Origin of the sequence: Amycolatopsis sp. lyj-84 (assembly GCF_046549075.1) — a bacterium.
Taxonomy (GTDB): Bacteria; Actinomycetota; Actinomycetes; order Mycobacteriales; family Pseudonocardiaceae; genus Amycolatopsis.
The window spans coordinates 400513-458183 of sequence record NZ_JAJPWO010000006.1; the positions used below are offsets into that span (position 1 = coordinate 400513).

Consider the following 57671-nt stretch of genomic DNA (forward strand, 5'->3'; position numbering starts at 1 on the left):
GGCCGGTCTGGGTCTGGACGCGGACCACATTTCCACCTCGCGCGGTGTTGAGTTCGAGCGTGATTTCCTTGATGCGACGGGTGGTCGTGGTGTGGACATCGTGGTGAACTCGCTGGCGGGCGAGTTGGTGGACGCGTCGCTGCGGCTGCTGCCGCAGGGCGGTTCGTTCGTGGAGATGGGCCGCACCGACCTGCGGGACCCGGAGAGTATCCCGGCGGGGATCGACTACCGGCCGTTCACCCTGGCGGAGGCCGGGCCGGACGGACTGCACGACATGCTGGTCCAGATCGTCGAACTGATGGCGTCCGGGGTGCTGGCGAAGTCGCCGGTGCGGGTGTGGGACGTGCGGCGGGCGCGGGATGCGTTCCGGTTCATGTCACAGGCCAAGCACACCGGCAAGATGGTCTTCACCATTCCGGCGGCTGCGGCGGCGGGTTCGGCGCTGATCACCGGCGGCACCGGGACGTTGGGCGGTCTGGTCGCCCGGCATCTGGCGTCGACCGGGCGTGCGGACGAGTTGGTGCTGACCGGCCGTTCCGGCCCGGGTGCGCCGGACGTCGCCGCGCTGGCCGCGGAGCTGGCCACCTCGGGTGCGTCAGTGCGCGTTGTCGCCTGCGATGCGGCGGAACGCGACGACCTCGCCACCGTGGTGCGCCGGGTGCCGTTGCTGAAGACCGTGGTGCACACGGCCGGTGTGCTGGACGACGCGACAATCGCGTCGCTGACGTCCGAGCGCGTGTCGGCGGTGATGCGGCCCAAGGTCGACGGTGCGTGGAACCTGCACGAGCTGACCAAGGACCGCGAGCTGGACGAGTTCGTCCTGTTCTCCTCGGCGGCTTCCACCTTCGGTGCCGCCGGGCAGGGCAACTACGTCGCGGCGAACTCCTTTTTGGATGGTCTCGCGGCGGACCGGCGCGCGGCGGGGCTGCCGGGCACGTCGCTCGCCTGGGGTTTGTGGGCCGAAGCGAGCGCGTTGACCGGACAGCTCAGCGACAGCGAGCGCTCCCGCATCAACCGCGGCGGGATCGGGGCGCTGAGCGCCCAGGACGGCCTTGAGCTGTTCGACCGTGCGCTGGCGCGGGACGAATCCGTGCTCGTGCCCGCCCGGCTCGACGTCGCGGGCATGCGCTCGAAGGTCCGGACCGCCGAGGACGTGCCGCCGCTGTGGCGCGCGCTGGTCACCGGCGGCCCGGCTCGGCGGGCGGCGGTGTCCGCCGGCGCCGGTGGCGCCGATTCGTTGCGGCAGCGGCTGGCCGGACTGTCCGAACAGGACCGGGACCGCGCACTGGTCGACCTGGTGCGCACCCACGTGGCGGCCGTGCTCGGGCACGGGTCTTCGGAGGCGATCGACGCGAACCGGGCGTTCACCGACCTGGGCTTCGACTCGCTGACCGCGGTCGAACTGCGCAACCGGCTGAACACAGCGACCGGACTGCGGCTGCCCGCCACGCTGGTCTTCGACTACCCGAACGCGGTCGAGCTGGCCGGTCTGCTCCGGGACAAGCTGGTGCCGGACCTCGAAGCGCCCGACGGCGCGCAGGCGGCCGAGGACCAGCTCCGCGCCGCGCTCGCCGCCGTTCCGCTGGCGAGGTTCCGCGAAGCGGGGCTCATGGAGGGGCTGCTGCGGCTGGCCGGCGTCGAGGATTCGGCGGCCGAAGAGGACGCGGGCGACATCGACGAGCTGGACGCGGAGAGCTTGATCCGCCTGGTGCTCGAAACCGACAGCGAATGACCGTGACGATGCGCGACGAGTGGGATGGGTGGAAGCAGCGATGAGCGAGAAGGCTGACAAGCTCCTGGAAGCGCTGCGGGCCTCGGTCAAGGAGACCGAGCGGCTGAAGTCGCGCAACCGGGAACTCGTCTTGGCGGCTTCCGAGCCGCTGGCCATCGTCGGCATGGGCTGCCGCTATCCCGGCGGGGTGCGCACCCCCGCGCAGTTCTGGGAGCTGCTGTCCGAGGGCGGCGACGCGATCTCGGGTTTCCCGACCGACCGCGGCTGGGACGCCGAGGGCGTCTACGACCCGGACCCGGACAACCCGGGAACGTCCTATGTGGTCGAAGGCGGGTTCCTGCGGGACGCGGCGAGCTTCGACGCCGAGTTCTTCGGGATCAGCCCGCGCGAGGCGCTGGCGATGGACCCGCAGCAGCGGCTGCTGCTGGAGATCTCGTGGGAAGCGCTGGAGGCCGCCGGGGTCGATCCGGCCGCGCTGCGCGGTTCGCGGACCGGCGTGTTCATCGGCGTCGCGCCGGGGGACTACGTCACGCATCCCTCGCTGCAGACCACCGAGGGACTGGCCTGGCACCTGATGACCGGCGGCGCGGCCAGCGTCATGTCCGGCCGGATCTCCTACCTGCTCGGCTTGCAGGGGCCAGCGGTCTCCATCGACACGGCTTGCTCTTCTTCGCTGGTCGCGCTGCATCTGGCGGCGCAGGCGGTGCGGTCGGGGGAATGCTCGATGGCGTTGGCGGGCGGGGTCACCGTGATGGCCTCGCCGAGCGGGTTCGTCGGCTTCTCACGGCAGCGTGGTCTCGCCGAGGACGGCCGCTGCAAGGCGTTCTCCGCGGACGCGGACGGCATGGGCATGGCCGAGGGCGCCGGGATGGTGCTCGTGGAACGGCTGTCCGACGCCCAGCGCAACGGGCACCAGGTGCTGGCCGTCCTTCGCAGCAGTGCGATGAACCAGGACGGCGCGTCCAACGGCATGACCGCGCCGAACGGGCCTTCGCAGCAACGGGTGATCAAGGCCGCGCTGGCCGGGGCGCATCTCTCGTCCGCCGACGTGGACGTGGTCGAGGCGCACGGCACGGGCACCACGCTCGGTGACCCGATCGAGGCGCAGGCCCTGCTGGCCACCTACGGCCAGGACCGGCCGGAAGACCGGCCGCTGCTGCTGGGCTCGGTGAAGTCCAACATCGGGCACACCCAGCAGGCCGCCGGGGTCGCCGGGGTGATCAAGCTGGTGCTCGCGCTGCAGCACGGCGAGCTGCCGAAGACCCTGCACGCGGACGAGCCCTCGCCGCATGTGGACTGGACCGAAGGCCACGTCCGGTTGCTGACCGAGAGCACGCCGTGGCCCGCAGGCGAACGTCCTCGCCGAGGCGGGGTGTCGTCGTTCGGGCTGAGCGGCACCAATGCGCACGTCATCCTGGAGGAAGCGCCCGCCGCGGCTTCCACGCCGGTTGAGCGACCGGAGCCGGTACTCGGCACCGGAGTGGGTGGCGCGTGGGTGCTGTCCGGGCGGACGCCTGAAGGCCTTGCCGGGCAGACGGAACAGCTGCGCGAGTGGGTGCTCGCGCGGCCGGAGCTGTCTCCGGCGGACGTGGGCTGGTCGTTGGCGACGACGCGGTCGGTGTTCGAGCACCGCGCGGTGGTGACGGGCGAGTTCGCTTCGGGGTTGAGCGACCTGGCGGCCGGGGTGCCCTCGGGTGCGGTGGTGACCGGGTCGGCGCGGGCGGGAGTGCGTCCGGTGTTCGTGTTCGCCGGGCAGGGTTCGCAGTGGGTCGGCATGGGCCGGGAGCTCGCGCAGGCGAGTGCGGTGTTCGCGGCGCGGCTGGCGGAGTGCGAGGCGGCTTTGGAGTCCTTTGTGGACTGGAAGCTGTCCGATGTGCTCGCCGAAGAGCTGACGACGGCGGATGTGGTGCAGCCCGCGTTGTGGGCGGTGATGGTGTCTCTGGCCGCGGTCTGGGAGGCGGCTGGGGTGCGCCCGGAGGCGGTGGTCGGGCATTCGCAGGGCGAGATTGCCGCGGCGACGGTTGCCGGGATGTTGTCCGTTGAGGACGGTGCGCGGGTTGTTGCGCTGCGCTCCAAGTCGTTGAAGGTGTTGGCGGGTCTAGGCGGCATGATGTCGGTCAGCGCGGCTGCCGATGCTGTGGAGGAGCGGCTGGGCCGGTGGGGTGATCGACTGTCGCTTGCGGCCGTGAATGGTCCGTCCGCGGTGGTGGTTTCGGGTGAGCCGGAGGCGTTGGCTGAGCTGAAGTCCGAACTGGATGCCGAGGGTGTCCGGGCGCGGATGGTGGCGGTGGATTACGCGTCGCATGGTGTGCAGGTGGAGCGGCTGGAGGACGAGATCCGCGCGGTGCTGGCGGGGGTCGAGCCGCGCAAGGGCCGGGTGCCGATGGTGTCGGCGATGTCCGGGGAGACCCTCACTGGTGAGGAACTGGACGCCGGGTATTGGTATGAGAGCCTGCGCTCGACTGTCCACTTCGAACGCGCGGTGCGCCTTCTCGTCGAGCAGGAACACAATGTTTTCCTCGAGGTGACCCCGCATCCGGTGCTGCTGGGCGCGATGAACGACACCCTGGGCGACACCGCCGCGGTGTGCGGCACGCTGCGCCGCGACGACGGCGGCAGCGCGCGGATGCTCACTTCCTTCGCCGAGGCTTTCGTGCACGGGGTCGCGGTGGACTGGACGCGGGTGCTGCCGTCCGGGAACCGGGTGGAACTGCCGACATATGCGTTCCAGCGGGCACGGTTCTGGCCTTCGGAGACCGCTCCGGTGCTGGGCGGCGACGCCGTGTCGCTGGGCCTGGGCGCGGTCGATCACCCCTTGCTCGGCGCGGCGGTGGAACTCGCCGATGGCGCCGGCTTGGTCTGCACCGGCCGGCTGTCGGTCCGGACACATCCGTGGCTGGCCGATCACCGCGTCGGCGGGGTGATCCTGTTGCCTGGCACCGGTTTCGTGGAGATGCTCCTGCGGGCCGGGGACCAGGCGGGCTGCGGCGTGCTGGAAGAATTGACCTTGCAGGCGCCGCTGGTGGTGCCCGCCGAGCAGGGCGTGCAGTTGCAGGTCATCGTGTCCGAGGCGGGCCGGGACGGCCGGCGCGCGGTCGAGGTGTTCGCCCACCGTGACGACGCGGGCGAAGGCTGGACCCAGCACGCCGGCGGCACCGTGGCCCCATCCGGACCGGGCGAAACACACGACGAGGAACTGGCCGTCTGGCCGCCGCGGAACGCCACCCGCGTCGAGGTCGACGGCCTCTACGAGGCTTTGGCTGACGCTTCCTACCGGTACGGTCCGGCTTTCCGGGGCGTGCGCGGAGTCTGGCGGCGCGGCGAAGACGTCTTCGCCGAAGTGTCGTTGCCCGAGGGCATGGCCGAGCAGGCGGGCGCGTTCGGCCTGCATCCCGCGTTGCTCGACGCGGTCCTCCAGGCCGGCGTGTTCGCCGGTGGCCCCGACGCGGAGGTCTCCGGCGAAGTACGGCTGCCGTTCGCCTGGACCGGAGTGGAGCTGTTCGCGGGCGGCGCGTCCGTGCTGCGCGCGCGGCTGCGCCGGGACGCGACCGGCTCACTGTCCTTTGTGGCGGCGGACGTCACCGGCGCGACCGTCGTTTCGGTGGGGTCGTTGAGCACCCGTCCGGTGGCGGCGGACCAGTTGAGCGTCGCCGACCCGGTGGTGCAGGACGCGCTGTTCGCGGTGGAGTGGGCGGAGATCGGCGAGTCGACTCCCGCCGATGAGGTCTGGGCAGTCGTGGGGGAGGACCGGTTCGGCGTCGCCGATGTCCTTCCGGCCGAGTCCATTTCGGACCTTTCCGCGCCGGCTGAGACGGCACCGGGTGTGCTGGTGGTCTGCGCCGGCGGCACCGGGGACGCCGACACGCCCGCATCCGCAAGGCGGGCGACCGCCGAAGTGCTCGACGTGGTCCAGCGGTGGCTGGCCGACGAACGTCTCGAAGCGGCGCGCCTGGTCGTGCTGACCCGCGGCGCGGTGGCTTCGGTGCCCGGCGAGCGGGTGCACGATCTGGCCGGGGCCGCGGTCTGGGGTCTCGTGCGGTCGGCCCAGTCGGAGAACCCCGGACGGCTGGTGCTGGCCGACGTCCTCGACGACGCGGACCTCGCGCAGCTCCCGTCCATTATGGACAGTGGTGAGCCGGAGGTGGCCGTTCGCGGTGGTGTCGCGTTGGGACGGCGGCTGACTCGTCCGTCCGGTGATCTCGTGTTGCCGGGGGGCTTGTGGCGGCTGGAGCCGGACGAGAACGGGTCCCTCGACGGACTCGTGCCGGCTCCGGTGGCCGACGTGGCGCTGGGGCCGGGCCAGGTCCGGGTGGGCGTGCGGGTCGCGGGCTTGAACTTCCGGGACGTGCTGATCGCGTTGGGGATGTATCCCGGTGGTGGGGTGATGGGTGGTGAGGTCGCGGGCCGGGTCCTGGAGGTCGGGCCCGGGGTGGCCGGTTTCGGGGTGGGTGACCGGGTGCTGGGTATCGTGTCCGGCGGGTTCGGTCCGGAGGTGGTCGCCGACGCGCGGCATCTCGTCGGCATTCCGGACAGCTGGTCCGAAGTGGACGCTGCTTCGGTGCCGGTGGCGTTCCTGACGGCTTGGTACGCGCTGGTGGAGTTGGCGGGCGCGCGGTCCGGGCAGCGGGTGCTGGTGCACGCGGCCGCGGGCGGCGTGGGGATGGCGGCGGTCCGTATCGCGCGGCATCTGGGGTTGGAGGTTTTCGCTACTGCCAGCCCGGCGAAGCACGGTGTGCTGGCTGGTCTGGGTCTGGACGCGGACCATGTTTCGACCTCGCGCGGTGTTGAGTTCGAGCGTGATTTCCTTGTCGCGACGGGTGGTCGTGGTGTGGATATCGTGGTGAACTCGTTGGCGGGCGAGTTGGTGGACGCGTCGCTGCGGCTGCTGCCTGAGGGTGGTTCGTTCGTGGAGATGGGCCGCACTGACCTGCGGGCCCCGGAGACGATTTCCGCCGGAGTGGTTTACCGGCCGTTCGATCTGGCGGAGGCCGGCTCGGCGGGCCTGCACCGGATGTTGGTGCGGGTGGTCGAGCTGATGGCCTCGGGCGTGCTGGCGAAGCTGCCGGTGCGGGTGTGGGATGTGAGGCGGGCGCGGGATGCGTTCCGGTTCATGTCGCAGGCCAAGCACACCGGCAAGATGGTCTTCACCATTCCGGCCGCGGCGGTGTCGGCTTCCCGCTCGGCGCTGATCACCGGTGGCACCGGGACGTTGGGCGGTCTGGTCGCCCGGCATCTGGCGTCGACCGGGCGTGCGGACGAGTTGGTGCTGACCGGTCGTTCGGGCCCGGGTGCGCCGGACGTCGCGACGCTGGCGGCGGAGTTGGCGTCGTTGGGCGCGTCGGTCCGCGTTGTCGCCTGTGACGCGGCGGAGCGCGAGGATCTCGCCACCGTGCTGCGCGGGGTGCCGTTGCTGAAGTCGGTCGTGCACACGGCGGGCGTCCTGGACGACGCCACGATCGCGTCGCTGACGTCCGAGCGCGTGTCGGCCGTCATGCGGCCCAAAGTGGACGGTGCGTGGAACCTGCACGAGCTGACCAAGGACCGCGAGCTGGACGAGTTCGTCCTGTTCTCCTCGGCGGCGTCGACGTTCGGCGCGCCGGGGCAGGGGAACTACGTCGCGGCGAATTCCTTTCTGGACGGTCTCGCGGCGGATCGGCGCGCGGCGGGGCTGCCGGGAACCTCGCTGGCGTGGGGTATGTGGGCCGAGACCAGCGCACTGACCGGGCAGCTCAGCGACGCGGAACGGTCCCGGATCAACCGGGGCGGCGTGGCGGCGCTGAGCGCGCAGGACGGTCTCGCGCTGTTCGACCGCGCGGTGTCGCGCGACGAAGCGGTCCTGGTGCCCGCGCTGCTGAACATCGCGGGACTGCGGGCGCAGGCTGCCAAGGGCGGCGAAGTCCCGCCGGTCTGGCGGGCACTGATCACCGCCAGGCCAGGCCGCCGGACGGCGGCGTCGGAGGTCGGCGCGGACTCGTTGCGGCAGCGGCTGGCCGGACTGTCCGAACCGGACCGGGAACGCGCCCTCGTCGATCTGGTGCGCACCCATGTGGCGGCGGTGCTCGGCCACCGTTCCCCCGAGGCGATCGGCGCGAACCGGGTCTTCACCGAGCTGGGCTTCGACTCGTTGACCGCGGTCGAACTGCGGAACCGGCTGAACGCCGCCACCGGTCTGCGGCTGCCCGCCACCCTCGTCTTCGATTACCCGACCCTGCTCGTGCTGGCCGGGCACCTCACCTCGCTGCTGGTGGACGGCTCCGCGGCGCCGGTGCGCTCGGTGGCGGCGCACGCCGCGGCGGCCACCGGCGAGCCGATCGCGATCGTCGGCATGGCCTGCCGTTATCCCGGCGACGTCACCGGCCCCGAATCGTTCTGGCGGCTGCTGCGCACCGGGACCGACGCGGTCGCCGGGTTCCCGGACGACCGCGGCTGGGAGACGGTCTACGACCCCGACCCGGACAGCGTGGGCACCCTCTACACCCGGTCCGGCGGCTTCATGTCCGACGCCGGCGGCTTCGACGCGGGCTTCTTCGGCATCAGCCCGCACGAGGCGCTCGCCATGGACCCGCAGCAGCGGCAGCTGCTCGAAGTCTCCTGGGAGGCGATCGAGCGGGCCGGGATCGACCCCGGTTCGCTGCGCGGCAGCCAGACCGGCGTGTTCGTCGGCGGGTTCGCTTCCGGCTACGGGATGAGCCTCGGCGCGGGCGCGGAGGGCAGCGAAGGGCACGCGACCACCGGTTTCGCCACCAGCGTGCTGTCCGGCCGGATCTCCTACACGCTCGGCCTCGAAGGCCCGGCGATCACCGTGGACACCGCGTGCTCGTCCTCGCTGGTCGCGCTGCACCTCGCGGTCCAGGCGATCCGGGCGGGGGAGTGCTCGATGGCGCTCGCCGGCGGCTCGACGGTCATCGCCACCCCGGACGGCATCGTCGGGTTCAGCAGGCAGCGCGGTTTGGCAGCAGACGGCCGGTGCAAGGCGTTCTCCGACGACGCGGACGGCATGGGCTTCGCCGAGGGCGCGGGCGTCGTGGTGGTGGAGCGGCTTTCGGACGCGCGGCGCAACGGGCACCAGGTGCTGGCCGTGGTGGCCGGCAGCGCGGTGAACCAGGACGGTGCGTCGAACGGGTTGACGGCGCCGAATGGTCCTTCGCAGCAGCGCGTTATTCGCGCGGCACTGGCGAATGCCGGGTTGTCGGAGTCCGATGTGGACGTGGTGGAGGCGCACGGCACCGGCACGGTGCTGGGCGACCCGATCGAGGCGCAGGCGTTGCTGGCCACCTACGGCCAAGACCGCGACCGCCCGTTGTGGCTGGGTTCGGTGAAGTCGAACATCGGGCACACGCAGGCGGCGGCCGGCGTGGCGGGCGTGATCAAGATGGTGTTGGCGTTGCAGCATCAGGAGATTCCACGCACGCTGCACGTCGAAGAGCCTTCGTCGCATGTCGACTGGGAGTCCGGCGCGGTCCGGCTGCTGGACGCCCCGGCTCCGTGGCCCTCCGGCGACCGGGTGCGCCGAGCCGGTATTTCCTCGTTCGGCATCAGCGGCACCAACGCGCACATCCTGGTCGAGGAGGCCCCCGCCGCGGACGACGCCGAGACCGAGGTGGTCCCGCCGTCCACGGCGGTCGAATCCGGCGGGATCGGCGCTTGGCTGGTTTCCGGGCGGACGGCGGACGGCCTGGCGCGCCAGGCCGAGCGGCTGCACGGCTGGGCCACGGCCCGGGAGGCGCTGGCGCCGGCCGACGTGGCCTGGTCGCTGGCTATCACCCGGTCCGCGTTCGAACACCGCGCCGTGGTCGTCGGCGACCAGGACGCCCTGCTCGCGGGCCTGCGCGACCTCGCCGACGGCGTCCCGTCCGGCTCGACGTCCGCCGGAGTGGTCCGCGACGACGTGCGCCCGGTGTTCGTCTTCGCCGGTCAGGGTTCGCAGTGGCTCGGCATGGGCGAGGAACTCGCGCGGTCGAGCGCGGTGTTCGCGGCCCGGCTCGCCGAATGCGAGCGGGCGCTGGAGTCCTTTGTGGACTGGAAGCTGTCCGAGGCGCTCGGCGGCGAGCTGGAGTCGGCGGATGTCGTCCAGCCCGCGCTGTGGGCGGTCATGGTTTCCCTTGCCGCCGTCTGGGAAGCGGCCGGGGTCCGGCCGGACGTGGTGGTCGGTCATTCGCAGGGTGAGATCGCGGCGGCGACCGTCGCGGGGATGCTGTCCGTCGAGGACGGTGCGCGGGTGGTGGCGCTGCGCTCGAAGACGTTGAAGGCGTTGGCGGGCCGGGGCGGCATGCTGTCGGTCAGCGCCGCTGCCTCTGAAGTGGAGGAACGGCTCGGCCGATGGGATGATCGACTGTCGCTCGCGGCCGTGAACGGTCCGGCCGCGGTGGTCGTCTCGGGTGAGCCGCAGGCGTTGGCCGGGCTGAAGTCCGAACTGGACGCCGAGGGCATCCGGGCACGGATGGTCGCGGTGGATTACGCGTCGCACTGTGCGCAGGTCGAGAGCCTGGAAGAGGAGATCCGCGCGGTGCTGGCGGAGGTGTCGCCGCGGCGGGGCCGGGTGCCGATGGTGTCGGCGATGTCCGGGGTAACTCTGACCGGCGAGGAACTCGACGCCGGGTATTGGTACGAGAGCCTGCGTGCGCCGGTCAGGTTCGATCGCGCGATCCGGTCGGTGGCGGGCGACGGGCACCGGATGTTCATCGAGGTGACCCCGCACCCGGTCCTGCTCGGCGCGATGACGGACACCCTGGACGAGGTGGTCGCCGCCGCCGGTCCGGGCGCGGCGCCCGGCGTCGTGTGCGGCACGCTCCGCCGGGACGACGGCGGTGCGGCGCGGTTGCTGGCCTCGTTCGCGGAAGCTTTCGTGCACGGTGCGCCGGTGGACTGGGCGGCGGTGCTGCCGTCCGGCGCCCACGTGGACCTGCCGACCTATGCGTTCGACCATGTGCGGTACTGGCCGAAGCCCGGTGGCGGTGGTGCCGGTGACGCGGTCTCGTTGGGCTTGGGCGCCGTGGACCATCCCTTGCTGGGCGCGGCGGTGGAACTGGCCGGCGGCGCAGGCATGGTGTGCACTGGCCGGTTGTCGGTGCGCATGCATCCGTGGCTGGCCGACCACGTCGTGAACGGGGTGCTCCTGTTGCCGGGCACGGCGTTCGTGGAACTGGCGGTGCTGGCCGGGGACCAGATGGGCTGCGGCCTGCTGGAAGAGCTGACTTTGCAGGCTCCGCTGGTGATCCCGGCCGACGGCGGCGTGCAGGTCCAGGTGGTGCTGGGCGACGCAGAGGACGGGCGTCGGACGGTCGAGGTGTTCGCGCGCCGCGACGACGCGGACGAGAACTGGACTCAACACGCCAGTGGCACCGTCACTACGGCGACGACCGCGGAGACCCGGGACCCCGAGCTGGCCGTCTGGCCGCCCCGCGAGGCCACTGCTGTGGACATCGACGGGATGTACGCGGACGAAGGCCCGTACGGCTACGGCCCGGCCTTCCGCGGCCTGCAAGCGGTCTGGCGTCGCGGTGAGGATGTCTTCGCCGAGGTCGCCCTCCCGGACGGGCTCGACGCGGGAGCGTTCGGCCTGCACCCCGCGCTGCTCGACGCGGTGCTGCACGCCAGCGCGCTGACCGGCACCGCCGAATCCGGCGAGGTGCGCCTGCCGTTCGCGTGGACGGGAGTGCGGCTGCACGCGAGCGGGGCGTCGGCGCTCCGGGCGCGGTTGCGCCGGGACCACACCGGCGCGCTGACCGTGACGGCCGCCGACCCAACCGGGGCTACGGTGATCACGGTGGACTCGCTGATCACCCGTCCGCTCGCGACGGATCAGCCGACCGTCGCCGGACCCAGCGTGGCGGACGCGTTGTTCGCGGTGGAGTGGTCCGCGATCGGCGAGGCACCCGCGCTCGCCGGGGACTGGGCTCTTCTCGGAGCTGACCGTTTCGGCCTCACCGACACGCTCACGCTGCGGTCCTTTGTGGACCTTCCTGTGCTGATCGCGGCGGAGAAAACCCCCGACGTGGTGCTGGTTTGGGTCGGTGACGGAGACGCGGCCGACGCGGCGAAGGCGGCGCGCCAGGCCACTGTGGACACGCTGAACCTGCTCCAGTCGTGGCTGGCGGAGGAACGGCTGGAGCAGACGCGGCTGGTGCTCCTGACCCGGCGGAGCCAGGCCGTCGAGCCCGGTGAGCGGATCGGCGATCTGGCCGGTTCCGCGGCGTGGGGACTGGTACGGTCCGCACAGGCGGAAAACCCCGGCCGGGTAGTGCTGGCCGATCTGCCCGACGGCGCCGCCGCCGCGCTCCTGCCGACCATTGTGGACAGTGGGGAACCGGAACTGGCGGTCCGAGGGCGGCTCGCCTACGCCCGGCGGCTCGCCCGCCCGAGCGGCGCCCGGCAAGGGGCAGCGCACCCGCCGGTCGCGGGCACCGCCTTGGTGACCGGCGGCACCGGCACCCTCGGCTCACTCGTCGCCCGGCATCTGGTGACCACTGGACAGGCCGACGCGGTGGTGCTGACCAGCCGATCCGGTCCCGCCGCCGCCGGGGCGGCGGCGCTGGCCGCCGAACTAGCCGATCGCGGCACCGGAGTGGCCGTCCTCGCCTGCGACGCGGCGAACCGGGCCGAACTGGCCACCGTGGTCGACGCGATCCCGGAGCTTACCTCCGTGGTGCACACCGCCGGTGTGCTCGACGACGCGACGATCACTTCGCTCACCGAGTCGCGTGTGGACACTGTGCTGCGGCCTAAGGCGTTCGCCGCCTGGCACCTGCACGAACTCACCCGAGACCGGAACCTGGCGCGCTTCGTGCTGTTCTCCTCGGCCGCGGCCACCTTCGGCGTGGCCGGGCAGGGCAACTACGTGGCCGCCAACGCTTTCCTCGACGCCCTCGCCGCCGACCGGCGCGCGGCCGGCCTGCCCGGCACGTCCCTCGCCTGGGGCATGTGGGCCGAGGTCAGCGGCCTGACCAGCACGCTCACCGACGCCGAACGCGCCAAGATGGCCCGCGACGGCGGCGCGCTCAGCGCCGACGAGGGCCTCGAACTGTTCGACGACGCGCTCGACCGGGCCGAGGCCGTCCTGGTGCCCGTGCGTCTCGATCTCGGCCGGCTGCGGACCCAGGCGGCCCGCAGCGGCGAGGTCGCGCCGTTGTGGCGGGCGCTGCTCGGCGGCCCGGCTCGCCGGAGCGCTTCGTCCGGCGCGGCGGGCGCGGATTCGCTGCGCGAGCAGCTCGCCGCGCTGTCCGCGCAGGACGGGCACGAGGTGCTGCTCGGCCTGGTGCGGACCCACGTCGCCGCGACGCTGGGGCACGCGACCGGCGAAGCGGTCGATCCGGAACGGGCGTTCACCGACCTGGGCTTCACCTCGCTGACCGCGGTGCAGCTGCGCAACCGGCTCAGCACCGCGACCGACCTGCGGCTGCCCGCGACCCTGGTCTTCGACTACCCGAACCCGACCGCGCTCGCGGTGCGGCTCGCCGAACAGTTCGGCGGGGTCGCCGCGCGCCCGGCCGCGCCGGTCGTCACCGGTGGGGCCACCGACCACGAGCCCGTCGCCATCGTCGGGATGAGCTGCCGGTTCCCCGGCGGGGTCGACAGCCCGGAGGAGTTCTGGCGGCTGGTGGACGGCGGTGAGGACGTCATCTCGGCGTTCCCCGCCGACCGCGGCTGGGACCTCGGCGGCCTGTACGACGCGGACGCCGCGCACACCGGCACCTCCTACACCCAGGCGGGCGGCTTCCTCTCCGACGCCAGCGCGTTCGACGCCGCGTTCTTCGGGATCAGCCCGCGCGAGGCGCTGGCGATGGACCCGCAGCAACGCCTGCTGCTGGAACTGTCCTGGGAGGCGTTCGAACGGGCCGGGATCGACCCGACCTCGCTGCGCGGCAGCCAGACCGGGGCGTTCGTGGGCGGCTACACCTCCGGCTACGAGCAGAGCGTGCTCGCCGAAGAGGGCAGCGCCGACCTCGAAGGCCACCTGATGACCGGCATCGCCACGAGCATCCTTTCCGGACGGCTGGCCTACACGCTGGGCCTCGAGGGCTCCACGATGACCGTGGACACCGCGTGCTCCTCCGCGCTGGTGGCCCTGCACCTGGCCGCGCAGGCGCTGCGCAGCGGCGAATGCTCGATGGCGCTGGCCGGCGGGGTCACGATCATGGCCACGCCGGGCACGTTCGTCGAGTTCTCCCGTCAGCGCGGGCTGGCGCCGGACGGCCGGTGCAAGGCCTTCGCGGCGGGCGCGGACGGCACCGGATTCGCCGAGGGCGCGGGGCTGCTCGTCTTGGAACGGCTGTCGGACGCGCGCCGCGCGGGGCACCCCGTGCTCGCGGTCCTCCGGGGCAGCGCGACCAACCAGGACGGCGCCTCCAACGGCCTCACCGCGCCGAACGGCCCGTCGCAGCAACGGGTCATCCGGGCGGCGCTGGCGAACGCGCACCTCACTGCGTCCGAAGTGGACGCCGTGGAGGCGCACGGCACCGGCACCTCGCTGGGCGATCCCATCGAGGCGCAAGCGCTGATCGAGACCTACGGGCAGCATCGCGCGGCGGAGCGGCCGCTGTGGCTGGGCTCGGTGAAGTCCAACATCGGGCACACGCAGGCGGCCGCGGGGGTGGCCGGGGTGATCAAGATGGTGCTCGCCCTCCGGAACCAGCGCCTCCCGCAGACCCTGCACGTGGACGAGCCCTCGCCACACATCGACTGGTCGGCGGGCGAGGTGCGGTTGCTCACCGAACCGGTGTCCTGGCCCTCGGGCGGACGGCCCCGACGAGCCGGGGTGTCCTCGTTCGGGATCAGCGGCACCAACGCACACGTCATCGTGGAGGAAGCCCCGGTCGCGGCTGAACAGCCGGAGCGGTCCGGCGGCCCGGCGGTGGTGCCGTGGGCGTTGTCCGCGCGGACCGGGGAAGCGGTGCGGGCACAGGCCGCGCGGCTGCGGGCGCACCTGCTCGACCGGCCGGACGCGGACTTGGTCGACGTCGGTTTTTCCTTGGCCCGCACCAGAACGGTCTTCGGCCACCGCGCCGTCGTCGTCGGCCGCGACCGCGACGGCCTGCTCGCCGGGCTGTCTGCGCTCGCCGACGGCACACCGTCGCCGGAAGTGCCGACGGGCGTCGCGACCGACCGCAAGGCCGTGTTTGTCTTCCCCGACAAGGGGTTCGGTCCGCTGGCTGAGCTGATGGACGAGTCTCCCGCCTTCGCGGCGAGCATCGCCGAGTGCGCGCGGGCGCTGTCCGTCGAGTTGGACGAGGGGGTGCGAACCGGCTCGGACCGGCCGGAAGTCCGCTGGGCCGTGCAGGTTTCGCTGGCCGGGCTGTGGCGTTCGGCGGGCGTGCGCCCGGCAGCTGTCGCCGGGCAAGGGATCGGCGAGCTCGCGGCCGCGACGGTGGCAGGGGAGTTGACCCTGGCCGAAGCGGCGGCGTCGCTCGCCGCGGACACCCCGGCGGAACGGCGCGCGGGACGTGTCCCGGTGCTGCCGGTGGAAGAACTCGGCGGGTTCGGCGAATACGTGGAGTTCGGCGCCGAGCGGCTGAGCCCGGCGGAACCGGAGGCCACGGTCACCGCCGCACTGTCCGGTGCGGTGCCCGGTCTGAGCGCGGTGCTGACCGCGCTTTCCGCGGTGCACGTCCAGGGCACCGCGGTGGACTGGACCGCACTGCTCGGCCGCGGACGACGGGTGGACCTGCCGACGTATGCGTTCCAGCGCAACCGGTTCTGGCCCGCCCCGCCCGCTGTGCACAAGCAGGTGCGAGGGGAGCGGGAGTTCTGGGCCGCACTCGACGGCGGTGACCTGACGGCACTGTCCGAAGTGCTCGGTACGACCGAGCAGTTGAGTGCCGAAATGCCGCTTTCCGCGGTGCTGGAACGGATCGTCGCCTGGCGCGGTGCCGGCGCCGGGCCCGGCGGGGAAGCCGCGGCGGAGTCGCAGTGGCTGCCGTTGCTGGCGGGGAAGACCGAGGCGGAGCGCCGGGAAGTGCTGCTCGGACTGGTCCGCGAGGAGATCGCCGGCGTGCTCGGTTACGCGTCGGTCGACGAGGTCGGGCCGAGCACGGACATCTTCGATCTGGGCGCGACGTCGATGTCGGCCGTTCAACTGCGCGAGAGGTTCGACGCGCGGACTGGTCTTAAGCTGCCCGAGGGTTTCGTCTACGACAACTACCTGCCGGAAGCCATCGCGGACTTCCTGGCGAAGGAACTGCACGACCCCGCCGGTTCGGCGGGCTAGGCGAAAGCGCGCGGGGCCGCCTTTTCCCGGGCGGTCCAGGGGAATCGTCGCGCGCGTTCGCCGTCCGCGAGCGCGGGGAACTTGGCCGTCCGACTTCGATGATGGGATCTACCAGTGCCGAACGAAGAATCGTGGAGCGTGCTCTCCGCCCCCACGTCGAACTCCGTCGTCCTCGCCGTCGATTTTCCCGCGCCCGGCCGTCCCGAAGCGGGATTCGCGGATCTGACCGCGGTGATGGGCTCCGCGTGGTCCGCCCACGGCGTGCTCCAGACGAAGCTGCCCGCGGTGACCCTCGCCGATCGGCCCGGCCCGGAGACCTACCTCGACTACTGGACCGGCGACGAGCAGTTGAGCGGCCGCGAGGTGGTCGCGGTACTCGGCTACTGCCTCGGCGGCGTCTACGCGGCGGAGATCGCCGAGCGGATCGCGCGGCGGCAGAGCACCGAACCGGCCGTGGTGCTGTTCGACGGGCAGGTCACCGACAAGCAGCTGCTCGCGGTGGAGATCGACAAGCTGATCGCGCTCGGCGGCCCGGTGCTCACCGCGGATGAAGCGAGCCAGGCCCGGCTGCGGGCCGTCGAGATCGTGACCACGCCGGGGATCGCGCTGGCCGACGCCACCGAGGAGATCGTCGCGCTCTACCGCGAGGTGGCCACCGGCGCGTTCCGCAAGGTCGGCCTCGCGCCGGAACGCGGCGAAGAGGTCGTCCGGTTCTTCGAGACCTACATGGCGTGGCTCACCGCCGCCGAGGGCATCGACCCCGCCTCCGCCTGGGGCCGTTCGCTCGCGCTCACCTCCACCGATTACGCGGCGCTGGAAGAGGACGGCGCCCCCACCGCGGTCAACGCGACCAAGCTGATCGACAAGCGGTTCCGCCTCGAAGTCAGCCACGCCGACCTGCTGCGCGCCGACGAAACCGCGCGGGTGCTCCGAGACCACTCCGGGTTCTGAGCGCGATGGCCGCCACGACGACCGCGACGACCAACAAAGAAAAAGCACTGTGGCTGATGGAGGAACTGGTCCCCGGCGCGGGGATCAACAACCTCGGCTTCGCCCTGCACGTGGCGGGGCGGCTGCGCCCGGACGCGCTGCGCGAGGCGCTGGCCGTGGTGGTGGCGCGCACCGAGGCGCTCCGCACGGTCTTCCACGCCGGTGGCGCTGACCTGGTCAAGGAGATCCTGCCCGCCGACTCGGCGGAGGTGTCCGAGGTGACGGTCGAACCGCTCGAACTTTCCGGCGCGGAGCTGGAAAAGGACCTCACCGCGTTCGTGGACCGCCCGTTCCCGCTGGAGGGCGATCTGCTGATCCGCGCGGGACACGCCCGCGGCCCGGACGGCGACCTGTTCTGCCTCGGCGTGCACCACCTGGCGTTCGACATGACCTCCGCCGCGCTGTTCCTGCAGGAGTTCCTCCCGGTCTACGAGGCGATCGTCGCCGGGCGTCCGGTGCCGCCCGCCCCGGCGCGGCCCCCGGCGGGCGTGGAAAGCCGGCCGCGGCCCGCCGATCTCGAGTACTGGCGCGAAAACCTGAGCGGCTTCACCCCCGGCACGCTCGACCTGTGGTGCGGACGGCCCCGCGTCCACCGGCCGATGATGCGCGGCGACTACGCGCGCCACCCGCTCTCCGGCGAAGCGCTGGCGGCGATCGGGCAGTTGCAGCGGAAGCTGCGCGCCCCGGTCGCGGCGGTACTGCTGGCCGCCTACTCCGCGCTGCTCGTCGCGCACGGCGCGGGCGCCGATCTGGTGGTCGGGACCCCGGTCGACGTCCGCGGCGAGAACAGCGGCGCCATCGGCTACCACGTGAACGTGGTGCCGATCCGGATGCAGGTGGATCTGGCGGCCGGGTTCGGCCCGCTCGTCCGGCACGCCCGGGACGCCTTCCTCGGCGCGATGGCGCACGCGCACACCTCGGTGGAGGAGCTGACCGGCGAACTGCCCGGCATCGGCTCCACCTGGCAGACCGCGCTTTACCGGCACCTGTTCAACTTCGTGCCCGACTCGCCGGTCACCGAACTGGCCGTGGCCGGCCAGTCCGCCCGGCTGCTGCGGGTAGACAACCCCTACAGCAAGTTCGACCTCGAACTGGTCGCCTCGCAGAGCACCCCGGAGATCCAGTTCCGGTACTCCACCGAGAACTTGGACCGCGCCGACGTGGCGGCGCTGCTGCGGCGGCTGGACGCCCTGCTGGTCGCCGCCGCCCGGTCACCGGACCGGCCGCTGGCCGAAACCGCCGGGTGGAGCGACACCGACCGCGAGACCGTCGAACGTGCCCATCGCGCACCTATCGCCGTGACAGTTCCCGCAGCCACTCCGGCCCGCGCGGCGGCCGCGTTGGAGGAACGGCTCTCCCTGACTCCCGGCGAACGAGCACTGTCCGGCGGCCGAGTCTCCATCGTCGCTCCGGACGGACGGGAACTGCCCGTCGGCGTCCGCGGCGAACTGTGCCTGGACACCGGCGATGGCCCTGCGCGCACCGGAGAACTGGCCCGCTGGTTGCCCGACGGCGCGATCGAATGGCTCGGTCAGCTCGGCCGCCGGTTCGACACCGCGCACGGTCCGGTCGACCTCGGCGACCTCGAAGCGGCGCTGCTGGACGAGCCCGGCGTGTCCGCCGCGGCGGCGGTCGCCGTCCCGGCGGACGACGGGGAACACACCGTCGTCGTCTTCGCGGTGGCAGCGAAACCGTTGGCAGCGAAGGAAGTCCCCTGGCCGGTGGTGTCGCTGGAGGCCTTGCCGGAGACCGCCGACGGCAGCGTCGACACCGAGGCGCTGCGGCTGCTCGCCGAACGGGAGGCCCGGCCGGAAACCGGCGACCGCGACCACGAGGACGCAGTGGTCGAGGACCTGGTGCGGATCTGGGCGAAGCTGCTCGGCGGCGAGGCCACCGCACGGACCCACTTCTTCGAAGCGGGCGGCCATTCGCTGCTCGGCGCCGTGCTGGCGCAGCAGGCCGAAGAGCTCACCGGAACCCCCCTCGGGCTGACCGAGGTGTTCGAGCACCCGACTCCCGCGGCGCTGGCCGCGTGGGTGCGCGCGTCACAAGCAAGGCAGGAATCGGCTCACGAGACCGCAGGGAAGAACGTATGACCACGGCTTACGAAGATCACCGACTCGCCGTCATCGGCGCCGGGGTGATGGGCACGAACATCTCGACACTCGCGCTCGGCCACGGCGTCCCGGTCGTGCTGGTGGACATCGACGAGTCCGTTCTGGACACGGCGAAGGCCACCATCGCGCAGAAGACCCGGCACGCCCAGCTGATGGGCGTCCTGCCGGACCGCCCGACGGCCGAACTGACCACCAGCACCTCGCTGTCCTCGATCGCGGACGCGACCACCGTCGTCGAGGCCGTCACCGAGGTAGCCGAGGTGAAGGAAAAGGTGCTCGCAGAGGCCTCGCGGATCGTGGCCCCGGGCACCACGCTGATCTCCAACACCTCGTGCATCCCGATCGACGAGATGGCCGCCTGGACCGCGCGTCCGGAAGAACTGGTCGGCGTGCACTTCATGAACCCCTCGTACCTGATCAAGATGGTCGAGGTGATCCGCGGCCCGCGCACCGCGCCTGCGGTGCTGGACAACGCCGTCGGGCTGCTTTCGGTGCTGGGCCGGGAATCGCTGGTGATCGAGGACTCGGCCGGGTTCGTGATCAACCGGCTGCTGCACCCGCTGATCAACACCGCGGCGATGCTGGTGGAGGAGGGCGTCGCCTCCGTCGAGGTGGTCGACGGCCTGCTCGAAGGCTGCCTCGGCCACTCGACCGGACCGCTGCGCACCGGCGACCTGATCGGCCTGGAGAACCTGGTCGATTCCCTCAACGTGCTCTACGAGCGCCGCGGCGACGAAAGCTGCCGCCCCTGCGACCTGCTGCTGCAGAAGGTGGCGGACGGCCACCTCGGCCGGAAAACCGGCCGGGGCTTCTACGACTACGGAAAGGTCGCGTCATGACTACCGGGGAGACCACCGCCACGTCGCGCACCGCGGAAAGCCTTCAGCAGGAGCTGCTCGGCTTCCTCAGCGAGCGCATCAAGACCGACGTCGAGGCCGACCAGGACCTGTTCACCTCCGGCGTCGTCTCCTCGATGTTCGCGATGCAGCTCGTCGTGCACCTCGAATCGACCTACGACATCGCCATCGTCGGCCCGGACCTCAAACTGGACAACTTCCGCACCGTGGTGGCGATGACCGAGCTGGTGCTCCGGCTCCAGGACGGCGATGTTTGAGAAGATCGCCGACGAGGTCGCCCTGCTCGGCGAGCTCGTCGGCGACCGGGCCGCGGGCTGGGACGTCGAGGGCGAGCTGCCGACCGGGCTGCTGCGGGACCTCGGCTCCCGCGGCCTGCTCTGCGCGCAGGTGCCGGAGTCGTTCGGCGGACGGGGCCTGAGCAGCGCCGAAAACGGGGAGTTCACCGCCGAGGCCGGCGAACTGTGCAGTTCGCTGCGCAGCATCATGACCTCGCAGGGCATCGTGGCGTGGACCGTCCAGCGCTTCGGCGACAAGGTGCAGCGCCGCGAGCTGCTCGGCAGGCTCACCGGCGGTGAGCTGACCGCGGTCGGGTTCAGCGAACCGGGCGCGGGCAGCGATCTCGCCGCCATGCGCACCCGTCTCAAGCCGGAAGGGGACGGGTTCGTCCTCGACGGCGAGAAGAAGTGGGTCACCGGCACCCGCTACGCCGATTTCGTGCTCATCGTGGCCCGCCACGGCGACGGGGACGGCGCCGCCGCGGTCGTGGTGCCCACCGACGCCCAGGGCGTGCGGGTCGAACCGGTGCCGCATCCGATGGGGTGCCGGGCCGCCGGGCACGCGAACATTTTCCTGGACAACGTGGCGATCCCCGCCTCCGCGGTACTCGGCGGGGGCGAGCAGCCGCTGTCGCTGCTGTTCACCACGGCGCTGTCCTACGGCCGGATGTCGATCGCCTGGGGATGTGTCGGCATCATCCGGGCTTGCCTCGACTCTGCCGCGCGGCACGTCGCGCACCGCCGCCAGGGCGGGGTGGCGCTCGCCGAACACCAGCTGGTGCAGGAACACCTGGCCGAGATGTACGTGGCCGAGCAGCTGAGCCTGCGCGCCTGCGAACACGCCAGCCAGGGCTGGGACAGCTTCTCGCCCGACCTCGGCGCGCTGACGGTGCTCGCCAAGCACGTGAGCGCCGGCTACGCGGCTCGTGCCGCCGCGGCCGCCGTTCAACTGCACGGTTCGACGGGTGCGGGGGACGGGCACGTCGCCGCCCGCGCGTTCCGCGACGCGAAGCTGATGGAACTGATCGAGGGCAGCAACGAGATCTGCAAGCTGATCCTGGCCGATCACGTCTTGCGCAACCGGGGAGGAGAACTTCCGTGACCGACAAGCCGACCTTGGTCAAATGCCTGGTCTGGGACCTGGACAACACCGTATGGGACGGGACCCTGCTGGAGGACCCGGACGTGGAACTGTTCCCGGGGATCCGGGAGACCATCGTCGAACTCGACTCCCGCGGCGTCCTGAACTCCATCGCCAGCAAGAACGACTACGACCTCGCCTGGAAGCACCTGGAGAAGCTCGGCCTCGCCGAGTACTTCGTGCATCCGCAGATCGGCTGGGGCCGCAAGTCCGATTCGGTGGCGGAGATCGCGGAGCGGCTGAACTTCGCGCTGACCACCATCGCCTTCATCGACGACCTGCCGACGGAGCGGGCGGAGGTGAACTACCACAGCGACGCCGTGCGCTGCTACGACGCCACACAGGCGGGCGAGCTGACCGGGCTGCCAGAGTTCAGCCCCGAGGTCGTCACCGTCGACGCGCGCCGCCGTCGCGAGATGTACCAGGCCAGTTTCCGCCGGGACGCGGAGAAGGAGACCTTCAACGGCCCGGACGAGGACTTCCTGCGCAGCCTCGATTTGGTGATGGCGATCAAGCGCGCCGACGAGGTCGACCTGTCGCGGGTCGAGGAGCTGACCCTGCGCACCAGTCAGATGAACGCGACCGGCGTGCACTACTCCGACGCGGACCTGCGGAAACTACTCGTCGATCCCGACCACGAGGTGCTCACCGTCACCCTCACCGACCGGTTCGGCCCGCACGGCGCGGTCGGCGTGCTGCTGCTGGAACGGCATCCGCGGCTGTGGCACCTGAAGCTGCTCGCGACCTCCTGCCGGGTGGTCACTTTCGGCGCGGGCGCGGTGCTGCTCAACTGGCTGATCGACGAGGCCGCGCGGGCGGGCGGGCATCTGGTCGCGGACTTCCGGGCCACCGACCGCAACCGGATGATGGAGATCGCCTACCGGTTCGCCGGGTTCACCACCGACGCCTGCGACTGCCTCGCCGTGCTCGGCGAAGCCGCCGCGGACGGCCTGCAGCACCTGCACTTGGTGGCCGACCGGCGCGACGCCTCGACGACGATGAGCCTCACCGCGCCGGAGCTGGCTGTCGCCGCCGAAACTGCGGTGCGTCCCGGCTGACACCGGACCCGCCCCGACCCCCACCGGGCGGGGAAGGCCCGCGTCCGCGCGTCCTTCCCCGCCCGCCGCCCGTGCCAGGTAGCGGCGGGATTCGCGCAGCTATCCCAGAAGATCTCCGGAATGCCGAGGGTGTTGTGAACGAGACCGACCGAACGAACGGCACGGGAAGCGCGGCCGACGGCGCGGAGCCGGTGGCCGTCGTCGGCATGAGCTGCCGGTACCCCGGCGGCGTCCGCTCGCCCGAAGACCTCTGGGAGCTGCTGGCCGAAGGCGGGAACGTGCTGTCGGCGTTCCCCGAAGACCGGGCGTGGCGGCCGGACCTGCACGACCGAGATCCGGAAGCGGCCGGGAAGACTTACCTCGCCCGCGGCGGTTTCCTCGACGACGCAACCGGTTTCGACGCGTGGTTCTTCGGCATTCCGCCGCGAGAGGCGCTGGCGATGGAACCGCAGCAGCGGTTGCTGCTGGAAGCTTCGTGGGAGGCCCTCGAACGGGCTGCCATCGTCCCGGAGTCGCTCCGGGGCACCAGCGCCGGGGTGTTCGTCGGCGCGGAGCCCCGGGAATACGGCCCGCGGCTGGAGGACGCGCCCTCGCCGGTGAAGGGCTACCTGCTGACCGGCACCACGACCAGCGTGCTGTCCGGCCGGGTCTCGTATCTGCTAGGGCTGCACGGGCCGTCCCTCACCGTGGACACCTCCGCGTCCAGTTCGCTGGTCGCGATTCACCTTGCCGCACAGGCATTGCGCGCTGGCGACTGCTCGCTGGCGCTGGCCGGCGGCGTCTCCGTGATGTCGACGCCCGGCAACTTCGTCGCGTTCAGCGGCCTGCGGGCGCTGTCGCCGGAGGGGGACTGCCTGCCGTTCTCCGCCGCCGCTGACGGCACCGTGTGGTCGGAGGGGGTCGGCCTGCTCGTGTTGCGGCGGTTGTCCGACGCTATCCGCGACGGACAGCCGGTGCTGGCCGTGCTGAGCGGTTCCGCGGTCAACTCCGACGGCGCGAGCGACGGCCTGACCGCCCCGAACGGCGAGGCGCAGCAGGCGGTGATCCGCCAGGCTCTGGCCAATGCCCGGCTCGACGCGTCCGAAGTGGACGCAGTGGAGGCGCACGGCACCGGGACCACTCTCGGCGACCCGATCGAGGCGGAAGCCCTCTTCGCCACCTACGGCCGGGAGCGGGACGAGCCGTTGTGGCTGGGCTCGGTCAAGTCGAACCTCGGGCACACCCAGGCCGCGGCCGGGGTGGCCGGGGTGATCAAGATGGTGCTCGCGCTGCGCAACGGCGTGCTGCCCGCGACCCGGCACGGCGAGGAGCCGACCCCGCGCGTCGACTGGTCGCGCGGCACTGTCCGGCTGCTGAGCGAACCGGTGCGGTGGCCGGCGGGCGACCGTCCCCGCCGGGCCGGGGTGTCCGGATTCGGGCTCAGCGGCACCAACGCGCACGTCATCGTGGAAGAAGCCCCCGGCACCACGGAGCAGGTGCCGGTGCCGGAAGCGGTCCCGGCTTGGGTGCTGTCCGCTCGCTCGGCCGAGGGGCTGCGGGCGCAGGCGGCCCGGCTGCGAGACTGGGTGTCGGCGCGGCCCGGGCTCGAACCGGCTGAGCTGGCCTGGTCGCTGGCCACCACCCGGACCCCGTTCGAGCATCGCGCGGTGGTGACCGGGGACCTGCGGACCGGGTTGGCCGGTCTCGCCGACGGGGTGCCCGGGGCCGAGGTCGTCTCCGGGGTCGCGCGCGGTTCCGGGCGGCCGGTGTTCGTCTTTCCCGGCCAGGGTTCGCAGTGGCGGGGCATGGGGCTCGCGCTGGCGCGGACGAATCCGGTGTTCGCGGCCCGGCTGGCGGAGTGCGCGGCAGCGTTGGAGTCCTTTGTGGACTGGAAGCTGTCCGAGGTGCTCGAAGGCGAGCTGGAGTCGGCGGACGTCGTGCAGCCCGTGTTGTGGGCGGTGATGGTTTCCCTTGCCGCGGCGTGGGAAGCCGCGGGTGTCGTGCCCGCTGCGGTGGTGGGCCACTCCCAGGGCGAGATCGCGGCGGCCACGGTCGCGGGGATGGTGTCCCTCGAGGACGGTGCGCGGATCGTTTCTCTGCGGTCGAAATCGCTGACTGCGCTCGCGGGTCTGGGCGGCATGTTGTCGGTCAACGCGACCGTGGCCGAAGTGGAAGAGCGGCTCGCCCGGTGGGGTGAGCGGTTGTCGCTGGCCACGGTCAACGGGCCGTCCGCAGTGGTGGTCTCGGGTGAACCGGCGGCGCTGGCGGAGTTGAAGGCGGAGCTGGACGCCGAGGACATCCGGGCGCGGATGGTTTCGGTGGACTACGCGTCGCACTCCGCGCAGGTGGAGCGGCTGGAAGCGGAGATCCGTGCGGTGCTGGCGGGGATCGAGCCGCGGCGTGGCCGGGTGCCGATGGTGTCGGCGATGACCGGTGAAACTCTGACCGGAGACGAACTGGACGCCGGGTACTGGTATGAAAGCCTGCGGGCGCCGGTGCGTTTCGACCGTGCCGTGCGGGTTCTCGGCGACCGGGTGTTCATCGAGGTGTCCCCGCATCCGGTGCTGACTGCCGCGATCGCCGACACCTTGGCGGACGCCGGTGCGGTGTGCGGCACGCTGCGCCGCGACGAGGGCGACAGCGCCCGGCTGCTCGCCTCCCTCGCCGAGGCGTACACGCACGGCGTGCCGGTGGACTGGACGGCCGTGCTGCCCGCGGCGAACCGCGTCGACCTGCCCACCTACGCCTTCCAGCACGAACGGTTCTGGCTCGACGCCGGAGCTCCCCGCCGGCTCGACGGCGTCGCCGCGAGCCTGCCGGAACCCGTGGCCGCCCCGGTCTCCGGGTGGGCGCGGACGTTGGCCGGGAAGTCGGCCGCGGAGCAGGTCACGCGGGTGCTCGACCTGGTCCGGGCGCAGGCCGCCGCCGTCCTCGGGCACGCGTCGCCGGAGTCGGTGGATTCCGCGCTGACCTTCAAGGAGATCGGCTTCGACTCGGTCACCGGGGTCGACCTGCGTGGCCGGCTGTGCACCGCGCTGGGGCGCAAGCTGCCCAGCACGCTCACCTTCGACCATCCGACCCCGCTCGCACTGGCCGAGTTCCTGCGAACCGAACTTCTCGGGCTCGCCGACGCCGCGCGGACACCGGAGCGCACCGGCGCGGCCGCGGACGAGCCGATCGCGATCGTCGCGATGAGCTGCCGCCTGCCCGGCGACATCAGCGACCCCGAGCAACTGTGGCGGCTCCTGGCCGCGGGCGGCGACGCCGTCGGGCCGCTGCCCTCCGATCGGGGCTGGGACGGCCTCGGCGACATCGCCACACTCGGCGGCGGATTCCTTGCTGCGGCGGGAGAATTCGATGCCGCGTTCTTCGGCGTCAGCCCGCGCGAGGCGCTGGCGATGGACCCGCAACAGCGGATGCTGCTGGAACTGTCCTGGGAGGCGTTCGAACGCGCGGGCCTCGATCCGAAACGGCTGCGCGGCTCGACGACCGGCGTGTTCGTCGGCGGCGCGGCCTCCGGGTACGGCGGCAACGCGCCCGAAGAGCTTCAGGGGCATCTCCAATCCGGGATCGCGCCCAGCATCCTCTCCGGCCGGGTCTCCTACACCCTCGGACTGGAAGGCCCCGCGCTCACCGTCGACACGGCGTGCTCCTCGTCGTTGGTCGCCCTGCACCTGGCGGCGCAGTCGTTGCGTGCCGGGGAGTGCTCGCTGGCGCTGACCGGCGGCGTGACTGTGCACGCGACGCCGTCGTGGCTGGAGTGGTTCACCCGCCAGCAGGGCCTGGCGCCGGACGGCCGCTGCAAGGCCTATGCGGAGCAGGCCGACGGCATGGGCATGGCCGAGGGCGGCGGTCTGCTGCTCTTGGAGCGGCTTTCGGACGCGCGGCGCAACGGGCATCAAGTGCTGGCCGTGGTGGCTGGCAGCGCGGTGAACCAGGACGGTGCGTCGAACGGGTTGACGGCGCCGAACGGTCCTTCGCAGCAGCGGGTGATCCGCGCCGCGCTCGCCGACGCGGGCATCGAGGCCGCTGACGTCGACGCCGTGGAGGGTCACGGCACGGGGACCCGGCTGGGCGATCCGATCGAGGCGCAGGCGTTGCTGGCGGCCTACGGTCAGGACCGGGACCGTCCACTGTGGCTGGGGTCGGTGAAGTCGAACATCGGGCACGCGCAGTGGGCCGCCGGAGTGGCGGGCGTGATCAAGACCGTGCTCGCGCTGCGTCACGAGGAACTGCCCGCGACCCTGCACGCGGGCGAGCCATCGTCCCAAGTGGACTGGGAATCGGGCGCGGTCCGGTTGGCGACCGAGGCGGTGTCCTGGCCGGAGGTCGGTGACCGTCCTCGTCGGGCGGGGGTGTCGTCGTTCGGTATCTCGGGGACCAATGCGCATGTGATCGTGGAGCAGGCTCCGGCGGTCGCGGAGGCTCCGGTCGAGGCTGATGTCGTGTTGCCGGTGGTGCCGTGGGTGGTGTCGGCGCGTTCGCCGGAAGGCTTGGCTGCACAGGCGGCGCGGTTGGCAGGGTTGGCTTATGAGCCGCTGGACGTGGGGTGGTCGCTGGCTTCCCGGGCGGCGTTGGAGCACCGTGCGGTCGTGTTGGGTGACCATGGCGAGGGGTTGGCGGCGTTGGCCGGGGGCCGCGAGTCCGCCCAGGTGGTGTCGGGCGTGGCGGGTTCGCTCGGCAAGGTCGGGTTTGTTTTCACTGGTCAGGGTGCGCAGCGCTTGAGCATGGGGTTGGGCCTGTACTCGGTGTTTCCGGTGTTCGCGGAAGCTTTTGATGCGGTGTGTGCCGGGTTGGAAGAGCATTTGGATGGTTCGCCGGCGGCGGTGATCCGGGGTGAGTACGGGGATATCAACGACACGGTGTGGGCGCAGTCGGGGTTGTTCGCGGTGGAGGTCGCGTGGTTCCGGTTGTTGGAGTCGTGGGGTGTGCGGCCGAGTGCGGTGGCGGGCCATTCGATCGGCGAGCTGGCGGCCGCGTATGTGGCTGGGGTGTGGTCGCTTTCGGATGCGTGTGCGGTGGTGGCGGCTCGTGGTCGGTTGATGCAGGAGTTGCCGACCGGCGGCGCGATGGTCGCCGTCGAGGCGACCGAAGACGAGGTTCGGAAGGCGATCGCGGGCCGCGCAGGGGTGGGTATCGCCGCGGTGAACGGCCCGAAGGCAGTGGTGATTTCCGGGGTCGAGGACGAGGTTCTGGCGGCCGCGAAGGAACTGGCGGGCGCGGGGTGCCGGACGAAGCGGTTGTCGGTGTCGCATGCGTTCCATTCGACGTTGATGGAGCCGATGCTGGCGCGGTTCGCCGAAGTCGTGAACTCGGTGGAGTGTCGACGTCCGGAGCTGCCGCTGGTGTCGGGGTTGACCGGGGCCGTGGTCGGCGACGAGGTGACGGACCCGGGCTACTGGGTGCGGCATGTGCGCGAGGCGGTGTGCTTCTTGGACGTGGCGGGAACCCTGCGGAAACTGGGAGTCCGGACGTTTGTCGAGGTGGGTCCCGACGGGGTCTTGTCGGGGATGGGGCCGTTGAGCCGTCCCGACGAGGCGGACGAGGCGTGGATTCCGGTGGCGCGGCGCGGACGCGATGAGGTCCGTGCGCTGCTGACGGCGGTGTCCAAAGTGTACGCGCGCGGCCTGGATGTGGAGTGGCATCACGTTTTCGCGGGCACGGGTGCCCGGAGGGTCGAGCTGCCGACCTATGCGTTCCAGCGTCAGCGGTACTGGCTGAAGGCGGTCGCGAGCGGTCGCGTAGACGTTTTCGGCCTGCACAGCCCCCGGCATCCGTTGCTGGGCGCGGCGGTGGAGCTGCCCGCGACCGGCGGGGTGATACTGACTGGTCGGCTTTCGCTCGGCGAACAGCCGTGGCTGGCCGACCATGTGGTGGCGGGTCGGGTGCTCGTGCCGGGCACCGCGCTGCTGGACATGGTCGTCCGCGCCGCCGACGAGGTGGGCTGCGACCACATCGACGAGCTCCTGATGGAAACGCCGCTGGTACTCGAGGATTCGGTGCGGGTCCAGGTCACGGTGAGCGGACCGGGCCCGGACGGCAGCCGCGAAGCGGCCCTGTACGCGCGTAGCGGCGACGACTGGGTGCGCCACGCGGCGGGCACCGTGCGGCCGGGTGCCGCGGTCGAGGCCGTGCGGTTCGCGCAGTGGCCCCCGGCCGGGGCGGTGCCGGTCGATCTGGAGAACTTCTACCCGGCGCTGGCCGAAGCCGGACTCGGCTACGGGCCGGTGTTCCGGGGCGTCCGCGCGGTCTGGCGGCTCGGCGCGGACCTGTTCGCCGAGGTCGCGCTGCCCGAGGACACCGAAGTCGCCGGCTTCGCCGTGCACCCCGCGCTGTTCGACGCCGCCCTGCACGCGGTGGTCGGCGCCGACGGCGTGCGGCTGGAGGTCCCGTTCGCCTGGCGGGACGTCCGGGTCCACGCGACCGGCGCGACGACCGCCCAGGTCCGGATCAGCCCCCAGGCCACCGACGGGGTGTCGCTGGTCCTCGCCGATCCGGCGGGCGAACCGATCGCCACCGTGGGCGCGCTGGCCCTGCGGCCGCTGCCGGCCGGCCGGGAAACTCCCCGAGACGACCTGTTCCGCCTGGAATGGGCGCCGGTGCCGTCCGGCTCCCCGGACTCCGGTCGCTGGGCGGGGTGGGGGAGCAGCGAAGACGCCGATTTCCTGGTCCTGCGGGTGAATCCGGCCGCGGGCCCAGTGCCCGAACAAGCGCACGCCGCGGCGGCCGACGTGCTGGCCGTGCTGCGGGAATGGCTCGCGGCGGACACCGAAACCCGGCTGGTCGTGGTCACTGAGCGCGCGGTGGACGCCGGTGACGGCCTGCCCCTCGACGTGGCCGCCGCGACGGTGTGGGGCCTGGTCTCGGCCGCGCAGGCCGAGCATCCCGGCCGGATCGTCCTGTCCGATGTGGACGACAGTGCTGACGAGCGGGCTCTGAGGGCCGGAGTGGCGGCCGGGGAATCGCGGTTCGTGGTGCGTTCCGGCGAGGTGCGGGTCCCGCGGCTGGCCCGAACGACCGCGCCGCGGCCGGCTCCCCGGACCCGTCCGGGCACCGTGCTGGTGACCGGCGCGTCCGGTGCGCTGGGCGGACTGGTCGCCCGGCACTTGGCCGAGACCGGCGCTGTCGCGCGGCTGATTTTGTTGTCCCGCCGGGGAGCCGAGGCACCGGGAATGCCGGGGCTGGCGGCGGAACTGGAACGGTCCGGTGTCGAGGTGACCGTCGCCGCGTGCGACGTCGCTGACCGGACGCAGTTGGCCGCGGTGCTGGACGGCGTGCCGATCACCGGTGTGGTGCACACCGCCGGAGTGCTCGACGACGGGGTCGTCGAGTCGCTGACGGCCGAGCGGATGGCCGCCGTGCTGCGGCCGAAGGTCGACGGTGCGTGGCAGTTGCACGAGCTGACCGAGGGTGCTGAGCTGGACTTCTTCGTCCTGTTCTCGTCGGTCGCCGGGGTGTGGGGCACCGCTGGACAGGCGAACTACGCGGCGGGCAACGCCTTCCTCGACGCGCTCGCCGCCCATCGACGCCGGCAGGGCCGCGCCGCGGTGTCGCTGGCCTGGGGCCCGTGGGACACCGGCATGGCCGGAGCACTGACCGGGACCGATCGCACCCGGCTGTCCCGCCAGGGCCTGCGGAGCCTGTCCGCGGCGCAGGGTCTCGTCGTGTTGGACCTGGTGACCGGTCCGGTCGCCGCTCCCGCGCCGCTGCTGGTCGCGGCCCGGCTGGACCTGGCCGCGCTGCGGCGGGCCGGGGAGGTGCCACAGGTGCTGTCCGGGCTGGTCGGCGCCTCGGCACCCGCCCGACGCACCATCGAGCAGTCGTCCGCCGACGGGAACGCGTTGGCTGAGCGGCTCGCGTCGCTGGGCGAGGCCGAGCGCGCGGACCTCGTGCGGGATCTGGTGCTGGCGCAGGCCGGACAGGTGCTCGGCCTGACCGGGGACGCGACTGTTGACTTCGGACGGTCCTTTCGCGACTCCGGGTTCGACTCGCTGACCGCCGTGGAACTCCGGACGCGCCTGGGCGCGGCCACCGGCGCGCGGCTGCCCGCCACCGTGGTGTTCGACTATCCCACCCCGGCCGCACTGACCGCGTTCCTGCTGGGCGAACTGACCGGCCGGAGCGAGACCGCCCCCGCGCGCGTCGCACCGCGCGCGGCCACCGGCGAGGACCGCATCGCCATCGTGGGCATGGCCTGCCGGTTCCCCGGCGGCGTGTCCTCCCCGGCGGAGCTGTGGGAGCTGCTCGCCTCGCGCACTGACGCGGTCGGGACCTTTCCGACCGACCGGGGCTGGCCCGCCGACCTGGTCGACTCCGATCCGGACGCGGTACGGAAGAGCGTCGCCGCGGAGGGCGGTTTCCTTTACGGGGCGAGTGGTTTCGACGCGGAGTTCTTCGGCATCAGTCCTCGCGAGGCGCTCGCGATGGATCCGCAGCAGCGGGTGTATCTGGAGACGTCGTGGGAGGCGTTGGAGGATGCCGGGATCGACCCGAACTCGTTGCGGGGCAGTGACACCGGGGTGTTCGCAGGGCTGTTCTACCACGACTATCTGTCCTGGCATCAGGTCCACGAAGACTCGGAAGGCTACCTGGGCACCGGCAGCATGGGTTCGGTCGCTTCCGGCCGCGTTTCCTACGCGCTGGGCTTGGAGGGGCCGGCGGTGACGGTGGATACCGCGTGTTCGTCGTCGCTGGTCGCGCTGCATTTGGCGGCGCAGTCTTTGAACGCGGGGGAGTGCTCGCTGGCGCTGGCGGGTGGGGTGACGGTGATGTCCACCCCGGGCGCGTTCTTCGACTTTTCGCGTCAGCGGGGCTTGTCGCCGGATGGTCGGTGTAAGTCCTATGGGGACGGTGCCGATGGTGTCGGTTGGGGTGAGGGTTCTGGGGTTTTGGTGCTGGAGCGGCTTTCGGACGCGCGGCGCAACGGGCATCAAGTGTTGGCCGTGGTGGCCGGCAGCGCGGTGAACCAGGACGGTGCGTCGAACGGGTTGACGGCGCCGAATGGTCCTTCGCAGCAACGGGTGATCCGTGCGGCACTGGCCAGCGCGGGACTGGAGCCGGACGGCGTGGACGTCGTGGACGGGCACGGGACCGGGACCCGGCTGGGCGACCCGATCGAGGCGGAAGCCCTGCTGGCCACGTACGGACAGGACCGGCCGGCCGACCGGCCGTTGCTGCTGGGGTCGGTGAAGTCGAACATCGGGCACACACAGGCCGCCGCGGGGGTGGCCGGGGTGATCAAGATGGTGTCGGCGATGCACCGCGGCGTGGTGCCCGCGACCCTGCACGCGGAACAGCCCTCCACCCGGGTGGAGTGGGAATCGGGCGCGGTGCGGTTGGCGACCGAGGCGACGTCGTGGCCGGAGGTCGGCGATCGGCCGCGTCGGGCGGGGGTGTCGTCGTTCGGGTTCTCGGGGACTAATGCGCACGTCATCGTGGAGCAGGTGCCGGAGGTCGCGGAGCTTCCCGTCGAGATCGACGTCGAGCTGCCGGTGGTGCCGTGGGTGGTGTCGGCGCGTTCGCCGGAAGGCTTGGCTGCGCAGGCGGCGCGGTTGGCCGGGCTGGCTGATGAGCCGCTGGACGTGGGGTGGTCGCTGGCTTCCCGGGCGGCGTTGGAGCACCGTGCGGTCGTGCTGGGCGATCACAGCCAGGGATTGGCCGCACTGGCCGAGGGCCGCGAGTCCGCCCAGGTGGTGTCGGGTGTGGTGGGGTCGCTCGGCAAGGTCGGGTTTGTTTTCACCGGTCAAGGTGCGCAGCGGCTAGGCATGGGTGCCGGGCTGCACGCGGTGTTCCCGGTGTTCGCGGAAGCCTTTGACGCGGTGTGTGCCGGTTTGGAAGAGCATTTGGACGGTTCACCCGCGGCGGTGATCCGGGGCGAGCACGGCGACCTCAACGACACGGTGTGGGCGCAGTCCGCGCTGTTCGCGACCGAGGTCGCCCTGTTCCGGCTGCTGGAGTCGTGGGGGATGCGGCCGAGCGTGGTCGCGGGCCATTCGATCGGCGAGCTGGCGGCCGCGTATGTGGCTGGAGTGTGGTCGCTTTCGGACGCGTGTGCGGTGGTGGCGGCGCGCGGCCGGTTGATGCAGGAGTTGCCCACCGGCGGCGCGATGGTCGCCGTCGAGGCGACCGAAGACGAGGTTCGGAAGGCGATCGCAGGCCGCGCCGGAGTGGGTATCGCCGCGGTGAACGGCCCGAAGGCAGTCGTGATTTCCGGCGTCGAGGACGAGGCGCTGGCGGCCGCGGCGGAACTGGAGGGTTGCCGGACGAAGCGGTTGTCGGTGTCGCATGCGTTCCACTCACCGTTGATGGAGCCGATGCTGGCGCGGTTCGCCGAAGTCGTGAACTCGGTGGAGTGCCATCGTCCGACGATCCCGTTGGTGTCGGGGTTGACCGGGCGGGTGGTCGGCGACGAGGTGACGGACCCGGGCTACTGGGTTCGGCATGTGCGCGAGGCCGTGGACTTCGTCGCCGTCGCGAGCACCCTGCGGGACCAGGGAGTCCGGACCTTCGTCGAGGTCGGCCCCGACGGGGTCCTGTCGGGAATGGGCCCGCTGAGCCGCCCCGACGGCCGTGACGAGACGTGGATACCGGTGGCACGGCGCGGACGCGACGAGGTCCGTGCACTGCTCACCGCGGTGTCCAAAGTGTACGTTCGCGGCCTGGACTTCGACTGGCACAACGTTTTCGACGGCTCGGGTGCCCGGAGGGTCGAGCTGCCCACCTACGCTTTCCAGCACCAGCGATACTGGCTCAACGCGCTCACCGGCGGCCACGCCGACGACCTCGGCATGGACAGCCCCGAGCACCCGCTCCTGGGCGCTGTTGCGGAACTGCCCGCCACCGGCGGGGTCATGCTCGCCGGCCGGCTCTCGCTCGGCGAACAGCCGTGGCTGGCCGACCATGTGGTGGCGGGTCGGGTGCTCGTGCCGGGCACCGCGCTGCTGGACATGGTCGTCCGCGCCGCCGACGAGGTGGGCTGCGACCACATCGACGAGCTGCTGATCGAGGCCCCGCTCAAGCTCGAAACCGGGGTCTCGGCCCGGATTCAGCTCACCGTCGACGGTCCGGACGACACCGGCCGCCGTGCGCTCACTGTCTACGCGAAGAGCGGCGACGGCGAATGGGTCCGGCACGCGGCGGGCGCGGTGTCCGCCGGAGCCGCCCCCGCCGACGGCTCAGACCTGGCGCAGTGGCCACCGGCCGGCGCGGAGCCGATCGACCTGGACGGTTTCTATCCGGAGCTGGCCAAGACCGGGCTCGAATACGGGCCGGTGTTCCAGGGCGTCCGCGCGGTCTGGCGGCGCGGCGAGGAGCTGTTCTCCGAAGTCGAACTGCCCGAAGGCGTTCCCATCGCAGGGTTCGGCGTGCACCCCGCCCTGTTCGACGCGGCGTTGCACGCGGCCGGAGTGGACACCGAGGGACTGCGGCTGCCGTTCGCCTGGAACGACGTGGTGGTGCACGCGTCCGGCGCTTCGGCGGCCCGGGTGCGGATCTCGCCGGTGCCGGGCGGGATCGCGCTCGCGCTGGCCGACGCCTCCGGCGAGCCGGTGGCGTCGGTCGGGACGCTGGCCCTGCGCACGGCAAGCGTTGAAGAGCTGACCGCGAGTTCCGACGGCTCGACCTACGCGGTCGAGTGGACGTCGGTCCCGCCCGCCGACTCCTCGAACGCCGACCTCGAACTGCTGACGGTGCCGACGCTCGACGGCGAACTGCCGGAACAGGCCAACGCCGTCGCGCTCGACGTGCTGGCCCGGCTGCGGGCATGGCTCGCCACGGACACCGAAACCCGGCTCGCCGTGGTCACCGAACGCGCGGTCGACGTCGGCGACGGGCTCGCCCTGGACCTGGCGACCGCGCCGGTGTGGGGTCTCGTCCGCGTCGCGCAGTCGGAGAACCCCGGCCGGATCGTGCTGTCCGATGTGGACGATCTGGCCAGTCCCGCCGTCCTCGACTGGGTGCGTGCCGGGATCGCGGCGGGGGAGTCCGAGTTCGCGGTGCGCGCCGGCGAGGTGCGGGTGCCGAGGCTGACCCGGGTTTCGCCGCCTGCCCCGGACGACACCCGAGCCGCGGGCACGGTGCTGATCACGGGCGCTTCCGGAGCCTTGGGCCGGCTGGTCGCCCTGCGGCTGGCCGAAACCGGTATCGCCAAGCGGTTGCTGCTGCTGTCCCGGCGCGGCGCCGACGCCCCCGGGCTCGCCGAGCTGGCCGCGGACCTGGAACAACGCGGCGTCGAAACCACGATGCTGGCGTGCGACGCCGCTGACCGCGAGCAGCTCGCCGGAGTGCTGGACGGCGTGTCGCTGACCGGCGTGGTGCATTCGGCCGGGGTCCTCGACGACGGGGTCATCGGCTCGCTGACCGACGAGCGGATGACCGCGGTACTGCGCCCGAAGGTGGACGCGGCCTGGCATCTGCACGAGCTGACACAGCCGATGAACCCGGACTTCTTCGTGGTGTTCTCCTCCGTCGCCGGGATCTGGGGCAACGCCGGACAGGCCGCCTACGCGGCGGGCAACACCTTCCTCGACGCGCTCGCCGCGCACCGCCGCCAGCGGGGCCTGCCCGCGGTGTCGATCGCGTGGGGTCCGTGGGAATCCGGGATGGCCGGCGAGTTCACCGAAGCCGACTGGCGGCGGATGTCGCGCCAAGGGCTGGCTCCGCTGCCGGAACCGGAAGGGCTGCGCGTGCTCGACGCCGCGCTGGGCCAGTGCGCTCCGCTGCTGGTGTCGGCCCGGCTCGACCTGGCCGGGGTGCGCCGGTCCGGGGAGGTGCCGCCGCTGCTGTCGGCCCTGGTGCCCAGCGCCCGGCCCTCGGCGCCGGCCCGCCGCGCGGTCGGCGAACGCGTCGTGGACGCCCGCAGCACGCTTCACGACCTGAGCGAACCGGAACGCCGGGACGCGCTGCGCGAGCTGGTCAGCACGCAGGCCGCGCTGGTGCTGGGCCTGGCCGGGACCGGCGGGCTCGACGCGGACCGCCCGTTCCGCGAAGTCGGCTTCGACTCGCTGACCGCGATCGAGCTGCGCAACCGGTTGAACGAGGCAACCGGGGAACGCCTTTCGCCCACCGCGGTCTTCGACTACCCGACCTCGAGCGCACTGGCGGACTTCCTGCTGGAAGGGATGTTCGGCGCCGAGACCGGGGAGGCCGCGGAGCAGCCCGCGCTGTCGGCTTACTCGGGCCTCGACCGGCTCGAAGCCTCCCTCGCCGAACTGCGGGCCGACGACACCGCGCGGGCGAGGGTCGCCGCCCGGCTCACCGACCTGCTCGCCGCGCTGACCGAATCGGAGGGCGGCGCCGACGATTCGGTCGCCGACCAGCTCCAGTCCGCCAGCGACGACGACATGTTCGACTTCATCGACAAACAGCTCGGGATCTGAACTCCGCGCACGAAAGAGGAAGGACTCCCGGATGTCGAACGAGGACAAGCTCCGCGACTATCTGAAGCGGGTCACCACCGAACTGCACCAGACCCGCGAGCGCCTCCGCGAAGCCGAGGAGCGCAAGCAAGAACCTGTCGCGATCGTCGGCATGGCCTGCCGGTTCCCCGGCGGGGTCTCGTCCCCGGACCAGCTGTGGGAACTGCTCGAAGCGCGCACCGACGCGATCGGCCCGCTGCCTGCCGACCGCGGCTGGCCCGCCGACCTGCTCGACCCCGACCCGGACGCGCTCGGCAAGAGCATCTGCGCGGAGGGCGGTTTCCTTTACGGGGCGAGTGGTTTCGACGCGGAGTTCTTCGGCATCAGTCCTCGCGAGGCGCTCGCGATGGATCCGCAGCAGCGGGTGTATCTGGAGACGTCGTGGGAGGCGTTGGAGGATGCCGGGATCGACCCGAACTCGTTGCGCGGCGGCGACACCGGGGTGTTCGCCGGGCTGTTCTACCACGACTACCTGATCTGGAACCAGGCGCGCGAGCAGTCCGAGGGCTACCTCGCCACCGGCAACATGGGCTCGATCGCCTCCGGCCGGATCTCCTACGCGCTGGGCCTGGAGGGGCCGGCGGTGACGGTGGATACCGCGTGTTCGTCGTCGCTGGTCGCGCTGCATTTGGCGGCGCAGTCGCTCAACGCGGGGGAGTGCTCGCTGGCGCTGGCCGGTGGCGTGACGGTGATGTCCACCCCGGCCACGTTCATCGACTTTTCGCGGCAGCGGGGCCTGTCGCCGGACGGTCGGTGCAAGTCCTATGGGGACGGTGCCGACGGTGTCGGCTGGGGTGAGGGTTCTGGGGTTTTGGTGCTGGAGCGGCTTTCGGATGCTCGGCGCAACGGGCATCGGGTGTTGGCGGTGGTGGCGGGTTCGGCGGTGAACCAGGACGGTGCGTCGAACGGGTTGACCGCGCCGAATGGTCCGTCGCAGCAGCGGGTGATCCGTGCGGCGTTGGCGCGCGCGGGGGTGGGGCCCGACGGCGTGGACGTCGTCGACGGGCACGGCACGGGAACCCGGCTGGGCGACCCGATCGAGGCGGAAGCCCTGCTGGCCACGTACGGACAGGACCGGCCCGCGGACCGGCCGCTGCTGCTGGGGTCGGTGAAGTCGAACATCGGCCATGCGCAGGCGGCAGCCGGGGTGGCCGGGGTGATCAAGATGGTGTCGGCGATCCGTCGGGGCGTGGTGCCCGCGACGTTGCACGCCGAGGAGCCGTCCACGCGGGTGGAGTGGGATTCGGGCGCGGTGCGGTTGGCGACCGAGGCGGTGTCGTGGCCGGAGGTCGGTGACCGTCCTCGTCGGGCCGGGGTGTCGTCGTTCGGGTTCTCCGGGACGAACGCCCACGTCATCGTGGAGCAGGCTCCGGCGGTTCCGGAGAATCCGGTTGAGACAGACGTGGTGTTGCCGGTGGTGCCGTGGGTGGTGTCGGCTCGTTCGCCGGAAGGCTTGGCTGCGCAGGCCGGGCGATTGGCCGGGCTGGCTGATGAGCCGCTGGACGTGGGGTGGTCGTTGGCTTCTCGGGCGGCGTTGGAGCACCGTGCGGTCGTGCTGGGTGACCATGGCCAAGGGCTGGCGGCGTTGGCTGCGGGGCGTGAATCCGCTGGCGTGGTGTCGGGTGTGGCGGGTTCGCTCGGCAAGGTCGGTTACGTCTTCACTGGTCAGGGTGCGCAGCGCTTGAGCATGGGGTTGGGCCTGTACTCGGTGTTTCCGGTGTTCGCGGAAGTCTTCGACGCGGTGTGTGCCGGGTTGGAGAAGCATTTGGGCGGTTCGCCCGCGGCGGTGATCCGGGGTGAGTACGGCGACGTCAACGACACGGTGTGGGCGCAGTCGGGGTTGTTCGCGGTGGAGGTCGCGTGGTTCCGGCTGCTGGAGTCGTGGGGGATGCGGCCGAGCGTGGTCGCGGGCCATTCGATCGGCGAGCTGGCGGCCGCGTATGTGGCTGGAGTGTGGTCGCTGCCCGACGCGTGTGCGGTGGTCGCGGCTCGTGGTCGGTTGATGCAGGAGTTGCCGACCGGCGGGGCGATGGTGGCGGTGGAGGCGACCGCGGAGCAGGTGTCGGAGGTGATCGCGGGCCGTCCGGGCGTGGGGGTGGCCGCGGTGAACGGGCCGACGGCGGTGGTGATTTCCGGGGTGGAGGAAGAGGTTCTCGCGGCCGCGGCGGAACTGGAGGGGTGCCGGACGAAGCGGTTGTCGGTGTCGCATGCGTTCCATTCACCGTTGATGGAGCCGATGCTGGCGCGGTTCGCCGAAGTCGTGAACTCGGTGGAGTGCCATCGTCCGACGATCCCGTTGGTGTCGGGGTTGACCGGGCGCGTCGTGGCCGACGAGGTGACCGACCCGGGCTACTGGGTGCGGCATGTGCGCGAGGCGGTGTGCTTCTCGGACGTGGCGGGAACCCTGCGGGAACTGGGGGTGCGGACGTTTGTCGAGGTCGGCCCGGACGGGGTCTTGTCGGGAATGGGGCCGTTGAGCCGTCCCGACGAGGCGGACGAGGCGTGGATTCCGGTGGCGCGGCGCGGACGCGAGGAGGTCCGTGCGCTGCTGACGGCGGTGTCCAAAGTGTACGTTCGTGGCCTGGACTTCGACTGGCACAACGTTTTCGCGGGCACGGGTGCTCGCCGGGTCGAGCTGCCCACCTGCGCTTTCCAGCACCGGCGGTACTGGCTGAACGCGGTCGCGAGCGGCCGTGCCGACGACTTCGGCCTGCGCAGCCCCGAACATCCGCTCCTGGGCGCTGTTGCGGAACTGCCCGCCACCGGCGGGGTCATGCTCACCGGTCGCCTCGCTCCGGGAACCCCGTCCTGGCTCGAGGACTCGACACTGGCAGGCCGGACGATCCTGCCCGCCGCGGCGCTGGCGGACCTGGCGATCCGCGCCGGGGACGAGGCCGGATGCGGTCAGCTCGAAGAACTTCTCGTCGAGACGCCGGTGGTGCTGCCGAGCCGGGACAGCGTGTCGATGCAGGTCACCGTCGGCGAAGCGGACGCCGACGAGCGGCGGCCGGTGGCGGTGCACACCCGGATCGGCGACGCCCCGTGGGTGCGGCACGCGTCCGGCACGCTCGCCCCTGGCGGCCACGACGCCGGACTGGCCTCGTGGAGTTCGCAGTGGCCACCGGCCGGCGCGGAAACCATCGATGTCACTGCGCTGTACGAAGAATTGGCCGCCTCGGGAGCCAGCTACGGGCCCGCCGCGCGCTGCGTCCGCGCGGCGTGGCGGCGCGGCGACGAGGTCTTCGCGGACGTAGCCCTGCCCGAGGGCACCGACGTCGCCGGATACGGCGTCCACCCCGCGTTGCTCGACGCCGCCCTGCACCTGACCCAGCTGGCCGAGTCCACCGGCGGTGCGCCGTCGCTGCCCACGATGTGGAGCGGTGTGGACGTGCACGCCTCCGGCGCGATCGCGACGCGGGTCCGCCTGGCCCCGGCCGCCGAGGGCGTCGAGGTGACCTTGGCCGACCCGGCCGGACAGCTCGTCGCCTCCGCGCAGTCGGTGGTGTTGACCCCGTTGACCGCCGCTTCGCTGGACCGCACCCACGACGGGCTGTTCCGGATCGAATGGGCGCCGGTCGAACTGCCCGACGCGGCTCCCGTCCTTTCGTCGGCTGTCCTCGGCGGCGACGGCGGACTGGCCGTGCCGGGCGCCATGGGCTACGCGGACGTCGCGGGGCTGATCGCCGCGGTCGAGGCCGGGGCCGCGGTGCCCGAGGTGGTCGTCGTCTGCTGCCCTCGCGGCGAGGACCTGGCGGCAGGCATCGCCGGGCAGGCCCGCGAGGCCGTGCTGCACGTGCTGGACGTGGTACGCGATTGGCTCGCGGCGGACGCGATGGAGAGTTCGCAGCTGGTGGTGGTGACCGAACGAGCCGTGGCCGCGACGCCCGGCGTCGGTGTCCGTCTGGACGGGGCCGGGGTCGTCGGCCTGATTCGCGGCGCCGCGGGCGAACACCCGGAGCGGATCGCGCTGGCCGACGTGGACCGAGTCGACGGCACCGGCGCACTGGTGCTGGCCGCGACCGTGCTGCGCGAACCCGAATTCGCGATCCGCGGCGCGGAAGTGCTGGTGCCGCGCCTGCACCGGGCCGAAGCGGACGGCCTCGCCGTGCCCGCCGGACCGGACTGGCAGCTCGGCTTCACCGCGCCCTCGCTGGAAGACCTGGAACTGCGCGAGAAAGACCGCGTCCCGCTCGCGGACGGCGAGGTCCGGGTGGGCATCCGCGCCGCCGGGGTGAACGTGGAAGACGTGCGCACCGTGCTGGACGGCGGTTCCGGGCCCCTGGGCCGAGAAGGCGCCGGAGTGGTGCTGGAAACCGGCCCCGGCGTGACCCGGTTCGCCGTCGGGGACGCGGTCCTGGGCGTGTTCGACGGCGCGTTCGGCCCCACCGCGGTGACCGGTGCCCGGTTGCTGCTGCCGATCCCGGCGGGCTGGTCGCACCCGCAGGCGGCCGCCGCTCCGCTGGCGTTGCTCGCCGCGTGGCACGCGGTGGCCGACATCCGGCCAGGACAGCGAGTGCTCATCCACGACGCCGCGTCGGCGGCCGGGCTGGCCGCGGTGCGGCTGGCGCGGCATCAGGGCGCGGACGTCGTCGCGGTCGCGGAAAGGTCCGCGTGGCGCGTGCTGTCCGAAGCGGGACTCGACGAGGAGCACCGCACCGAGAACGCCGCTTCGGCTCCCGGACGGGAAACCGTGCGTGTCGACCGACTCCCGACTCCCGAAGCGTTCGGCCCGTTGCTGGCGTCGCTGTCGACCCCGCTCGTCGAGGGTGTGCTGCGCCCGCTGCCGGTGGAGTGCTGGGACATCCGACACGCGGCGGCGGCGTTCGCCCGGGTGAACCGCGGCGGGCCCGAGAAGATCGTGCTGACCGTGCCCGCGCCGTCCGGTCGGGCGGGGACCGTGCTGGTGACCGGGGCGTCCGGCGCGCTCGGCGGACTGGTCGCCCGGCACCTGGCGCGGCCGGGCGGGGCCAAGAACCTGCTGCTCGCCTCGCGGCGGGGCATGGGCGCGGCGGGCATGCCCGAACTGGCGGGCGAACTGGCCCGGTCCGGGGCGAGAGTGCGGGTGATCGCCTGCGACGTCGCCGACCGCGACCAGCTGGCCGAAGTGCTCGCCGGACTGCCCGAGACCGAGCCGCTGACCGGCGTGGTCCACGCCGCGGGCGTGCTCGACGACGGCGTCGTCGGCTCGCTCACCCCGGAGCAGGTCCACCAGGTCATGCGCCCCAAGGCCGACGCCGCCTGGAACCTCCACGAGCTGACCAGGCATCTCGACCTCGACACCTTCACCCTGTTCTCCTCGGTGGCCGGGGTCTGGGGCAGTCCCGGACAGGCCAACTACGCGGCGGGCAACACCTTCCTCGACGCGCTCGCCGCGCACCGCCGCCAGCAAGGACTGCCCGCCGCCTCGCTGGCCTGGGGCCCCTGGGAGAACGGCATGGCCGGGGAACTCACCGAAGCCGGACGGCAGCGGATGACCCGCCACGGCCTGCGCCCGCTCGCCGTGGCCGACGGGCTCTCGCTGCTGGACGTCGCCACCGGGCGGACGGATCCGCTGCTGGTCACCGCCCAGCTGGACCTGGGCGCGCTGCGCCGCTCCGGCAGCCCGGTCCCCGCGCTGATGACCGGGCTGGTCCGGCCGGGACGGCGGACCGCCGGAGCCGCCGACCCCGGCCGGACCAGCGCACTGGCCAGGGAACTCGCCGCGCTGCCGCCCGAACAGCTCGAAGGCGCGATCCTGAACGCGGTGCTCGCGCAGGCGGCGCTGGTGCTCGGGAAATCCGGCCCGGAATCGGTCGAAGCGGCCCGGTACTTCCGCCAGCTCGGCTTCGATTCGCTGACCGCGCTGGAATTCCGCAATCGGCTCAGCGGCGCGCTCGGCCTCCGGCTGCCCGCCGCGGTGGTCTTCGACCATCCGACCCCGGTGGAGCTCGCCCGCTACCTGCATGGGCAGCTCGCCGACCGGGAAGCAGACCACCGTCCGGTGCTGGCCGAACTGGACCGGCTGCGGTCGCTGCTGGCCGGGATCGGCGCGCGGGGCGAGGGCAGGGCCCGCCTGGCGGACCGGTTGGAGCTGCTGGTGGAGGAATTCCGGGGCAGCGCACCGGATCCCGGGTCCGTCGACGATTCCGACGACGACATCACCGAGGCGACCGACGACGAGATCTTCGATCTCATCGACAAGGAACTGGGTATCTGACATGGACACGACGCGTGCCTGGCAGGGCGAAGAACTGGCTTGCGTGGCACCGGCTTCCGGCGAACCGGCCGCGGCCGCGCGGATCGGGTACCGGCTGTGCGCGGAGACGGTCCGCGCCGTCCGCGCACAGGCCGAATCCCTTGGCGTCCCGGAGTTCGAGGTGCTGCTCGGCGCCTTCGCCGTGCTGCTCGAAACGCATGGCGCCGGACGGGACCTGTTCCTCGGGAACGTGCACCGGCGACTGCTCGTCGATCCACTGTGGACCGTTCGAGAACTTCTTGTCCAGCAGGGGGAAAATCCTGCGGATTCGTCCAGGCGCGCGCGGTACGCGTTCTCCCGGGACCTCGGCGCCGACGACGGCGTCGAACTCGAGATCGCTGTCGATGGCGACCTGGTTTCGGCCAGGTACCAGTCCGAACTCCTGCCCGAAGAGCAGGTCCGCCTGCTGCTGGCCCGGTACGAGACAGTGCTTTCCGCCGTGGCCGAGGACCCCGAGCGCCGCGTCGGCGACCTGCCGTGGTGGAGCGCGAAGGACCACGAAATCATCTCAGCGGCCAACGACACCGCGCGACCCGTCGAACCGGCCTCGGTGCTCGAGGCCGTCCACACCCGCGCCGTGCGCGCACCTGAGACCAGCGCCGTCGGTGAAGGGGATCGCTTCGTCGGCTACGGCCAGCTGTGGCACGCGGCCGTCGCCCAATGCGCCGTGCTCCGGGAAGCCGGGATCGGCCCGGGGGACAGGGTGGCCACCTCGCTCCCGCGCGGCCCCGAACTCGTGACCGCGGTCCTCGGCACCTGGCTCGCCGGCGCGGCCTACGTGCCCCTGGACGCGGCACACCCCGAGGACCGAATCCGCTACCAGCTCGCCGACTCGGGCGCGAAAATCCTGATAGCGGCTGGAAACATGGGACAGTTCGCCACCGCCGACCTCGCCGTGCTGTCCGCTTCCCCCGCCGAGGACGCGCTCCCGGCGGACCACAGCGCGCCCCCGGCACCGGATCCGGCCTCCTGCGCGTACCTGATCTACACCTCCGGCTCCACCGGACGTCCTAAAGGGACACTCATCACGCACGGCGCGCTGGCCAACGTCGCGAGCCACTTCGCCCGGCAACTGGACGCCGGCCCGGCGGACACGATGCTGTGGACGACCACCTTCGCCTTCGACATGTCCGGCGTGGAACTGTTCGTGTCCCTGGTCTCCGGATGCCGCCTCGCCGCCGCGCCGGACCCGGCCCGCAGCGACGGCCGGGTGCTGCGCGAACTGGTCGAACGGTACGACGCGCGGTTCGTGCAGGCCACCCCGACCACTTGGCGGCTGGTCCTCGACCGCATGGCGGATTGCTTGCGCGGCCGCAGCGTCATCACCGGCGGCGAACCGGTTCCGGTATCGCTGGCCCGTCGCCTGCTGACCGCCGGCTGCGTGCTGCACCACGCGTACGGCCCGACCGAAACCGCGATCTGGTCGACCTCCCGTGTCATCGCCGACGACCCCGGACCGCGGCTCGACGTCGGCGGCCCGATCGCCAACACCCAGGTGCACGTCGTGGACCGGCACGACCGGGAACTGCCGGTCGGCGTCCGCGGCGAACTGTGCATTTCGGGGGCCGGAGTGGCCATCGGCTACCACGACCGCCCAGAACTGAACGCGGCCCGCTTCGGCGTGCACCCGGTGCACGGCCGCTTCTACCGCACCGGAGACCTGGCAGGCTGGCGCGCCGACGGCACCCTGGACCTCTTCGGCCGCGGCGACCGCCAGGTCAAACTGCGCGGCAACCGGATCGAACTGGGCGAGATCGAAACGACCCTGCTGGCCCACCCCGAAGTCGCCGCCGCCGCGGTCCTGGTCGTCGGCGACCCGACAGCCGATGCCGTACTCGTCGGCTGCCTGGAGCCGTCCGGGAGTGGTGTCGACCTCGACAGCGTCCGAGAGCACCTGAGCGAACGCCTCCCCGCCTCGATGACCGTCGGAGAGCTTCTGGTCTTCGAATCGATCCCGATCAACGCCAATGGGAAGGTCGATTATCCGGCGCTGGACCGCTCGCTGGCGGAACGGCCTCGCACCGCCGGCCCGGCTTCGGCACCGGGGTCGGGTTCGGTACAGATCACCGACGGGTTGATCGAGGTCTGGCGCACTGTACTGCGTCGTGACGACGTGGACGAGGACACTGACTTCTTCGCCCACGGCGGGAATTCGATGCTGGCGGCGGTGGCGATGCAGGAGCTGCACAAGGTGAGCGGTGTGTCGGTCGGTCTCACGGAGTTCTTCGAATGCCGCACTCCGCGAGCGCTCGCGGAGCGGGTTCCGGTCATCGGGACCGCACTGGGTCGGTGACCGCGGCCCGCACCGTCGACCGCCATCCCCGCCAATCCGATGACAGACAGCGAACAGCCCCCTCGGGAAACCCGAGGGGGCTGTTCGGCGATCGACGAGGGCGCTCGGCCGGAGTGTTACTACTTTTGCTTGCGGAACGCCGCGCGGACCTGGCTGTTGCGGGTCAGCACCGCGACCCCGATCAGCGGCAGCGCGCTGATGCCCTGCATGACGGCGTACCAGGCCGGGCAGATGCCCGGGATCAGGTCCACCGCGATGATCGCGATCGGCAGGATGACGGAGACGGTGGCGAGCCGGTCGTACGGACCCCCCGCGCCGTTGGCGGCCTTGTTGACCCAGCTCAGCATCAGCGGGGCGACCAGGAGCAGGATCGCGCCCCGCACCCACATGAACGTCGTGACCTCCTGGTGCATGAAGGCGACCACCACGCAGGTGGCGAGCACGATGGCGCTGACGATGCCGAAGAAGCCGACGCACTTCTTGATCGTGTCGAACGCCTGCTTGGTGCGGGGGTCGTTGAGCGCCGCGGTGTCGATCGTGAAGTTGGCCATGTCCGGTTCCTTAAGTCTGGTGGTGCGTTCGAGGTCTTGCGATGCATTCGAAGTTACTGACCGGCCGGGCTGTCCGGTATGGGTCTGGACGTCCGGCCGAGTAGGGACAGCCACACTTCGTTCCCCGGCGGCTCCGGCTCACCGGCGCGTACGCCGTCGAGCCCGGGAAGCCTTGCTGCAGAAGTGAATAGCAGCACCCGTCGGCCGATGTCAACGACGCGGCGGCCATCCGGTGGAAAAGCATTAATGCCCGGCCGGGACCGGCCGGCGAATGCGCTCGCCGACCCGGGAAAGGGCCGGTGAACGGCGGCTTAATTCCCCGGGGAGCCCGCGCGGCGGTCCGGCCGCTCGGCCCCGGTCCGGCCCCCGCCGGGTCCTGGACGGCCCTGGGAGCCGCTCGCGCCGGGCACGGAGTCGATCACGCTTCGATCAAGAAAAGGCCAGGTCATCGGCCAGATTGGGTCATCAGGGGAGTGAGCGGCGGGAGACGAAGCGGGGAAAAACTACCCCCGGCGCGCCCTGCCCTGTCAGTCGTTGACGGGCCTGTCGGACCGTTGATATGTTCAACTGGCAGTTGAACAGGGCTGGGACCTATCGACCACTCGATAATGGGGGACATTATCAAGCACGTTCAGTCATGAAGTAGCTGGACAAACAAGCTTTGCCGGAAAAAGCGACAAAGTTCCGATTTTCCGCGACGGTGCGGCAGACCGTCGGGGAGTTCGCGGACCCGCAATCGTGAGTCGTCTGCGGGCACGGTCGAGCCGGGCGGTCTGGGGAAACACGATCCCGCCCGGGTGGGGCGTTCCCGTATGTCCTCTCCCGCTGGAAGCACCGCCGCGGGGGAGGTTTGAGGAGTAAGTCGAATGTGGCGTGACCGAGCCTCTGCGATGAAGGACCCCTTCGCGGCACGGTTCTGGACCGGTCAGCGGGCGCCAAATCGTTCCGCAAGTGTCCACGGGGGCACGCTCTGACGGCTGAATGTCTGGTTGATGGCTGGATGTGTGGTTATGAGGGGGGTCGTGAGTGGTAAAGAGGGTTAGAACGCGCATTGCCACTCACGACCCCGCTTGCAAAGCGTTCAAATGGGCATCAATCAGACATTTGCTCGCTCGCAGGTGTCCTCTGTGGACTGTCGGGATGAGGCCGGCTCTTGTCGGACGACCAGATCCGCGACGCTGAAGGCTCGGCGCGACCCGCCCGCGAACACGACACGTTTGCCCTCCTCCTCAATAACCGCCGGGGAGCAGGCAGGCGAGAAAAGAGGCGAGACGATCCGGAGCCGAGTGCGGCGCCGGGTCTCTCGGGATCGCGAGAACCGAGGCCGGACGGCCGCGGGGAATCCGGGCGATCGGCGCCCGTTCCCCCGGCGCGCCATGCCCTTTTCTCGCGCTCACACTCTCCACTCAGGACATTCAGCGACACTGGCGAACCGACGAGGAAAGACAAGAGGCGGCTGGCCCGATGAAGCGAGATCCACCGGCGGGTCGTCGTGGTGCTCCGCGCCTCGGCGGCACGGACGGAGCAGCGCGTCGGTTTCGGTGTGGTGGAACAACTCCTGCTCGGCCTGCCGACCGGGAGATCAGCGCGAAACTGCTCATCACCGTCAGCACAGTTGAACAGCACCTCACCCGCATCTACTGGAAACTCCAGGTACGCCGCAGGGCGGAGCTGTCAGGACGGCTCCGGATGGCCGATTGTGTCGGCGATGCAAGCTGATCCGGCCGCGACAGTGTGTAATATCCGCCCGGACATCGCGGGCGGGCCGGCGAACGCCCGAAATGTGACGGTATTGCCGGGAAGTGCGAATGTCCAGTTCGGCCGTGGGGTTCTGAGCCGGAGCGGGGGTTCGCCCAAGAATTCTGGGGTCGTTGATGAATGCATTACGCAGGTTTTTGCACGGCCGCGCCAAGCGGGTGGTGACGGTGGCCTGCGCCGCTGTGCTGCTGCCCGGCGCGGCCGCCTACGCGGTGACCGAAAGCGGATCTCCCGGTGGGCCGCGGTCCTCCTTCGGCCCGGAGCGCGCGCGGACGCTGGTGGCGGAGATGACCCTGGACGAGAAGCTGTCGTTCGTCTCCGGGACGGCGGACCCGAATTCGGTCGGGGAGGCCGGGTTCATGCCCGGCGTGCCACGGCTGCAGATCCCGCCGCTGCGGATCACCGACGGGCCGGCGGGCGTCCGGATCGGCAAACCCGCCACCGCGCTGCCCGTTCCGGTGGCGCTGGCGTCCTCGTTCAACGACGGACTGGCCAAACAGTACGGTTCGGTGCTGGGCGCCGACGCCCGCGCGCTCGGCGCCGACGTGGTGCTCGGCCCGATGATGAACGCGATCCGGGTGCCGCTCGGCGGGCGCAATTTCGAGACCTTCAGCGAGGACCCACTGGTCACGTCGCACATCGCGGCGGCGGAGGTCTCCGGCATCCAGTCGCGCGGCGCGATGGCCTCGGTCAAGCACTTCGCGGGCAACAACCAGGAGCAGGACCGCTACAGCGTCGACGCCAGGATCGACGACCAGGCCCTGCACGAGATCGAGCTGAAACCGTTCAAGGCGGCCGTCGACGCGGGCGCGGCCTCGGTGCTGTGCTCCTACAACAAGGTCAACGGCGAACAGGCCTGCGGGAGTTCGTCGCTGCTGACCGACATCCTGCGCCAGCAGCTGGGCTTCCAGGGTTGGGTGATGTCGGACTGGTACGCCACGCAGTCCACCGATTCCCTCGTCAAGGGACTCGACCAGGAGATGCCGGACAGCAAGTTCCTCGGCGGGGCGCTGAAGTCGGCGCTGGACAGCGGCACGATCCCGATGTCCGCTTTGGACACCGCGGTGACCCGGATCGTGACCCAGATGGGCCGCTTCGGGCTGCTCGACTCCCCGCCGCCGGCGCGGCCGGCCCAGGACCCGGCCGCCGGGGCGAAGGTGGCTCGGCAGGTCGCCGAACAGGGCGCGGTGCTGCTGCGCAACGAGGGCGGCACGCTGCCGCTTTCCGGTGCGGCGGGCCAGAACCTGGCGTTGATCGGCCCCACCGCGAAGGTGCCGAAGGTCGGTGGCAAGGGCAGCTCGCTGGTGACCCCGGCGCACGCGTCGTCCCCGCTGGACACGATCACGGCACGGGCGGGCAAGGGCGCGCAGGTGTCCTACTCGCAAGGCATCAGCGAGGACTACGCGGCTCTTCCCGCCGCCCAGGTCTCGCCCCGGTTCCCCGCGGCCGCCGACGGCGCGATCACCGTGGCGCCGAAACAGGTGCACCAGGGGACCTTGGACGTGCCCGAGACCGGCGACTACCGGTTCACCGCCGACGTGACCGGTCCCGGCGTCGCGCTGCTGACCGTCAACGGGCGGGCGAAGGCGTTCATCCCCGGCACTCCGGCGACGCTGCGGGTGCACCTGGAGGCGGGCAAGGTCCCGGTCACGCTGGGGCAGCTGGACGGTTTCGCCAACGGCGACATCACCACCAAGCTGAAGTGGCTCACGCCGACCCAGGCCCACCAGAAGTTCGGCGAAGCCGTCGCCGCGGCGAAGAAGGCCAAGACCGCCGTCGTGTTCGCCTACGACGACGAGAGCGAGGGCATCGACCGCGAGTCGCTGTCGCTGCCCGATTACCAGGGCGAGCTGATCTCCGCGGTCGCCGACGCCAACCCGAACACCGTGGTGGTGCTGAACACCGGTTCGTCGGTCGCGATGCCGTGGCTCGGCAAGACCAAGGCAGTGCTGGACATGTGGTACCCCGGCGAGCAAGGCGCCGAGGCGACCACGCGGCTGCTGTACGGCGATGTCGCGCCCAGCGGCCGGCTGACCCAGACCTTCCCGATGTCGGTAGACCAGACTCCGGTCGGCGGCAAGCCAGAGGCGTACCCGGGCAAGGACGGCACGGTGCAGTACTCCGAGGGCATCCAGGCCGGCTACCGGTGGTACGACAAGAACGGCGTGCGGCCGCTGTTCCCGTTCGGCTACGGGCTGACCTACACCAAGTTCGGCTACCAGGACCTGTCGGCGGCCTGGCGCAACGGCGGGCTCGACGTCGAATTCACCTTGTGCAACACGGGTTCGGTGGCGGGGGAGGAAGTGCCGCAGGTGTATCTGGGCGCCAGCCCGGAGGTCAAGGCGCCGCAGGCGACCAAGGCGCTGGCGGGATATCAGCGGGTCAAGCTGGCCGCGGGGGCGTCTACCCGGGTGAAGATGCATATCGACGGGGCCGAGCTGACCTACTGGGACACGTCGACGAAGAGCTGGCGGGTCGGGACGGGGGACCGGAGCGTTCTGGTGGGTCCGTCGGCCGCGGTGACGCCGTTGAGTCATTCGGTGCGGATCAGGTGACTGGAGGGGCCGGGTGAGCGGGAGTTCCCGTTCACCCGGCCCTGGTTCCGGTTCCGCCGTCGGGAAACCCCTACGCAGACCGCAGCGTAGAACTGGCGACCCGGGAGATCTCCTCGTTCACCGCCGCACCGTGTACGTTCAGGAAGAAGTGCCCGCCGGGGAAAGTCTTCATCTCGAAGTGCCCGGAAGTGTGCTCGCCCCAAGCCCGCACGTCCTCCACCGGGGCCTTCGGGTCCGCGGTTCCGCTCATCGCGTGGATCGGGCAGGGCAGCGGCTCTCCCGGCTCGTAGCGGTAGGTCTCGGCCGCCTTGAAGTCGTTGCGGATCGAGGGCAGCGACATGCGGAGGATCTCCTCGTTGCCCGAGACCGGGTCCTCGTCGCCGGACAGCTCGCGCACGATCTCGATCAGCCGGTCGTCGCTGCTGAGGTAGTTCTCCTCAGGGAAGTGCCGGGACGGGGCCCGCCGCCCGGTGACGACCAGCGCCAGCGGGGGACGGCCCTGTCCGGTGAGCACCCTGGCCACCTCGAAGGCCACCGTGGCGCCGAGGCTGTGTCCGAAAAGGACGACCGGTTTGTCCAGCCAGGGCAAGAGATTCTCCACGCACGCCGACACCAGGCCGGGCACGTTGTCGATGCCCGGCTCGGCACGCCGGTCCTGGCGGCCGGGGTACTGTACGGCCAGCACGTCCAGCTTCGGCGCGAGCGTCCGGGCGACCGGGAAGAAGTAGCTGGCCGAACCCCCGGCGTGCGGAAAACAGACGAGCCGGGTCGCCGCGTCTTCGGCGGGCTGGAACCGGCGGATCCACGGTTCTGTATCACTGATGCTTTTGGGCACGCGAAATCCGTCCTTCACAGGTCACAGCAAGCGGCCGTAGTCATCCCCCACTGTCCTCGAACCCGGCCCGTGTGGACACCCCTACTGTCCACACCGAACCCCAGAACCGGCGCTCAGGCGCGGACGGGCAGTTCGGTGAGACCGCGGATGAGCAGGCTGGACTGCCAGTTCAGCGAGCCGGGCTCGACGGCGAGGGCGAGCGTGGGCACCCGCTCGGCGAGCACCCGGAAGGCGATCTCGCCCTCCATCCGGGCCAGCGCGGCACCGAGGCAGTAGTGGATGCCGTGCCCGAACGCGAGGCTCTTCCCCCGCGGGCGCTGCAGATCGATCTCGTCGGGCCGCTCGAACACCTCGGGGTCCCGGTTCGCCGACCCGATCGCCAGCAGCACGGTCGAGCCGGGCAGGACGGTGGTCGCGCCGATGGTCACCGGCTCGGTCGCGAACCGCACGGTCGCGGTGTTCACCGGACTGTCGATGCGCAGGAACTCTTCGACCGCGCCGGTCAGCAGCGCGGGTTCCCGCCGCAGCCGATCCCACTGGGCGCGGTCCTTCAGCAGGGCGAGCACACCGTTGCCGATCAGGTTCATCGTCGTCTCGTGCCCGGCCACGAGCAGCAGCGAGGCCATCCCGGTCGCTTCGGAGTCCGACAGCCGGTCGCCGTGCTCGTCCGCCGCGACGATCGCGGAGAGGATGTCTTCGCCGGGGCGTTCCCGTTTCTCCGCTACCAGCACGGAAAGGTACTCCGTCATCTCCGCCGACGCGGTCACGAACTCCGCGGGCGAAGCGGGCGACAGCACCGCGTGCGACCACTTCCGGAAGGCGGTCCGGCGGTCTTCCGGCACGCCGAGGATCTCGCAGATCACCTTCATCGGCAGCGGGAACGCGAGCGCGTCGATGAGGTCGACCGACCGTTCGCCGTCGGCGAGGCGCTTGGCCAGCGCGTCGACCAGTTCCTCTGCCAGCTCTTGGATCCGCGGGCGCAGCCCGGCGACGGCGCGGGTGGTGAACGCCTTGGTGACCAGCTTCCGCAGCCGGGTGTGCTTGGGCGGATCCGAGTTGAGCATGTGGTCGTGCGCGTCGAAGTCGTCAAGGGTCACCGCCGCGACCCCGGCCCCCGCCGCGCGCAGATCGTCCAGCGCGGCCGTGATGTCCTTGGACAGCCGCCGGTCGGCGAGCCCGGCGCGCACGTCCTCGTACCGGGTGACCAGCCAGGCGGGCGGCCCGCCGGGCACCTGCACCTTGGTGACCGGACGCTGCGTGCGCAGCAGCGCGTACAGCGCATACGGGTCCTCCGCGAAGCGCGGGGTGAGCAGGACGGCGTCGCCGTCGGTCTCGAATAGCGCGTTCATCTCAGTCCGCCTCGCGGGTAAGCGTAATTTTCGCGCCATTCGGCGTGCGCTCGGGCTTTGCCGGAGCGTATCGCTTCGTGATCACCGGACAACCCCCTATGTCCGTTGCCCTGCCCCGTATCCGGTGCGGCCGGACGCGCGCCGACCGCCCCTGGACTCGGCGAAAACGACACCCCTGAATGCGTGAGCGCCCTCGGCGGCGCACGAGGGCGGAACGGGCAGTGCGGGGCGGAAGTCGTTTCCCCGCACTGCCGCTCGGCTTTCTCACTCGGCGATCTTGGTGCGTCCCGTCCAGTGGTAGACCGCGACGCGGGCCTCGTCGACCTGCTCGAACTCCCCGCGGTGCGAGAAGTGCTCGTATCCGCCGTCGACGCAGATCTTGACGTTCTCAGTGAGGTCGTCCACGTAGTGCCCATCGCCCAACGGGCTGAGCCGGGACGGGGAACCGACGAGGTTGATTCTGATTCGTGCCATGGTCATTCTCCCATTCGCTCGACAATCGTCAGTACAAGTCGTCACAGGGTCCGGGCGGCGGTGGCTCCGGTCGGCGTCAGCACGTCGACGATCGTCCGGACGACTTTCGGGGCCTGCGCGGCGAGATAGAAATGCCCACCGGGATAGGTGGTCAGCGTGCAGGACGCGGTGGTGTGGTCGCGCCAGTTCTCGGCCTCTTCGACGGTCACCTTGGGGTCGTCCTCGCCGAGCAGGACGTGGATCGGGATCTCCAGTACCGTCCCGGGCGGGCAGCGGTAGGTTTCGGCGGCCCGGTAGTCGGCGCGCAGCACGGGAAGGACCATCCGCAGCAAGTCGTCGTCGCCGAAGACCTGCGCGTTGGTGCCGCCGAGGGATTTGACCGCTTCGAGGAACCGGTTGTCGTCCGGTTCCCGGTGCACCCGCTCGTCCCGCGCCCGCGACGGCGCGACGCGGCCGGAGGCGAACAGCGCCCGCAATTCGGTGGCTCCGTTGGCTTCCAGCCGTCGGGCGACCTCGAAACCGAGGGTGGCTCCCATGCTGTGGCCGAACAGCACCGTCGGCCGGTCCAGCCAGGGCCGCAAGGCCTCGGCCGCCTCGTCGGCCAGTTCCGTGATGCTCTCCAGGCACCGTTCCGACCGCCGGTCCTGGCGTCCCGGATACTGGACCGCCAGCACGTCGGCCGCCGAGGACAACGCCTTCGCCATCGGGAAGAAATAGCTCGCGGACCCGCCCGCGTGCGGAAAGCAGACGACCCGGAACGGCGCCCCGTCCCAGGGGTGGTACCGCCGGATCCACCGGCTGCTGTCTTGTCCGGACACGGGCATCCCTTTCGTTGTCCGCGCTCTCGGCGAATGCGAGAAACCGCAGGTTCGAGGGTGCCGGAGGATCCGCGACGGCATCAACCCCTAAGAAGTCCGTGCCGCCCCCAGCGGATCCGGCGGAAAAGCCCGCGCTTGTTCCACCCCATTGACGGCTCCGTTCACCGAGCGCGGCCGGCCGGTGAACGGAGGAGGAACGCGGGCGCGCGCGGACGGGCAATTCCAGCCGGGGCGAGTGAAATGCGCGACGGAACGGCGTACGGTCCCATTGTCTGGGATGTCGGAATTCGGGCAAGTCACCGGCGGTGTGCGGCGGTCGCGACGGCGCACTCGCCGACGCGGCGGGGATTGCGAGCGCAGTGGGCGCTCGCTAAGATCAGCGATGACAGGAATAAACGTACAGGGACCCGACATTGTCGCTTATGTCCGAATACGGGTGCTTGCTGCAATAGTTTCCGGATAGGTGAAGAAAAGACGGGCACGCATCTCTAGGGGGAATCGTGAGGGCAGGCCGGACGGATCCTTCGCCGGCGCGGGACCGGCAGTGGCCGGACGCTCGGCCGGTAGCTGCGGCGATGGCCCGGGCACCGGGAGCGAGCGGCGGCCGCCGTGCGGTGGCCGGTCGGGTCGCGGGGTCGGTTTTCAGGGTCTGACCTCATGGTTTGCCAGTTGTGACGTCTTTGGTCGGGTCGGGGTTCGGCGGGAGCGAGGAGTTGGCCCCTCGGGACCGCGCGTCGGCAGACAGGGCCGTCCTCGGGCGGGGCGGCCTGGCAAGACGGTGAAAAAAGTGCGGAACGAACTGGGGTGGGCAACGGTGCGCCCGGGAGCGGCGCGGCTTCTCGGGAGCGAGGCGAGTCGCCTGGGGTGATATCGGCGGTTCTGCGGCGCGCTCGCGTGCTGCCCGGCGTTCCGCTGTCGAATGCTTGGGGGCAGAACGACAGTGTTGATCGAGCGCGGAAAAGAAATGAAGTTCCTGGAGGAGCTGTTCTCCGAAACGGATTCCGGGAACGGGAGAATAGCTCTGGTCAATGGCGCAGTTGCCAGTGGGAAGACCGAACTGCTCCGTACGTTCGCCGAACAACGGGCGAGTGAGGGCGCGGTCGTGCTGACGATGACGGGAGACCGTGACCGGGAGACCCGCGCGTACGGCAGCCTGCAGCGGTTCGTTCGGGATCTGCCGGTGCCGCGGGCGAAAACCCTCGAGCTGACGCGGTTGATCGCGCGGTCCTCGAACGGTGTTCCGCCTTCTTCGTTCGACGTCGCGAACATCATGCTCGAACTGACGTTGGAACTGGCGGAGAGAACGCCCCTGCTGATCACCGTCGACGACGCGCAGCACGTGGACGCGTCGTCGATGGACTGCCTGCTCCGCCTCGCCGAGCGCACGCGCTCGACCCGGATCATGCTGCTGCTGGCGGAGTTGGCGCACGGCCGGTCGGCGCACCCGTCCTACCGCATCGAACTGGTCCGCCAGTTGCACTTCCGGCGGCTGGGCCTCGCGCCGCTCTCGGCGGCGGGGGTAACGAAGCTACTGGCCCGGCATCTCGATCCGGACGCAGTGGAGCGGCTGGCCGCGGGGTGCTACAAGATCACACGCGGAAACCCTCTTCTGGTGCGTGCGCTGATCGAAGACCAGCTCGACTGGCCGGAACCCGGCCAGGACGCGCGCCCGGTGGTCGGCGACGCGTTCCGGCACGCGGTGCTGACGTGCTTGCGGCGCAGCGGATCCGACGTCCTGGCGCTCGCCCGCGTGGTGTCGGTGCTCGGCCCGGACAGCACGGTGGAACGGCTCGGCGGGCTCGTGCACCGCAGGCCCGCGGACGTCGCGCGCGCGTTGCGGGCCTTGCGCACTGTCGGTTTTCTGAACGGCAACGATTTCCGCGACCGGTCCTTCCGCGAGGCTGTGATCGACTGCATGGAGCCAGAGGACCTGGCGAAGCTGCACGTGACGGCGGCGCGGGCGCTGCACGCGGACAAGGCGGGCGCGTGCCGGGTCGCCCACCATCTCCTCGAGGCGGGCGGCGAACCGGACGTGTGGGCGGTGGAGCAGCTGCACAGCGCGGCCAAGGAAGCGCTGCGCGCGGACGACGCCGGTCGGGCCGCCGAATACCTGGAGCACGCGCTGACCGGGCAGCCGGACGGACCGCACGCCGCCGCTCTGCGCGTCCTGCTGCTCCGCGCCGAGCTGCGCGGCGGTTCCGTCGCCGACCGGCACCTGACCCGCCTGTGCGAGCACGAGCGCGCCGGCGACCTCGATCCGGAACAGAAAGTCTTCCTGGTGCAGCGCCTGCTGTGGGCGGGCCGACAGCCGGACGCTGAGCCCGTCCTCGACCGGCTCGGCCGCGAGTACGCCCGCCGCCGGTCGCTGAACAGCACGGTGGCCGACGTCGGCCATTGGCTGCGGCACGCGCATCCCGCGCTGGCGGCGCGCTGGGCGGAAGCGACCGGTGCGGCGGCTCGCGAGGACGCGGAGCCGGCGCGGTGGGCGGCGTCCGCGTCGGAAGCGCTGATCACGGTGCTGGGCGGCACGGACGAGCACGGCGCGGTCTCGACGGCGGAAAGTCTCCTCGAGGCGACGCCGCTCGACGACCTGACGGTCGGCGCGATGTCGTCGGCGTTGCACACGCTGATCTACGCCGACCGCCTGGAGAACGCGACGAACTGGTGCGACGCGCTGCTCGAAGAGGCGAAGGCCAGAGGAGTGGCGTGGTGGCAGGCGGTGTTTTCGGCCTGCCGCGCGGACATCGCGCTGCGGTACGGGGAATTGTCGAAGGCGTCCGGCTACGCGCGCGACGCGATCGAGGCCGTCGGAGCCGAACGGTGGGGCGTCGCGATCGGGATGCCGTTGGCGGTGCTGATCCGCGTCGCCACGGTGATCGGCGACCACGAGGCGGTCCGCGAACACCTGCGGCAGCCGGTGCCGGAGGAGATGTACCGCTCCGGCTACTGCCTGCCGTACCTGCGGGCCCGCGGCCGGTACTGCCTGGCGACCGGCCGCGTCGAGGCCGCGCTCGCCGATTTCGAGCGGTGCCGGGAGCTGATGACGGCGTGGGGGTTCGAAGCGCCCACGCTCGCGCCGTGGCGGACCGACAGCGCGAAGGCGCACCTGCGGCTCGGCGACGCCGACCGGGCACGGGAACTGGCGAACCGGCAGCTGGCGCATCCCCGGTTCCGTACGCCGCGGGTGCGCGGCGCCGCGCTGCGGATGCTCGCCGCGACCGAGGACGTGAACTCGCGGCTGGCCATGCTGAAGGAAACCGTCGAGGTCCTGAACGCCAGCGGTGATCGGCTGGAGCTGGCGCAGGCGCTGTTCGACCTGAGCCGGACGCACCAGGCGATGAAGCAGTTCGCCAAGGCGCGGATGGTGCTGCTGCGCGCGCGGCGGCTGGGCCAGGCGTGCCGGCTGGAGATGACGCCGCCGCGGGGGAGCGAGGAGCCCAGGCCGGAGTCGGGTGCCGAATGGACAGCGCCGGCCCAAGCGGCCGCGGCGGCTCCGGCGGCTGATGCCTCCGATTCCTCCGGTGTCGCGGCCGCGGCTGAGCAGAACGACCAGATCCTGCGGAACCTGACGTCGTCGGAGTACCGGGTGGCGACGCTGGCTTCGTTCGGGTACACCAACCAGGAGATTTCGACAAAGCTGCACGTCACGCCGAGCACGGTGGAGCAGCATCTGACCAGAGTGTTCCGGAAGCTGAAGGTGAGCAAGCGGACGGACTTGCCGGTGGACCTCCAACTGGAGGCGGCACAGGCCGGCGGGATGCGGACGGCGGGGAAGTCGAGGGTGTCCGGGCGGGGGCCGCAGTCGGACACGCCCTGAACGGACCGCCGAGTGGATTTCGGGTCGATGGCCACTCTGGCACCGCTTCGTCGGCGAGTTCGAATTGGACTACGCCACGCTGTTCATCGAGGACGACGCGGTGGACCGCGGCCTCGTCCCGTCGGACGAGGCCGCTGCACGGCATGGAGCGGTTCCCGGTCCAGTCCTGGCCCGCGACGTCGGCTCAAGCGGAAACTTCGTTCCGCAACGATTCCGGAGCACGCGAAAAGAATGACACGCCAGGACCCCGGAACCCGTCAGCCCGCTGAACGGCCCGCCGGTCGAGCCGCGGTCCGGATACGCATTCGAAAAGGCAGGATTCGCACCCGATCAGCCCGCCCCGGCGGCGGGAAAACCCCCAATGCCACGTAGCTTAAGTTGATCTTGGGCAGATCTTGATCATCACTGGTGATGATTGTCGCAGGTCATGACCGGATGTCCGAGTTGCGACTGAATGGGCAATTCCGTCAAGGGGTCGTGAGTGGTAAAGAGCGTTAGAACGCTCTTTACCACTCACGACTCTCTCGTGCGACTACGCAAAGCAACTAAATTAGGAATCTCAATCCCGAGTAGTGTCCTTTGTGGATGGTCGAGCTCCGGGTTCGGTGCTGGCGACTTCGTCGGCATCCCGAATTCCGGGCTACCCCCTAAGCGCGGGAGCAGGGCGCGGTCGCGGTATAGGGGGTTGTCCGGCGTCGCGGGCGATCGCTAGGTTCGCTGAGCCATTTCCGAGTCAGGAAAACGGAACTCGACGAAATCCCGGTTGCCGGGACGCCGTCGGCGCGGACCGTTTTCCGGCACGAGTCCGCGCGGATATCGCCGGGACGGAATTCGTTCCGGCGGGACGGAAAGTGAGTGTTTGGCAATGGGAACAGCGAGCCGCTCCGGGCAGTTTTCGCCGTCGGACGCCACCAGCCCGCAATCGGCGTCGGTCGAAGGGGTTGACCGCATCGTGTCCGCCCCGGCGGCCGCCTGAGTCACCGACACTCGAAACGGAGACGGCGGTTCCATGGCCTTCGACAGCGGCACTGCTTCCGCGTCCCTGGCGGTCGTCGGGCTCGCGTCCGGACCGGAGCCGGCGGCGGAGATCGCGCGCCGGGCACTGGAGAACTCGGCGATCGTCCCCGGGCCGGCGGACGTGGTCGGGGTCTTCGCCGCCGGGCACCCGCCGGTCGGCGCCGAACTCGGCTTGACCGGTCCGGCGGAGACAGCGGAAGAC

At 71.3% G+C, this 57671-nt stretch carries 19 protein-coding genes and 1 pseudogene (2 of these 20 only partly in view); 15 read left to right on the forward strand and 5 right to left on the reverse strand.

Going from position 1 to position 57671, the window contains the following annotated elements; translation table 11 throughout:
* The 11 genes and pseudogenes from ACLJRM_RS21070 to ACLJRM_RS21120 all read left to right on the forward strand — a co-directional run.
* A protein-coding gene (locus ACLJRM_RS21070) for a type I polyketide synthase (RefSeq protein ID WP_410664040.1) crosses the window boundary here: on the forward strand, positions 1-1732 show its 3' portion. 14555 nt of this gene lie to the left of the window's left edge; 1732 of the gene's 16287 nt are visible here — the last part of the coding sequence; its start codon lies beyond the left edge, outside the window; the stop codon is at positions 1730-1732.
* A 40-nt stretch (positions 1733-1772) separates the two neighbouring features.
* Positions 1773-15935, forward strand: a complete 14163-nt coding sequence (locus ACLJRM_RS21075; RefSeq protein WP_410664041.1) for an SDR family NAD(P)-dependent oxidoreductase — start codon at positions 1773-1775, stop codon at positions 15933-15935.
* Positions 15936-16049: 114 nt separating this feature from the next.
* Positions 16050-16886 carry a hypothetical protein gene (locus ACLJRM_RS21080; protein ID WP_410664042.1) on the forward strand — a complete coding sequence of 279 codons (837 nt, stop codon included), beginning with the start codon at positions 16050-16052 and terminating at the stop codon, positions 16884-16886.
* A 5-nt stretch (positions 16887-16891) separates the two neighbouring features.
* Positions 16892-19021 carry a condensation domain-containing protein gene (locus ACLJRM_RS21085; protein WP_410664043.1) on the forward strand — a complete coding sequence of 710 codons (2130 nt, stop codon included), beginning with the start codon at positions 16892-16894 and terminating at the stop codon, positions 19019-19021.
* Positions 19018-19881 (forward strand): 3-hydroxyacyl-CoA dehydrogenase family protein, encoded by an 864-nt coding sequence (locus tag ACLJRM_RS21090; protein ID WP_410664044.1) that lies wholly within the window; start codon positions 19018-19020, stop codon positions 19879-19881. Before ACLJRM_RS21085 ends, ACLJRM_RS21090 begins: the two co-directional genes overlap by 4 nt.
* Positions 19878-20156, forward strand: coding sequence for an acyl carrier protein (locus tag ACLJRM_RS21095; protein WP_410664045.1), 279 nt, complete (start codon positions 19878-19880; stop codon positions 20154-20156). Before ACLJRM_RS21090 ends, ACLJRM_RS21095 begins: the two co-directional genes overlap by 4 nt.
* The gene (locus tag ACLJRM_RS21100; RefSeq protein ID WP_410664046.1) at positions 20149-21276 is read left to right on the forward strand and encodes an acyl-CoA dehydrogenase family protein; all 1128 of its coding nucleotides are present in this window, start codon (positions 20149-20151) and stop codon (positions 21274-21276) included. Before ACLJRM_RS21095 ends, ACLJRM_RS21100 begins: the two co-directional genes overlap by 8 nt.
* Positions 21273-22373 carry an HAD-IIIC family phosphatase gene (locus ACLJRM_RS21105; RefSeq protein WP_410664047.1) on the forward strand — a complete coding sequence of 367 codons (1101 nt, stop codon included), beginning with the start codon at positions 21273-21275 and terminating at the stop codon, positions 22371-22373. Before ACLJRM_RS21100 ends, ACLJRM_RS21105 begins: the two co-directional genes overlap by 4 nt.
* 134 nt (positions 22374-22507) lie before the next feature.
* Positions 22508-35728, forward strand: a complete 13221-nt coding sequence (locus ACLJRM_RS21110) for an SDR family NAD(P)-dependent oxidoreductase (protein ID WP_410664048.1) — start codon at positions 22508-22510, stop codon at positions 35726-35728.
* A 52-nt stretch (positions 35729-35780) separates the two neighbouring features.
* Positions 35781-41963, forward strand: a pseudogene (locus tag ACLJRM_RS21115) (SDR family NAD(P)-dependent oxidoreductase); the annotation flags it as partial.
* 1 nt (position 41964) lies between these two features.
* Positions 41965-44295 (forward strand): amino acid adenylation domain-containing protein, encoded by a 2331-nt coding sequence (locus ACLJRM_RS21120; RefSeq protein WP_410664049.1) that lies wholly within the window; start codon positions 41965-41967, stop codon positions 44293-44295.
* 119 nt (positions 44296-44414) lie between these two features.
* On the opposite strand, the gene ACLJRM_RS21125 is transcribed toward ACLJRM_RS21120, so the two are convergent.
* Complete coding sequence (locus ACLJRM_RS21125) at positions 44415-44846, reverse strand: hypothetical protein (RefSeq protein ID WP_101607295.1); 432 nt, start codon at positions 44844-44846, stop codon at positions 44415-44417.
* Between the two features lie 1464 nt (positions 44847-46310).
* Here ACLJRM_RS21125 and ACLJRM_RS21130 point away from each other — a divergent pair.
* Together ACLJRM_RS21130 and ACLJRM_RS21135 are read left to right on the forward strand one after the other, a co-directional pair.
* Positions 46311-46565 (forward strand): LuxR C-terminal-related transcriptional regulator, encoded by a 255-nt coding sequence (locus ACLJRM_RS21130; RefSeq protein ID WP_410664050.1) that lies wholly within the window; start codon positions 46311-46313, stop codon positions 46563-46565.
* A gap of 206 nt (positions 46566-46771) precedes the next feature.
* Entirely contained in the window at positions 46772-49159 is a 2388-nt protein-coding gene (locus ACLJRM_RS21135) for a beta-glucosidase family protein (RefSeq protein ID WP_410664051.1), read from the forward strand.
* Between the two features lie 70 nt (positions 49160-49229).
* On the opposite strand, the gene ACLJRM_RS21140 is transcribed toward ACLJRM_RS21135, so the two are convergent.
* The 4 genes from ACLJRM_RS21140 to ACLJRM_RS21155 all read right to left on the reverse strand — a co-directional run bounded on the left by ACLJRM_RS21140 (position 49230) and on the right by ACLJRM_RS21155 (position 52641).
* Complete coding sequence (locus tag ACLJRM_RS21140) at positions 49230-49994, reverse strand: thioesterase II family protein (RefSeq protein WP_101613139.1); 765 nt, start codon at positions 49992-49994, stop codon at positions 49230-49232.
* A gap of 113 nt (positions 49995-50107) precedes the next feature.
* Entirely contained in the window at positions 50108-51343 is a 1236-nt protein-coding gene (locus tag ACLJRM_RS21145) for a cytochrome P450 family protein (protein WP_410664052.1), read from the reverse strand.
* A gap of 264 nt (positions 51344-51607) precedes the next feature.
* Entirely contained in the window at positions 51608-51817 is a 210-nt protein-coding gene (locus ACLJRM_RS21150) for a DUF5988 family protein (protein WP_101607299.1), read from the reverse strand.
* Between the two features lie 41 nt (positions 51818-51858).
* Positions 51859-52641, reverse strand: coding sequence for a thioesterase II family protein (locus tag ACLJRM_RS21155; protein WP_410664053.1), 783 nt, complete (start codon positions 52639-52641; stop codon positions 51859-51861).
* A 913-nt stretch (positions 52642-53554) separates the two neighbouring features.
* Between ACLJRM_RS21155 and ACLJRM_RS21160 the strand changes: the two genes are divergently transcribed.
* Positions 53555-56452, forward strand: a complete 2898-nt coding sequence (locus tag ACLJRM_RS21160) for an AAA family ATPase (protein WP_410664054.1) — start codon at positions 53555-53557, stop codon at positions 56450-56452.
* A gap of 1009 nt (positions 56453-57461) precedes the next feature.
* On the forward strand, positions 57462-57671 hold the beginning of the coding sequence (locus ACLJRM_RS21165; RefSeq protein WP_410664055.1) for a type I polyketide synthase. Its footprint extends 6354 nt past the window's final position; only the first 210 of its 6564 coding nucleotides appear in the window; the start codon lies at positions 57462-57464; the stop codon falls past the right edge of the window.

Excerpts from the sequence above, each read along its gene's own strand:
- ACLJRM_RS21075 (WP_410664041.1), top strand. The coding sequence starts at position 1,773 with ATGAGCGAGAAGGCTGACAAGCTCCTGGAAGCGCTGCGGGCCTCGGTC.
- ACLJRM_RS21085 (WP_410664043.1), top strand. The coding sequence starts at position 16,892 with ATGGCCGCCACGACGACCGCGACGACCAACAAAGAAAAAGCACTGTGG.
- ACLJRM_RS21090 (WP_410664044.1), top strand. The coding sequence starts at position 19,018 with ATGACCACGGCTTACGAAGATCACCGACTCGCCGTCATCGGCGCCGGG.
- ACLJRM_RS21095 (WP_410664045.1), top strand. The coding sequence starts at position 19,878 with ATGACTACCGGGGAGACCACCGCCACGTCGCGCACCGCGGAAAGCCTT.
- ACLJRM_RS21100 (WP_410664046.1), top strand. The coding sequence starts at position 20,149 with ATGTTTGAGAAGATCGCCGACGAGGTCGCCCTGCTCGGCGAGCTCGTC.
- ACLJRM_RS21120 (WP_410664049.1), top strand. The coding sequence starts at position 41,965 with ATGGACACGACGCGTGCCTGGCAGGGCGAAGAACTGGCTTGCGTGGCA.
- ACLJRM_RS21125 (WP_101607295.1), bottom strand. The coding sequence starts at position 44,846 with ATGGCCAACTTCACGATCGACACCGCGGCGCTCAACGACCCCCGCACC.
- ACLJRM_RS21130 (WP_410664050.1), top strand. The coding sequence starts at position 46,311 with ATGAAGCGAGATCCACCGGCGGGTCGTCGTGGTGCTCCGCGCCTCGGC.
- ACLJRM_RS21145 (WP_410664052.1), bottom strand. The coding sequence starts at position 51,343 with ATGAACGCGCTATTCGAGACCGACGGCGACGCCGTCCTGCTCACCCCG.
- ACLJRM_RS21150 (WP_101607299.1), bottom strand. The coding sequence starts at position 51,817 with ATGGCACGAATCAGAATCAACCTCGTCGGTTCCCCGTCCCGGCTCAGC.
- ACLJRM_RS21155 (WP_410664053.1), bottom strand. The coding sequence starts at position 52,641 with ATGCCCGTGTCCGGACAAGACAGCAGCCGGTGGATCCGGCGGTACCAC.
- ACLJRM_RS21160 (WP_410664054.1), top strand. The coding sequence starts at position 53,555 with ATGCTTGGGGGCAGAACGACAGTGTTGATCGAGCGCGGAAAAGAAATG.